The sequence below is a fragment of the Thermomonas sp. genome, assembly GCF_019104945.1.
GTDB lineage: Bacteria > Pseudomonadota > Gammaproteobacteria > Xanthomonadales > Xanthomonadaceae > Thermomonas.
On sequence record NZ_JAHRWW010000051.1, the window covers coordinates 1 to 52,034 of the forward strand.

Consider the following 52,034-nt stretch of genomic DNA (forward strand, 5'->3'; position numbering starts at 1 on the left):
GGCAATCGCGTTTTGTACCCATGGTTCCACCAACCAGCCGAAGGTGCGTGGGTTGCTGGCGGCCATGCCTGCCAAGGGCGGCTCGATCAATGGCCTACTGATGTCGCCCAGCAATACAAAGACAAACTTCACCACCACCCACGTCAGCCACAGTGGCAGCAGGGTTAGAAGGCCAGTCAAGAAGAGGCGCTGCAGACGCAGGCCAATAGAGGGGTTTGGGGGCATCTGCCCATTTTAGACGAAAAAGAACAGACCGAAGTACGACAAGTTGTTACTAGATTGATATCCATCAAAAAAATATCGCAAGCCGTCGCGTAGATTGCCGATGACTAGTTGCTGTATCGGGTGAGGGGCGGAATGGTTGCAAGTATTGGGGTAAGACAAGCCGAAAGGTTGAGCCGTAAGGCGATTATGGAGCGGTCTGTCACCCAGCGCGAGCGTGAGTATCGTGATGGTGAATTGATCATTTCACGCACCAATAAAGGTGGGGCAATCACCTATGTCAACGAATACTTCTGTGAAATCAGTGGATTTTCTGAAGAGGAGCTGATTGGCCAGCCTCACAACATCATTCGCCACCCCGATATGCCTGCGGCGGCATTTGCAGATCTATGGGCAACGCTAAATAAAGGCTTGCCATGGACAGGCGTGGTCAAAAATTATGCCAAAGGGGGCGATCATTATTGGGTCGTTGCCCATGTGGCACCAATGCGTGATGAGCGCGGCGATGTGACAGGATATTTGTCGGTGCGGCGCAAGCCAACACGTGAGCAGGTTTTACGAAGTGAGCGCGATTATGCATCGATGCGCGCAGGCACTTTGGGTGACGTGGTGGTCCGCAATGGCCAGCTGGTGAAGGTGCCATTGGCTGAGCGTATGAACCCGCTGTGGAAGTTGAACTTAACGACACGGCTATATTTGTTCTCATTAGTGGCGCCAGCATTAGCGGCTTGGCTGCTGCTACGAAACGGTGTGGTATCGGGGCTCGATTGGGCGTTGGTGCTGGCTGTGGCGGGGGGGATGCTGTATTCCGCGTACTGGCTTTCCAAGGATGTTGTTCACAGAGCTAATCAAGTTCGCCAGTCTTTACGCGAGATGAGTGGGGGGACTTACACCAGCCGTATCGATATCTCACGCAACGATGAGATTGGTCGCATTCTGATGGGGGTCAAAGTTCTGCAAACGCGGCAAGCCTATTACGTAGAAGAGTTGCGGCGCGAGGGGGAGAAAAGCCGTCGTGTCGTGGAGGCATTAAATGCGGCAACGGACAGCATCATGGTGGCGCGCTCGGATCGCACCGTTGTTTATGCAAATCGGGCGCTATTGGCAGACTTTGGAGCTTCCGAAGCCGAAATTGCGACTGCGGTAGCAGGCTTCAAAATTGAAAACGTCATTGGCATGCCGTTGGAAGAATTTCATCCCCAACCCGATGTGGGACGCAAGGTCCTTGCCGGTTTGACGGCGCCTTATGCTGAAACAATCGTATTGGGTGGGCTCACATTTGATGTGGTCATGACGCCTGTGTTCGATGAACGCGGCGCTACGATTGGCTACGTGGCCGAATGGAAAAACCGTACACAAGAACTGGTGGTTGAGCGTGAAATCGAACAAGTGGTGGCGGGTGCAGTGCGTGGTGAGCTGGAACGGCGTATCGAAGAAAACGGCAAGCAAGGCTTCCAGCTGACCTTGGCGCGTCAGCTCAATGCCATGCTGGCCAGCATGGGGCAGGCGATTGGTGAAATTCGCCATGTGCTTTCAGCCTTGGCTGAGGGCGATTTGACACGCCGTGTGGAGACCCGGCTACACGGTGCATTTGGCGAAATGGCGCGCAATGCCAATGACACCGTGGAGCAGTTAAGCGAAACGGTGGGGCAGATTCAAGATGCGGTGGACGTGATTCGTTCTGCGGCATCGGAAATTGCGGCTGGCAACGATGATCTGTCGCAGCGAACCGAGCAACAAGCGGCGCACTTGGAAAAAACCGCCACGTCGATGGAAGAGCTAACCTCCACCATTCAAAGCAATGCAGAAAATGCTCGCAACGCAAGAGAGCTTGCGGAAGGCGCTGCGAAGATTGCGCAGCAGGGGGGCGTCTTGGTGGACTCTGCGGTGGGGACAATGGGGCGCATCACCGCTGCATCACACAAAATTGAAGAGATCATCGGTGTGATCGATGGGATCGCTTTTCAAACCAATATCCTCGCGCTCAATGCAGCGGTGGAAGCGGCGCGTGCCGGTGAACAGGGGCGGGGGTTCGCGGTGGTGGCAGGTGAAGTGCGCACACTCGCCCAGCGTTCGGCCACGTCGGCCAGAGAAATCAAAACGCTGATCGATGCCTCAGTGCAGGCGGTGGATCAAGGGGCAACGCAAGTACAGGATACGGGGGGCACCATCGGTGCGCTGGTGGGAGAGGTCGATAAGGTCTCGGGCTTGGTCGTTGAGATCAGCGCAGCAAGTGAGGAGCAAGCGGCGGGAGTGCGCGTGGTGAATCAAGCTGTTGCCGAATTGGATAGCAGCACGCAACAAAACGCAGCGCTGGTGGAAGAAGCCAGCGCATCGGCGCGCTCGATGGCAGACCAAGCGAGTGCGCTGGCAGAGCTGGTGGCGCACTTTAAACTACGCTAAAGGCGCGTTTAGTGGGTGCGTACCAGTAGCAAGCTTACGTCGTCATAGCCGCGCGTGGCGTCTAGTGGCTGCGGCTTGTTGCTGGCCATGCGCTGTTTGCAGGCGTGGTCGTTGCAGAGGTTGAGCCAGCTGGTGCTTGAGGCATGTGTGCTCGCTTCTCCGGCGCTGGGTAGGCGATAGCTGTGGCCGTCTTGTGCGCCGCGCCAAGCGGCATAGGCTTGAGCGTCGGCGGCGGAGATGCAGACCACTGGCTTGCGATCGCTGCCGGTGTTGCTCCATTTCAGCGTGCGACCCAAGAAGCCTTTGCCGCAGTTGGAAAAGCCGCGCCCCGTTGCGTTGGCAAATTGAGCGTATTCAAGGCGAGAGATAGATTGAACCTCGAGCGGAGCTGTAGGCTGCGCAGGAGTATGGGCTGCGGCGGAAGCGGGTGTTGGAGCCGTGCTGGAAGGTGTTTTAGCTGTACGCGCACGTAGCGCGCGGAGTCTGGCTTCGGGCAGGTCAAGCCATGCTAGGTCGCTGACAAGTTTTGTGGCGGCAGGGCGCGTTTCCGAGCGTGCAAGTAGCTTATCTAGGCGTTCATCCAGCACGCTATCCAATCGCTTGCGTAAGGTGGTAATCGCTGCGCCTGTGCCGCCACGGCGCGCGTCGAGTTGCTGTGCGTGTTGGAAGTTGCTGATAGCAGTGTTCATATCACCATTGCGCAAGGCCGCAACGGAGGCATCGGCAAGCGCGTCGAATAATTGCGCTGTGAGCTTGAGGGTTTCGGGATAGGTGGGGTCAGCTTTCCAAGCGGCTTTTAGGCTATTCCACGCGTTGGCATTGGCGGGTGTGAGTAACTGGCCGTGACTGAGCTGCTGTTGCGCGTTGGCGAGATAGGCGGCGATACCAAGCGGTTCTTTTTGGTCTTTGTCGGTGGCCTCCAGTGGAATGTCTTCTACAGTGCTGGGTGCCGCTGCGGATGGTTGTGGGCTGGGGCGGTCTGTTTGCGTGGTAACAGGCGAAGGCGTAGTGGGGGCTTCAGGCTGTTGTTGCTGAAATAGTGCAAAACCAACCGCGATAGCAATTGCCGTTACCGCACCGGCTGAGATCAGCGTGCGTGAATTGGGTAGGGAGAATTTGCGTGCTCCCGTGGTGTTGGGAAGCTCAACGGCCGTAAACGCCTTGCCACTTTGCTGCTCCAATGCATCAAGCGCTTGCTGCATGTCGTTGGCGCTGGCGAAGCGTAGTTCGGGCTGTTTGGCCATCGCCTTGTCGATAAATGGCTGCCAATGTTTCAGCGCAGAAGGAAGGCGGGGGATGGGATCTTGCACATGCTTGATCGCCATGGTGAGCGCATCGCCTGCATTGAAAGGCAGTTGCCCCATCAGCATTTCCCACGCGAGAACGCCCATGCTGTAGATGTCTGCGCGGCGGTCCACCTCTTGGCCGCGTGCTTGTTCCGGGGGCATGTAGGCGGTGCTGCCAACGGCAAGCCCCGCATTGGTGAGCCTTGGGTTATTGCCACGGCGCAGCGCAATACCGAAATCGGCCAGCATGGGGCGGTCGCTGTCGTCGAATAAAACGTTCTCGGCCTTAACGTCACGGTGCACGACGCCGCGCACATGGGCGTAATCCAGCGCTTGCAGCAAGCTGCGCATGATAGCCGCAACTTTGGGTTGATCCCCTATGAGATTACGCTGGGCAAGGTGGCCGTGCGGCAGGTAGGGCATCGAGTAGAAAGGCAGGCCATCGGCAGTGCGGCCTACTTCAAAAATACCGACGATATTGGGATGTTCGAGCCGCGCAATGATGCGTGCTTCATTTTCAAAACGGGCGCGGCTGACTTCGTCTGCCAGCGCTTCGGGCAGCATAATTTTGAGCGCAACACGCCGTTCGAGCGACGTTTGCTCGGCGATATACACGGTGGACATGCCGCCGTGGCCGATGACGCGCTGAATTTGGTAGCCCGCTACGCTTGGATAGTTAGATGACGTCAACGCTGCTCTCTCCACACTTGCCGGGAGAGGATACGATGCCAAACGCGTGGGGGGAACCACCGCCGAGGCGGTGGCTTACAACAAGTGGCTATATCAGACTAAAAGGAGCGCTGACATCTGGCGGCGGAAGCGGCTAATGAGGTCTTCATCATCCAGAACGCGGAAGGCGTCAATCAGGGATTTGCGCGCTAGCCCGTCGGAATAGGTCTTATCGCGTTTCAGCATCTCGATGAACTGGGCGAGCCCGGCTTCGGCGTCACCGGCCACCAGTTGGCGAACACCCAGAAGGTGACGCGCGCGCAAGTCATCGGGGTTGGCTGCGATAGCGGCTTCCAATACCTCGGCAGGAGGCGCGTCTTTTAGTAGGGCGGAAAAGCCCAGCTTGGCGCGGGCTTTAATGGCGCGATCATCGGTGGCAAGGTTAGCCGGGAGCTTGTCGAGCAGTTGTTCGGCCTCAGCCGCTGCGCCGATTTGCAGCAGCGCTAGGGCGAGGTCGAGCTTGTGCTCGTCTTTGCTCGGCTCAGTCTCTACTTCTTTACGCAGGCGCAGCACCTCTTGGTGCGGGTCTAGCGGCGCAGGGGCGGCTTCGGGGGCCTGGTCTTCGCTGGGCGCGGCAGGCTCAATGCCCACTTGCTTCAGCATCTCGCGTAGCTGGCCTTCCGGTAGCGCGCCGGGAATAGCGCCCAGCACTTGGCCGTCTTTCACCACGGCGATGGTGGGAACAGAGCGAATTTGGAATGCGGCGGCGAGCTCTTGCTCTTTATCCACATCGACCTTGGCCAGCACAAATGCGCCGTGATAGTCCGCCGCAAGTTTTTCCAGCACCGGCCCAAGGGTTTTACACGGGCCGCACCACGTCGCCCAAAAGTCCACCAGTACGGGGGTTTCAAGCGATTTGCGGATCACCGTTTCTTCAAACGTGGCGGCGGTGGCGTCAAAAACGTAGGGCGAAGCGGTGTCGGTCATGGCGGGCCTGGCAAAGATGTTTCTAATCAGATGGGGGCGATGCAGGATAATCGCAAGCCAATGAGTGTTTTAAGATAACGCCGATGATGAAGCCTTTTTCGAGTGCCGCTTTACGCTGGGTGGCGGCCGCTATCGTGCTGTTTGTGCTGACGCTGCTACTGGCGCGGGTGGGGGTTCCGGAGTTTTCGCATCTGGTGCATCCGCTGGCACTGCGCGGTGCGGTGGGCTTGCCGGGGGCGAAGCTGTTTAACGCTGGGGCATTTTTGCTGCCAGGCATTAGCCTGCTGCTGGCGGCGCATGCGCTGCGGCCAGCAGTGCAGGAACGCGGCTGGATGGCACGGTTGGGGCTAACACTGGCGCAGCTGTCGGTGCTGGCGTTTGCCCTGCAGGGGGCGATGCCTCTGGATCAGCGTGGGGTAGAGGAGCTAACCAGCCGCCTACATGTTTCGCTGTGGATGCTGTGGTGGATCGCGTTTGTGCCTGCGATGCTGTTATTGGCACTGGGAGCTAAACGCGGAAAAGGGTTTGCGGTGTTCTGCTTGGGCGCGGGCTTGCTGCTGCCGGTGCTTACCGTGCTCGCTCCCATTGGTGCGTGGGTGGGGCTGGCGCAGCGGTTGGCGTATGCCGTGTGGCTGCTGTGGTGGTTGGGCGCGGCGCTGTGGCTGCGTCGCGCCCAGTAGCACCGATAGGTTAATTGTTCACTGGCTTGTCTTGCTGGCGATACACCTTGCCCGCTTTCATCACGAAATTGACGTGCTGCATCAGGTTGATATCGTCCAGTGGGTTGCCAGAAACGGCCACAACGTCGGCATATTTCCCGACTTCTAAGCTACCAAGATCCTTGCTTTTCTTGAGAAGCTCCGCCGCATTCTTGGTGGCGGCCTGTAGCGCGTAGGAGGCGGGAATGCCGGCTTCCACCATGTAGGCAAATTCTTTGGCGTTTTGCCCGTGCGGGTACACGGCCGCGTCGGTGCCGAAGGCGATCTTCACGCCAGCCTTGTACGCGCGCCCAGCGGTGCCTTGGATCAGCGGCCCAATTTGCTTGGCTTTGGCCGCAACCTGCGGGGTGTAGTAGCCGGGAACTTCGGCTTTCTCCGCGACATATTTACCGGCGATGATGGTGGGCACATACCACGTGCCGCGTTCTTTCATCAGTTTCATGCCCGCATCATCAAGATAGGTGCCGTGTTCAATGGAATCCACGCCGCCTTGTACCGCGCGACGAATGCCTTCAGCGCCGTGCGCGTGCGCGGCCACGGTCAGGCCATAGTCGTGCGCCGCGGCTACGATGGCCTTGATTTCATCCAAAGTCATTTGTGGGTTATCGGCGCTGCCACTTTGATCTAACACGCCGCCGGAGGGCATGATTTTCAATACGTCTACGTGGTCTTTGTAGTGCTGACGCACGGTTTTCCACGCATCGTCCACGCCGTTAATAATGCTGTCTTTTGCGCCGGGGTCGCCTTGTAGGTCTAGACGTAGGCCGTCGGTTTCGTCGGCGTGGCCGCCGGTTGAGCCGATGGCGCTACCAGCCGTAAAGATGCGCGGGCCGGGAATGCTGCCCGCGTTGATCGCATCACGCAGGGCGATGGAGATATTGGCGCCATCGCCCAAATTGCGCACGGTGGTGAAACCTGCCTGTAGGGTGCGGTTGGCGTAAAGAGTAGAGCGAATCGCGTAGTCGGCGGTGTTCAGACGGAAACGGTCGGTGAACGCGGTGGGGCTGGTTTCGCCGGTCAGGTGGGTATGGGAGTCGATCAGGCCGGGCAGGCAGGTTTGCGCGCTAAGGTCGATGGCCTGCGCATCTGCGGCGGCGGGGGCGGTGCCTGCACGAACCTCGGCGATACGGTCGTTGCGCACGGTAATGTTGTGCGGCCCCAGTAGCTTGCCGCTGTTGCTATCGAAGAGTTGGCCGCAATGCAGCACGGTGTCGGCGGCAAAGCTGGGCGCAGTGGCGGCCAGTAGGCCTGTGGCAAGCAGTAAGTGGTAGCGCATCAAAACCCCCTGTTGATGTTGGCGTGTTCAGCCAATCATGGCGGGTTTTGGCCCACTGCGGTAGGCTTTCCTATCCTGTTTCCGTAAAAAGTTCACCGTGTCCGAGCCCGCCATCTACGATCCCCGCACCGTTGAAGCCGCCGCCCAGTCGTTTTGGGCCACTACACGCGCCTTTGAGGTGACGGAAGATTCGAGCAAGCCCAAGTATTACTGCCTGTCCATGCTGCCGTACCCGTCCGGCGCGCTGCACGTTGGGCATGTGCGCAATTACACCATTGGCGACGTGATTTCCCGTCACAAGCGGATGACCGGCCATAACGTGCTGCAGCCGATGGGTTGGGACGCCTTCGGCCTACCGGCGGAAAACGCCGCGATCAAGAACAAAACCGCGCCGGCGAAGTGGACCTATTCCAATATCGAACACATGCGTAGCCAGCTGAAGTCACTGGGTTATGCGATCGACTGGAGCCGCGAGTTCGCTACCTGCACGCCAGAGTATTACCAGCACGAACAGCGCATGTTCGTGCGTCTGCTGAAGAAGGGCGTGGCCTATCGCAAGAATTCGGTGGTGAACTGGGATCCGGTTGACCAGACCGTGCTGGCCAACGAGCAGGTGATCGACGGCCGCGGCTGGCGCACTGGCGCGCTGGTGGAAAAACGCGAGATCCCGCAGTGGTTCTTCCGTATCACCGATTACGCGCAAGAATTGCTGGACGAATTGGGCGGCTTAGAAGGCTGGCCGGATTCGGTGAAAACCATGCAGCGCAACTGGATTGGGCGCAGCGAAGGGCTGGAAATTCAATTTAAGGTCGATGGCGAAGATACACCGTTGACCGTCTTCACCACGCGTCCCGACACCCTGATGGGCGTCACCTTCATCAGTATTGCCGGTGAGCACCCGCTGGCGATCAAAGCGGCACAAAACAACCCCGAACTGGCCGCCTTTTTAGCCGAGCTGAAAAAAGGTGGGGTGTCGGAAGCAGAGCTTGAGACCCAAGAAAAGCGCGGTATGGCTACCGGGCAATGGGCCAAACACCCAATCACCGGCAACGATGTGCCGATTTATGTCGCCAACTTCGTGCTGATGGGCTACGGCACTGGCGCGGTAATGGCAGTGCCAGCGCACGACCAGCGCGACTGGGAGTTTGCCCAAGCCTACGGCCTGATTGCGATGCCGGTGATTGTAGATGCCGCAACGCGCGATGCACTGTTAGAAATTCAATCGCATGTACAAGACAACGACGACCCGATGGCCGTAGCCTTGGGCGAACACGCTCCGGTGGACGTGTTTGAAGTCGATGCGGCTGTGGCGATGGTGCAGGGGTATTTGGACAATATTGAAAACAACGGCGCGTATACCGAGCGTGGCTGGCTGATCAATTCGGGCGAATTTTCGGGCCTCGATTTTGATGCCGCTTTTGACGCCATTGCGGCGAAACTCGAAGCCGATGGAATCGGCAAGCGCCGTGTCAACTATCGCCTGCGCGACTGGGGTGTATCGCGTCAGCGCTATTGGGGCTGCCCGATTCCGGTGATTTATTGCCAAGGCTGCGGCGCAGTGCCGGTGCCGGAAGACCAGCTGCCGGTGGTGTTGCCGGAAGACGTGGCCGATGCGTTTGCCGCAGGCCAGGTGCATTCGCCGATCAAGTCCGACGCCGACTGGCGCAAAACCACCTGTCCGCAGTGCGGTGGTGCGGCCGAGCGCGAAACCGATACCTTCGATACTTTTATGGAATCGAGCTGGTATTACGCGCGCTACACCTCGCCGGGCGCGGCCGATATGGTGGACGAACGTGCCAACTATTGGTTGCCGGTGGATCAATACATCGGTGGGATCGAGCACGCGATCTTGCATCTGATGTACTTCCGCTTCTACCACAAGCTGCTGCGTGATGCGGGGCTGGTGACATCAAACGAACCGGCCACGCGTCTTTTGACCCAAGGCATGGTGATTGCCGACACCTTCTTCCGCGCTAACCCCGACGGCAGTAAAGATTGGATCAACCCAGCCGACGTGGAGCTGACCCGTGACGATAAGGGCCGCATCAACGGTGCAACGCTGAAAGCCGACGGCCAGCCGGTGGCGATTGGCGGCACCGAGAAAATGTCCAAGTCGAAGAACAACGGCGTGGACCCACAAATTTTGGTGGATAAATACGGCGCCGACACCGTACGCCTGTTCTCGATGTTTGCCGCGCCGCCGGATCAATCGCTGGAATGGAGCGATGCAGGCGTAGACGGTATGGCGCGTTTCCTGCGCCGCCTGTGGCGCGATGTGCACGCACACGCGGCGCAACCACGCGTGGCGCTAGATGTGGCCGCGCTGGATGCCGCGCAGAAAACGCTGCGCAGGCAAACGCATGAAGCCATCACCAAGGTGAGCGACGACTACGCCCGCCGTCACAGCTTCAACACGGCGATTGCCGCGCTGATGGAGCTGCTCAACCACGTGAATAAATTCAGCGATGCCAGCCCGCAAGGGTGTGCAGTGCAGCACGAAGCATTGGAGGCCATCGTGCTGCTGCTCAATCCGATCACCCCGCATATTTGCCACACGCTGTGGCAGGTGCTGGGGCATGCGGAAACGCTGCTGGAAGATGTTGCGTTCCCGAAGGCCGACCCCGGCGCGTTGGTACGCGATGCGGTGAAGTTGGCAGTGCAGGTCAACGGCAAGTTGCGCGCCACCATTGAAATGCCTGTGGACGCAAGCCGCGAGGCTGTTGAAGCGGCTGCAATGGCCGATGCCGCAGTGGCGAACTTTGTGGCCGGGCAGACGCCGAAGAAAGTGATCGTGGTGCCCGGCAAGATCGTCAATATCGTGGTGTAACGATGAACTATCGCCTTATTGCCATTGCGCTTACGGCCACACTGCTTGCAGGTTGTGGGTTCCATTTGCGTAAAGCGCTGCGCCTGCCGGAAAACCTCGGCCCGGTGCGGGTAACCGCGTCGGATCGTTACAGCCCGTTGGCCGATACCTTGGCAGAAGGCTTGCAGCGCGCCGGGGCTGTGCCTGCTGCGGAAGACACTAAAGACGAGGTGGCAATACTGGCGATCGTGTCTGAACAGTGGGCCGACACGCCCATCAGCATGGATCAGTTTGGCCGCGCGCAGGAGTTCACCCTGCGCTACGCCGTGATCTTCAGCCTGAAACGTGCCGATGGTGAGATGCTGGTGCCGCAGCAGGCGATCGAGCTCTCGCGTGATTACCTCGCCCCGGCGGTGGATTCCATTGGTAAAACCGCCGAACGCGAACTTCTGGTGCGTGAACTACGCCGCGATATGGCTGCCGCCGTGCTGCGCCGCGTGGATGCTGTGTCTTCGCAGCGCACGCCGGCCTCTCCGTAAGCTAGCCGCACAGTGGAACTTAACGCCGACCGCCTCAGCGCTACGCTCAGCAAAGAACCGCTGCGCCCGGTGTACCTCATTGCGGGCAGCGAGCCGTTGCTGGTGCTTGAAGCCGCCGATGCCGTGCGCGTGGCCGCGCGTGCGCAGGGCATGGGGGAGCGAGAAGTACATGATATGGAAGGCCGCGATGCCGACTGGGGCGCGCTGGAGTCGTCCATTCATGCGCCCAGCTTGTTTTCCAGCCAGCGGCTGATTGAACTTCGCCTACCCACAGGCAAGCCGGGGGGCGAAGGCGCGAAGCTGATTGCTGGCTTTTGTGCCAACCCACCGCCCGACGTGGTATTGCTGATCGTGGCCAGCGAATGGTCGAAATCGCATGCTGGGAAATGGAGCGAAGCGGTCGCCAAGGCCGGGCATCTAGTCACCATTTGGCCGGTGAAACCGCATGAGCTGGGTAGTTGGATCGGCCAGCGCCTGCGCAGCCGTGGCCTGAAGACTACGCCGGATGCGGTGGCGCAGCTCGCGCAGCGAGTAGAAGGCAATCTACTTGCGGCAGCGCAAGAGATCGACAAGCTCGCCTTGCTGTTGCAAGGCGAGACTGCGGTGATCGACGCGGCGCGCATGGCCGATCTAGTTGCAGATTCGGCACGCTTTGATGTGTTTCGTCTCACCGATGCGGCGCTCAACGGCCAGCCGGTGCAAGTGGCGCGTGTGCTGGCAGGCCTACGTGCGGAAGGGGAGGCCATCCCCGCGTTGATGGGCATGGTGGTGCGCGAGCTCACCTTGGTGGCGCAGCTTGCGAAAGCGCGCAACTTCGCTGCCGAATGCAAAGCTCTGCGCATTTGGGATTCCAAACAAGCCGTGTATAAGCGCGCACTGGCACGGCATGCGCCAGAGCGCTGGGAGCGACTGCTGGTGGAAGCGGGCCGGGTAGATCGCATCGCCAAAGGCCGCGTGCGGCCGGGTAAAGAGTCGTTTGATGCGTGGCTGCAGCTAGAACGGTTGTTACTGGCGGTGGCTGAAAAAAGCGCGCTACGGCTGCTGGCATCATGAGCCAGCGTTTGCACGTGTTCTATGGCGGCAGCTTTGACCCGGTGCATAACGGGCATCTGGCCATTGCGCAGGTGGTTCGTGATCGTTTGCATGCCGACGTGAGTCTGTTGCCCGCCGGTGCGCCGCCACATAAGGCAGGCACCCATGCCAGCGGAGAGCAGCGCGCCGAAATGCTGGAGCTTGCCATCGCCAACATGGCGAATATCCGCGTGGATCACCGCGAGCTGCGCCGCGCAGGCCCGTCTTATACCGTTGATACATTGGCCGAACTGCGCGCTGAACTTGGGCCGCAAGCGCCGATCGCTTGGCTGATTGGTGCCGATTCGCTACTGCAGCTGCATACGTGGCAGCGCTGGGAAACTTTGTTCGATCTGGCCCATATCGTGGCCGTGCGCCGCCCCAATACAGCGCTGGATGCGCAGCGCCTACGCGCCGATGCGCCGTCTGTATTGGCAAAAATCAATGGCCGCTGGCTACCGCCGGAGGCGCTGACAGATAGCCCCGCTGGTGGTTTCAGCCTCATCAGCCTGCCAGAGCTGCGCCCTGAATCCTCCAGTGAGCTGCGCCAACGTATCGCCCAAGGGGAGAATTGGCAGGCGTGGCTGCCTCCTAGCGTTGTGGCCTATATCGAACGGTTCAATCTCTATCGCTAGTCGGCCGTTATAATAGGCGTCACTCCATCGAGCGCGCCGCCTTGACCAACGCTGCCCAAGTTATCAAAACCAGCCTACCCACCCCGCCGCCGTCGGTGGACGCCCTGCGCCAAGCGGTGCGCGATGGGTTGGAGTCTTTGAAAGCCCAAAATATTTTGGAAATCGACGTGCGCGGCAAAAGCAGCGTCTGCGATTTCATGGTGATCGCCTCCGGTACTTCCACGCGCCACGTAAAATCGGTGGCCGACGAAGTGGTGCGCTTCGCCAAGAAGCTCGACGTGATGCCACTAGGTGTAGAAGGCGAACGCGAAGCCGAGTGGGTGCTGGTGGACTTAGGCGATGTCGTGGTGCACGTGATGCTGCCGCGCGTGCGTGAGTTCTACGCACTGGAGCGCCTATGGTCGGTGGGTGACGAACCACCAAAAGCGGGCGCAGAGCTAGAAGACGTAGGCGCGGCCGAATAAGCGGTGAAAGCACGCCTGATCGCCGTTGGCGAGCGCGCCCCAAGTTGGGTTGCGCAAGGCTTCACCGAATACCAAAAACGCCTCTCGCACTGGCTGCCTTTGGAACTGGTGGAGGTCGAACCGGGTGTGCGCGGCAAAGGCCGCGACACCGCCCGCGCGATGAGCGACGAAGGCGCGCGCGTGCTTGCGGCACTACCCAAAAACGCCCACGTTATTGCGCTGGACGGCCGCGGCAAAATGCACAGCTCCGAACAACTTGCACAGCGCCTTGAGCACTGGCGCAGCCAAGGCCGCGACCTTGCGTTTCTTATTGGCGGCCCCGAAGGCCATGCTCAGGATGTCATTACCCGCGCCGCCGAACTTTGGTCACTTGGCCCACTCACCTTGCCGCATATGCTGGTGCGCCTCGTCTTAGCCGAACAGCTCTACCGCGCCGCCGCACTGCTGGCGAATCACCCGTATCACCGGGCGTGAACCAAGAGTGCTCAGTCTGATTGTTTCACTTCAGCCGAACACGCGGATTGTGGAGCTGGCTTGAATTCTGGGTAGTCGGCGAGCCGCACCACCCCTGCACGATCAGCAAGCCCCTCTTGAGTTAGCAGGCGCTTCACGCCTTCCTCATAATCTGAGGGCAGCTCAACATTGCATACACCCAAGGCAGCCATGTCTGCGCCAGAAAGTGTGTACGCTTGGTTTTGAGGCGGCAGTGGCAGGTAGTCCACTAAACAGTCGATGCGCTCATCGATGCCAGTTTTAGAAAATAGCTGTTTGTGTTGACGCGCAGCAGTTTGATAGTAGCGGCGTAACTTTTCCCGCAACTTCGGCCCTTGCTTCTGGAGTTCAACCTCTATTTCAGCACTGGATAAGCGTGCACCGTTACGCGTCATGGCACCTGTCAGGTTAGGAATATCACCGGCTAAAATGCGCTCGAATGCGATATCGTTGGGCACGTTCTGCGGACAGCTGTTGTGCCAGATCACCATACTTTCCGGTAGCACCTTTCTTACAGGTGCGGGGGTGAATAGATAACTTGCGCATGCTGAATTGCAAACTCTATCAACGACTACGGTAAGTTTTCGGCGAAGGACAATCTCACCCATGTCGATCGCTGGTAGCGCGTCGCCACCACGCGAACGCACTTGTAATGTTGTCACGCCCGGATGCGTCTTCAGCGTCTTCTGAAATAGAGAAAGGCCATCCACTGTGATAATGTCGACGTAATAAAGTGTGTCGCCCTCTACACGCACTTGCGCGTCATAGTTGCCGCCTACAAGTACCTGCTGGTGTTCAGCCTGTGGCTTTAGTTCGTTGGCAGGTGCCAATGTAGAGGTGATACCTGCAGCAAGCCCTGCTGCATAGAGCAGTGCGCGGCTGTGGGCTGTACGGTTCTTAGGCGTGGTTCCAGCTTGGAACTCATGTACATGGCCATCAAGCACGCGCACTAGAGTGGGTGCTGAATTTTCGTTATGTCTTTATACAAAAAACCCGCCATCACTGGCGGGCTTTTTGTGAAACGGATGCAGCGAGGAATTAAACCTGCATCGCCTTGGCGACTTCGGCTAGGTAGTCTTCTTGCACCTTTTCGATGCCTTCGCCTACCACCAGACGCTGGAAGCCAACCACGTCGGCACCGGCGGCCTTGACCACGGCTTCCACGGTCTTGTCGCCGTCCAGCACGTAGCTCTGGCCGTACAGGGTGACTTCGCTGATGATCTTGTTGATCTTGCCGCTGATGATTTTTTCGAGGATTTCGGCCGGCTTGGCCTTGTCCTTTTCGCTCATCTTGGCCAGCTCGATTTCTTTTTCCTTGGCCACGAACTCGGCCGGAACGTCAGCGGCCTTGTTGTGCGGCGGGTTCATTGCGGCCACGTGCATGGCAAGGCCACGGGCCAGCTCTTCGCTACCGCCAGCCAGTTCCACCAGTACACCGATCTTGCCATTGGTGTGCACATAGGTGCCCACGTTGTTGGCGGTGTCCAGCTTCACCAAACGGCGAATCTGGATGTTTTCACCCAGCTTCTGCACGGCGGTGGCACGGGCTTCTTCCACAGTTTCGCCGGAGGCGAGCTTGGCGGCCTTCAGTGCTTCAACGTCGGCAGCGCCGGAAGCCAGCGCAGCCGCAGCAACCGCGTCCACGAAGGACTTGAAGTTAACATCGTTGGCCACGAAGTCGGTTTCAGAGTTGATTTCAACCAGTACGGCCTTGCCGCCGTTTTGGGCCACGCCCACGCGGCCTTCAGCGGCCACGCGGTCGGCCTTTTTGTCGGCCTTGGCGGCGCCCGACTTGCGCAGGGCTTCTGCTGCAGCGTCGATATCGCCATTGGTTTCAGTGAGTGCCTTCTTGCACTCCATCATGCCGGCGCCAGTGCGCTCGCGCAGTTCCTTCACGAGGGAAGCGGTAATTTCAGCCATGGGGTTACCTCAAAATTAAATACTTAAGCCCCTCTCCGTGCGGAGAGGGGAAATTTAAGCGCAGCCGCGTGGTGCGGTTGCGGAAGAGCGATTACTCGCCTTTCTTGCCGTGCTTGGCGGCTTCTTCGCCTTCAACAGCGGCGGCGAAGTCTTCTTCGCGCACGTTGGCGGCGTTCGGCGCAGCGGCCTTGCCTTCCAGCACGGCGTCAGCGGCAGCGCGGGCGTACAGCTGCACAGCACGGATGGCGTCGTCGTTGCCCGGGATGGCGTAGTCCACCAGGTTGGGGTCGTAGTTGCTGTCCACCACCGCGATCACCGGGATGCCGAGCTTCTTGGCTTCCTTGATGGCGATGTCTTCATGGCCGATATCGATCACGAAGATGGCGTCGGGCAGACGGTTCATTTCCTTGATGCCGCCGAGGCTGGCTTCCAGCTTGTCGCGTTCGCGGCGCAGGCCCATCACTTCGTGCTTGACCAGCTTCTGGAAGGTGCCATCGGTTTCAGCGGCCTCCAGTTCCTTCAAACGGGCAACCGACTTCTTCACGGTGGCGAAGTTGGTCAGGGTGCCGCCCAGCCAACGCTGGTTCATGAAGGGCTGGCCGCAACGCTCGGCTTCTTCCTTGATGGCTTCACGCGCGCTGCGCTTGGTGCCCAGGAACAGGATGGTGCCGCGCTTTTGCGCAACGCCGCTGATGAAGTTCATCGCGTCGTTGAACAGCGGGACGGTCTTTTCAAGGTTGATGATGTGGATCTTGCCGCGCGCACCGAACAGGTACGGGGCCATTTTGGGGTTCCAGTAGCGGGTCTGGTGGCCGAAGTGAACGCCGGCTTCCAGCATCTGACGCATGGTGATTTGGGGCATGGTAAAACTCCTAAATGTAAGGAACCCACGCCAAGGGAATGAAGGCGCTGCGCCGCATCCTAGAAGGATTAGCGCTGGATTCCGGGGTTGGGCCTCCCTGTCGTCACTGCGTCCGAACCCGCTTACGCGGGCACCCCGGAACAGGGATTGCCGACAGGTGTGGATTCGACGGTTTCGAGAGGGCCTCGCCGCACGTCGTGGCGGTATAACCCGCTAATTATGGGGCAAATGCCTGCTGTGAGCAAATCATGCGGTGTAACGCTACGCGATAGCCGCGTGCGCTTGTAAACTAGGCGGCTATGAAAACCACTTCCGACATTCGCCGCGACTTCCTCGACTTCTTCGCCTCCAAGGGGCATACCATCGTCCCGTCCGCACCGCTGGTGCCGGGCAACGACCCGACCTTGCTGTTCACCAACTCCGGCATGGTGCAGTTCAAAGATGTGTTCTTGGGTGCGGAAAAGCGCAGCTACGTGCGCGCAGCTGACGTCCAGCGCTGCCTGCGCGCCGGCGGTAAGCACAATGACCTTGATTCGGTCGGCTATACCGCGCGCCACCACACCTTCTTCGAAATGCTCGGCAACTGGTCGTTTGGCGATTACTTCAAGAAAGAAGCCATCGCCTGGGCTTGGGAGCTGCTGACCGAGGTCTGGAAGCTGCCGAAGGAGCGCCTGCTGGCGACGGTCTACCACACCGACGACGAGGCCTACGGCATTTGGTTGAACGATATCGGCCTGCCGCCGGAGCGGATCATCCGCATCGGCGACAACAAGGGCGCGCCGTTTGCGTCCGACAATTTCTGGCAGATGGCCGATACCGGCCCCTGTGGCCCGTGCAGCGAGATCTTCTACGACCACGGTCCGGGACACGCCGGCGGCCCGCCCGGCTCGCCGGACGAGGACGGCGATCGCTATATCGAGATCTGGAACAACGTGTTCATGCAGTTCGACCGCCAGCCCGACGGCACGCTGGTGCCCTTGCCAGCGCCCTGCGTGGACACCGGCATGGGTCTGGAGCGGATCACCGCGATCTTGCAACAGGTGCATTCCAATTATGAAATCGACCTGTTCCAATCCTTAATTCGCAAGGTGGCCGAACTCGCCCAAACAGCCGATTTGGAAAACAAGTCGCTGCGGGTGATCGCCGACCATATCCGCGCCTGTTCGTTCCTGATCGTCGATGGCGTGCTGCCCTCCAACGAGGGTCGCGGCTATGTGCTGCGCCGGATCATCCGCCGCGCCCTGCGCCACGGCTGGATGCTGGGCGTGCGCCAGCCGTTCTTCCATCAGCTGGTGGGAACCTTGGATGCGTTGATGGGCGAAGCCTACCCAGAACTGCATGCCGCGCGCGCCACCGTTGAGCGAGCACTGAAGGCGGAAGAAGAGCGCTTCGCAGAAACGCTGGATTCCGGCATGAAGATTTTCGATGACGTGGCCAGCCGCGTTGTCGACAAGATCATTCCCGGTGTAGATGCGTTCCGCTTGTACGACACCTATGGGTTCCCGCTTGACCTCACCCAGGACATGGCGCGCGAACGCGGCATGAGCGTGGACGTGGAAGGCTTTGATGTATCGATGGCGCAGCAGAAAGAAACTGCGCGCGCTGCAGGCAAGTTTGGCGGCGGCGTGCAGCTGCCCGCCGAATTGGTGGCTACGCTTTCGCCCACGCAATTCTTGGGCTATGACGCGCTCAGCGCCGAAGGTCTTACCGTGCTTGCGCTGCTGAAAGACGGCAAGCCGGTGGAGGCGATTGCGGCAGGCGATGACGCTATCGTTCTGCTGGATCGCAGCCCGTTCTACGGTGAGTCCGGTGGCCAAGTGGGCGATACCGGTGTGCTATCCGCCAACGGCGTGCAGTTTGATGTCAACGATACCTTGAAGCTGGCTGGTCAGTTTCACGGTCATTTGGGCAGGCTTGCTGCAGGTAGCCTGAAAAAAGGTGACGTACTCAGCGGCGCGGTGGACGCCGCGCGCCGCAGTGCGACCGTACTAAATCACAGCGCCACCCACTTGCTGCACGCCGCGCTGCGCAACGTGCTTGGCACGCATGTGCAGCAGAAGGGCTCGCTGGTAGCGCCGGATCGCCTGCGCTTTGACTTCTCACACTTCCAGCCGATGACGGCAGCGGAGTTGGCCGATGTCGAACGCCGAGTCAATGCTGAAGTGCGCGCTAACCACGCAGGTGAAGTGCGCCATATGGGCATGCAGGAAGCGCTGGATTTCGGCGCGATGGCGCTGTTTGGCGAGAAGTATGGCGAAGAAGTGCGCGTGCTGCGCTTTGGCCCGACCTCCACCGAACTGTGCGGTGGTACCCACGCCAGCCGCACTGGCGATATTGGTTTGTTCAAAATTGTTTCTGAAGGCGGTGTGTCGGCAGGTGTGCGCCGCATTGAAGCGGTAACGGGACAAGGGGCGCTGGACTTTGTGGCCGAAGAGGAGCAGCGCCTACACGAGGTCGCACACCTCGTGGGCGCGCCCCCAGCTGAACTGGCGCACAAACTGCACGCCCTGCTAGAGAAGCAAAAGAAGCTAGAGCGCGAGTTGGAAGCGATCAAGGCCAAGGCGGCCTCCAGTGCAGCGGGTGATTTGGCCGCGCAAGCGCAAGACGTGGAAGGCATCAAGGTGTTGGCTGCGCGCTTGGAAGGCTTTGATGCCAAGGCGCTGCGCGATGCCATGGATCGACTCAAAGCCCAGCTGGGCGACGCGGTGATCGTGCTGGCGGGCGTGAGCGATGGTAAGGCGGCCCTCGTGGCGGGCGTGGCGGGCGCGGCGCTGGGTAAGATCAAAGCGGGTGACGTGCTGGGTGATGTCGCCAAGCAGGCTAATGGCAAGGGCGGCGGCCGCCCGGATATGGCCCAAGGTGGCTGTGACGACGTTCCAGCGCTCAAGGTAGCGTTGCAAGGCGTTGCGGCGTGGGTTGGGCAGAAATTAGCCGGTTAAATTGATGAACTGTGACCGAAGTCCGTTAACCCCGGACTTTGGTACGCTTGCGGGCGGGTTTTTCTCCGCCTATGATCTGCTGTTCAATACTATTACGGATGTCAGGCGCGGAACGTTCCGCGTTTCGGCGACAGGGGAGTTGCAATGCTCATTTTAACTAGGCGTGTAGGCGAGACCCTGATGATCGGTGATGCGATCACCGTCACCGTGCTCGGTGTGAAAGGTAATCAAGTACGCATCGGTATCACTGCGCCAAAAGACGTTGCCGTGCACCGCGAAGAGATCTATCAGCGCATCCAAAGCGGTGAAGACAACAAGAACGAAGAAAAATCATCTTAAAAAGTTTGCCGAATCTCGAATAAGCCTGTATTCTTGCCGGCTCGCGATTCGCCTCACGGAGACTTGCCCGAGAGGCCGAAGGGGCTCCCCTGCTAAGGGAGTATGGGGTCAAAAACTCCATCGAGGGTTCGAATCCCTCAGTCTCCGCCACTTGCGGCGAAACGCGAAAAAAAATGCACGAAAATGAAAATTTTTCCTTGACGTGCAAGCGGTGTTTCTACATAATTCCGCTTCTACATTGCGCCCGTAGCTCAGTTGGATAGAGCACCAGGCTACGAACTTGGGGGTCGGAGGTTCGAATCCTTCCGGGCGCGCCATTACAAAACAAAAGAGTCAACCGGCTATTGCCAGTTGGCTCTTTTTGTTTGCGTATGATCTTGGTGGTTTGTGCTAATTTCATGCCACGCAAGAAGCTTTTTAGGATCCCTTGTTTTGACCCCCGATAAGATCACGTTGTCCCAGCTCGAATCCTTCTTGATGGGCGCGGCTGACATCCTGCGCGGCAAGATGGATGCCTCCGAGTTCAAGGAGTTCATCTTCGGCCTGTTGTTCCTGAAGCGCCTGTCTGACGAGTTCGACGCCAAGCGCCAACGCCTGCGCACGCACAACTTCGCCCACCTTGCCGACCAGCCGGAACTGCTGGCCGAGCTGCTGGAAGACCGGACCAGCTTTGGCGAAACCTTCTACGTGCCGGTTCGGGCACGCTGGAATGAAACCTGGTTGGATGAGAGCGGCGACACCGTTCCGGCGCTAAAAGACCTCAAGCACGACATCGGCGCGATGCTCAACAAGGCCATCGCCGCGCTGGAAGACAACAACGACTCGCTGGCCGGTGTGCTGAAAAGCAACATCAACTTCAATGAAGTTAAAGGCAAGACCAAGATCGCCGACCAGAAGTGGAAGGACCTGCTCGACCACTTCAACGCCTTCGGACCACTGGTCAACGACCGCTTCGAGTTCCCGGACCTGCTCGGCGCGGCCTACGAATACCTGATCAAGTACTTCGCCGACAGCGCCGGCAAGAAGGGTGGCGAGTTCTACACCCCCGCCGAAGTGGTGCGCCTGCTGGTGCAGCTCACCAAACCCGCCGCCGGGCAGACCATCTATGACCCCACGGTCGGTTCCGGTGGTTTCCTGATCCAGGCCCATCAGTACGTGGAAGAACAGGGTCAGGACGCCAACGACCTGGCGCTGTACGGGCAGGATTCCAACGGCACCGTGTGGTCGATCTGCAACATGAACATGATCCTCCACAACATCACCCGCTTCACGATTGAAAACGGCGACACCCTGGAAGACCCGCAGATTCTGGAAGACGGCCGCATCCGCCAGTTCGACCGCGTGCTGGCCAACCCGCCATTCTCGCAGAACTACAGCCGCGCCAACGTCAAGTTCGCCAGCCGCTTCCGCGAGTGGTGCCCGGAAACCGGCAAGAAAGCCGACCTGATGTTCGTGCAGCACATGCTGGCCAGCCTCAAGCCCAACGGCCGCATGGCCACGGTGATGCCGCACGGCGTGCTGTTCCGTGGCGGCAAGGAAAAACTGATCCGCGAATTGTTTTTGGCCGACGACTGCATCGAAGCCATCATCAGCCTGCCGCCTGGCCTGTTCTACGGCACCGGCATCCCCGCCTGCGTGCTGGTGTGCAACAAGCAGAAGCCGGACGAACTGCGCGACAAGATCCTTTTCATCAACGCCGACCGGGAATACGGCGAAGGCAAGGCGCAGAACAAGCTGCGCCCGGAAGACATCGAGAAGATCGACTTCGTGTTCAGCCACAAGCGGGAGCTGCCCAAGTACTCGCGGCTGGTCGGAAAGACCGAAATCCTGGATGCGCACGACGCCAACCTCAACATTCGCCGCTACGTGGACAACACGCCGGACCCGGAACCCGAGGACGTCCAGGCGCACCTGGTCGGCGGCATTCCGCAATCGGAGATCGACACCCTCGGCCCGCGGTTCGGCCAGTTCGGCGTTGCCCCACACACCTTGTTCCGCAGCGAACGCGCGGGCTACCAGATCTTTGTCGAAACCATTACCGACAAGCCCGCCATCAAGCAGGTGCTGGAGGCCGATGCCGCACTCACCCAGACGCTTGCCCGCCATCGAGGTGCGCTGGTCGATTGGTGGGGCGAGGCCAGCACCGACTTTGCCGAACTGGAGGACGCCGGCAACGGCGGCCGCAAGACGCCGGAGATCCGCCGCGGGCTGATCACCTCGCTGAAGGATAAGCTCATCCCGCTGGGTGTGCTGGACGAGTTCAAGAGCGCCGGCGTGTTCGTCAACTGGTGGCAGCAGATCCGCTACGACATCAAGACCATCGTCGCAAGCGGCTGGCACCACAGCCTGATTCCCGACGCCTACCTGGTGGCTGCGTTCTTTCGGAAGGACGCCGACGCCATCGACGCGCTGGAAGCGAAGATCGCCGAAGCGCAGGCCGAACTGGATGAAGCGGTGGAGGCCGCTGTGGAGGTGGCCGCGTGGGAGCCGGAAGCCGACGAGAAAGCCACCGCCGCCGTTCTCAAGAAAGCGCTGAAGGCCTTGATCGACGACCTAGATAACGCCACCGGTGCCAGCGCCGACAAGGAACGCGCAGCGCTGAAGGCGCAGGACAAGGCGATCAAGGCCATCGAAGCCCGCATCAAGGACGCCAAGGCCAAACACAAGGCCAGGCGCACCGAACTCACCGAAAAGCTGGAACTCAAGCGCAGCGGCGGCGAGGCTTACAAGGCCGAGCAGCGCGAGCAGATCGCGCAGATCGACGCCCGCATCGCCAAGCTGGATGCGAACAAGAAGGAAGGGCAGAAACAGGTCGCCGCGCTCACCGTCGACAAGGACGCGCTGCAAGCCCGCATCGCCCGCACCGAGGCGCAGCTCGCCACCATCGGCGGACAACTGACCGACGACGAGGCGCGCAAGCTGATCCTGGAGAAGATCGACGATCTGGCCCGCGCCGAACTCACCCGCTACCTCAACGCCGAGAAGCGCGCACTGATCGCCAGCGTGGAAAACCTGTGGGACAAGTACGCGGTGTCGAGCCGGGAGCTGGAAGCCGTTCGTGCGGAGACGTTGAAGGCGTTGGAGGGGATGTTGGCGGGGCTCGGCTATGTCTAAAGTGAAGCTCGCCGACGTCGTAGAAAGGAGCGTGGGCGGCGGCACTCCCGCAAGGGATGTTGCATCGTTCTGGAACGGACCGATTCCTTGGGCAACAGTAAAGGACTTCAAGGATGGAGTTCGTCACCTCTCCGCCGTGCAGGAGTCCATCACCAAGCTGGGCTTGAACAGCAGTGCGTCAAACCTGATCCCGGCTGGCACTCCGATCATTTGCATGCGAATGGGCGTCGGACGGGTTGCCACGGCCCCCATGCCAATCGCGATCAACCAGGACTTGCGCGCGTTGTTTGTCGGTGCGGCTTACGATGCGGACTTTGTCGTTTGGTCCCTTGACGGAATCCGCAGTCAGATCGAGAACGAGGCCATTGGCTCCACGGTAAAAGGTATCAGCGTCGATCGGTTGCTGTCGTTCGAGATACTCGATACCACTCTGCCCGAACAATCCAAAGTCGCGGACGTGCTGTCCACGGTGGACCGGGCGATTGCGCAGACCGAGGCGCTGATCGCCAAGCAGCAGCGCATCAAGACCGGCCTGATGCAGGACCTGCTCACCCGCGGCATCGACGAACACGGCCAGCTCCGCTCCGAAGCCACCCACGCCTTCAAGGATTCCCCCCTCGGCCGCATTCCGGTGGAGTGGGAGGTGAAGTCGTTAGGTGCTGCGCTTGATGAGGCCAAAGGCTATTTACAAACCGGACCATTCGGCAGTCAGCTTCACGCGTACGAATATACCCATTCGGGCGTGCCAGTGGTGATGCCCCAAGATATTTTGCAAGGCAGCGTGTCCACGGCCAACGTTGCGAGAGTTCCAGAGACGCGAGCGCACGACTTGCGGCGCCATCGCGTTATGGAAAACGACATTGTGTTCGCTCGGCGTGGCGATTTGAGTCGCGCGGCAGCAATCGGAACACGAGAATTTGGGTGGCTGTGCGGCACTGGCTGTTTCTTGTTGCGTGTGCCGCTGAGGAACATGGCTGCCAAGTGGCTCGCTCATCTGTATCGGTATCACTGGATACAGCGTCAAATTGAAACAAACGCGGTCGGCTCCACCATGCCAAGCTTGAACAACGGTGTCATGGCACGGTTGGTTGTTCCCATTCCGAGCGTTGATGAACAGCACAAAATTGCCTGCCGGATTGATTCGATGGATAGGGAACTAGAGTTGCTTGAACAACAGCTCGATAAGCAGCAATCACTCAAAACCGCCCTGATGCAAGACCTGCTCACCGGCAAGGTCCGCGTCACACCACTGCTTCAACCGTCCAAGGAAGCCATCGCATGAAGGCACAGGATCTGCAGTTCACCCAGCTGTTGCAGGGCGCCAAGCAGTTCATCATCCCGATCTTCCAGCGCCCGTACAGCTGGGAAATTGCGCATTGCGAGCAGCTGTGGCACGACATCCTGCGCGTGGGTAGCCATGCGGAGCTGGACAGCCATTTCATCGGCTCGGCGGTCTACATCCCCGAGCAGGAAACCAGCGCGGCGATTTCGCGCTGGCTGGTGATCGACGGGCAGCAGCGCATCACCACCTTGTCGCTGTTGTTGCTGGCGCTCAAGCGGCGGCTGCAGGCCGAAGGGGTGGACACGCCGGTATCGGCAGCGGAGATCGAGGACTATTTCCTGCTCAACCGCTACGGCAAGGGCGAGCAGCGCTACAAGATGCTGCTGACCAGGACCGACAGGGACACGCTGATCGCGCTGCTCGACGACAAGGCGCCGGCGCCGGACGCCTCCCACCGCATCCGCGAGAACTTCGAGTTCTTCACCGGCAAGCTGGCGGGCGCGGACCTCAAGGTGGTCTATGCGGGCATCCAGAAGCTGATGATCGTGGACGTGCGCCTGCAGCAGGGCATCGACAACCCGCAGATGATCTTCGAGAGCATGAACTCCACCGGCAAGGCGCTGACCCAGGCCGACCTGATCCGCAACTACGTGCTGATGGGCCTGCCGCACGCCGAGCAGACCCGGCTTTACGAAGACTGTTGGCGGCCGATGGAGATGCTGTTCGGCGCGGAGAACTACACGCGCTACTTCGACGAGTTCATGCGCTTCTTCCTGGTCATCCACACCGGCAACCACCGCATCCGCAAGGACGAGGTGTACGACCAATTCAAGACCTATTCGCTGGGCCAGAAGGTCGAGCCGCTGCTGGCGTCGCTGCTGGAGTTTGCCCGCTATTACTGCGCCATGGCGCTGGGCAAGGAACAGGATGCGGAGCTGGCGCGCGCCTTCCAGGACATCCGCGAGCTGCGCGCGGACGTGTGCTACCCGATGTTGATGGAGGTGTACCACGATCATGCGCAGGGCCGGCTGGGCAAGGACGCGTTCGTGGACATCCTGCAACTGGTGGAAAGCTACGTGTTCCGCCGGGCCATTTGCGACATCCCGACCAACTCGCAACGCCAGACCTTCGCCACCTTCTGCCGCAAGCTGGACAAGGCCCGCTATCTGGAAAGCGTCAAGGCCGCTTTCATGCTGCTGCCTTCGTACCGGCGCTTCCCGGGCGACGACGAGTTCCGCCGCCAGCTGCAGATCCGCAACCTGTACAAGTTCAATCGCCGCAGCTACTGGCTGCGCCGCTTCGAGAACTTCGGACGCAAGGAGCGGGTGATGGTGCAGGACTACACCATCGAACACATCCTGCCGCAGAACACCCAGCTGAGCGCCGCGTGGCAGCATTCATTGGGGGAGGACTGGGCGCGGGTGCAGGAGCAATATCTGCACACCCTGGGCAACCTCACGCTGACCGGCTACAACTCGGAATACAGTGATCGACCTTTTGCCGAGAAGCGCGACATGGAGGGCGGCTTCGCACAGAGCCCGCTCAAGCTCAATGAGGGACTGGGCAACTGTGCGGACTGGAACGAGCAGGAGATCATCAAACGCGCAGCACGATTGGCCAGTCGTGCCGTGGGGATCTGGGTATCCCCGGGTCTTTCCGACGAAGTGCTGGACACCTATCGCGAGAAGAAGGCGGACAGCGCACCCGAGTACACGATTGCCGACCATCCGCACCTCTCCAGCGGGCTGGTGCGCGAGCTGTTTGAACACTTTCGCACCCAAGTGCTCGCTTTGGACGAGTGCGTGAATGAGGAGTTCCTGAAGCTGTATGTGGCCTACAAGGCGGAAACCAATTTCGTGGATGTCGTTCCGCAAGCCAAGCGGCTGCGGCTGTCCCTGAACATGGCGTTCGCCGACATCGACGACCCGCGCAAGCTGTGCGTGGACGTGACCGATCTGGGCCGCTGGGGCAATGGCTGTGTGGAAGTGGGCTTGGACAACGAAACCGACCTGCCGTATGTGATGAGCCTGGTGCGGCAAGCGCTGGAACGGCAGCTGGGCGAAGAAGACACCGAGACCGAGAACGCATGAGCACCAAGTCCACGCCGCCACACATCAAGCTCGACGAACGCAACCACGTCGAGAAACCCTTTCTTGACCAACTGGCGGGCCTGGGCTGGAACATCCTCGATCTGGATAAGGATCAAAAACCCGCCGACACCGGCCGCAGCAGTTTCACCGAGGTGGTGCTGGAGCCGCGCTTGCGTGCGCAGCTGAAGGTGATCAACCCGTGGCTGCAGGACGACCAGATCGACGACGTGGTGAAGCAGCTGACCGCCAGCTTCCCCGGCTCTGATCTGATGAAGAACAACCAGCATCTGCTGCATCTGCTGCTGGAGGGCACCAGCGTCGGCGAGAACCGCGTCACCGGCGAGAACAGCCCGACGGTGAAGTTCGTCGATTTCGGCAAGGTGGACAACAACGACTTTACCGCCGTCTGCCAGTTCAAGCTGCGCGTGCCGGGCACCGAGCACCACATCATTCCGGACATCGTGCTGTTTCTGAACGGCCTACCGGTGGTGCTGGTGGAGTGCAAGTCGCCCAAGGTCAACGACGCGCTGGCCAGCGCCATCGACCAGATGTTGCGTTACAGCGAACAGCGCGGCGCGAAAGGCGAAGGCCATGCGCAGTTGTTCTGGTACAACCAGTTCGTCATCGCTACCTGCCGCCAGCAGGCCAAGTTCGGCACCATTTCCACCCACACGGAGAAATATTTCTACCGCTGGGCCGACCCGTATCCGCGCAGCGTGGAAGAGCTGGACCACGGCAGCGGCAGCCCCAACGACCAGCAACGGCTGGTGGCCGGCATGCTGGACCGGCAGAACCTGCTGGACCTGATCCGCACCTTCACCTTGTTCTCGACCAGTGACAGCGGCCAGACCATCAAGATCGTCGGCCGCTACCAGCAGTTCCGCGCGGTGAAACTGGCGGTCAAGCGGCTGCTGGAGGGCAACACGCCACGCCAGCGCAGCGGCATCATCTGGCACACGCAGGGCTCGGGCAAATCACTGACCATGATGTTCATGGTGCGCGAGCTGTATCGACACGCGGCGCTTGCGCACTGGAAGGTGGTGTTCGTCACCGACCGCACCCAGCTGGAAGCGCAGCTCGCCGAGACCAGTCAGGCCATCGGTTTCACGGTGAAGGTGGCGGACAGCATCAAGAAGCTGAAGGAACTGCTGGCATCGACCTCATCCGATCTGGTGATGGCGATGATCCACAAGTTCCGCGAGGCGGAGCTGGAAGCGAGTTTTCCCGAGCTCAACACCAGCCCGCACATCCTGGTGATGACCGACGAGGCACACCGCTCGCAGTACCAGCTGCTGGGCGCGAATCTGGACCGCGCCATCCCCAACGCGGCGCGCATCGGCTACACCGGCACGCCCATCGACAAGACCGAGCGCGTGTTCGGCGATTACATCGACAAATACACCATGCGCCAGTCCATCGAGGACGGCGTGACATTGGAGATTGTGTACGAGGGCCGCACCCACAACGCCGAGGTGGAGGATGGGGCGGCGATGGATAAAGCCTTTGCCGACGTGTTCAGCGATTACAAGCTGGAGGAGCGGCTGGAAATCCTCGGTTACGGCTCGCGCCAAGCTTATCTGGAAGCCGACCCCACCATCGCGGCCAAAGCCAACGACATGGTGGCGCACTACCTGACCCATGTGTTTCCCAATGGCTACAAGGCACAGGTGGTGGCCACCTCGCGCGAGGCGGCGGTACGCTACAAGGCCCACATCGACGCGGCGCTGGCGGCGGCCGTGACGAAACTTGAGGCCAGCAACCCGAACGGGCTGGACATCGCCACGCTGAAAGCGCTCGACACCGACGTGATCATCTCCACTGGCCACAACGACCTGCCGCTTATCAAGGAATATGGCGACAGCCGCCGCCACGAGACCAGCATCAAGCGCTTCAAGCTGGGGTTTGGCGCCACCGACGAAGGTGTGGACGGCAAGCTGGGCATCCTGATAGTCAACAACATGCTGCTGACCGGCTTCGATGCGCCGGTGGAACAGGTGATGTACTTGGACAAGGTGGTGGTGGCGCACAACCTGCTGCAAACCATTGCGCGCGTGAACCGCGTGGGCGGAGCTGCCAAGGACAAGGGCTACATCGTCGATTACGTCGGCGTGGGCCATCACCTGAAGAAAGCGCTGGACAACTACGACGAGCGCGAGCAGAAGGAAATCACCGGCTGCCTGAGCTTTCCCGAACGCGAGCTGCGCGAATTGCAGGCCGCGCATGCGGAGATCATGGCGCTGCTGAAGAAGCACGGCCTGACCGATCTCAGTGATCACGATGCCTGTTTCGACGTGTTCTACGACGAGGACATCCGCTTCGCCTTCATGCTGGCATTCAAGAAGTTTACAAGCGCGCTGAATACCTTGTTTCCGGCCAAGGAAGCGCTGGTTTACATACCGGACTACCAGAAGCTGAACGAGATCAACATTCTCGCTGGCAAGCACTTCCGCGACGCGCGTCTGAGCATGCAGGGCATTCCGCCTAAGCTGCGCGCCATTGCCGATGCGCACCTAGTTTCCAAGGGCATCGACATCAAGATTGCGCCCATTTCCATCCTCGACGAGGATTTCGAAAAGGACGTCAAAGAGCACAAACGCAACAAGACCAAGGCCGCCGAGGTGGAACACGCCATCCGCCATCACATCGACATCGAGCTGGATGACGACCCGGACCTGCAGGCATCCTTCGCCGAGGCGCTGGCGGCGATCCTCGCCGAGTTCAAGGACAACTGGCAGAAGATCTACGAGGAGCTGGAGAAGCTGCGCCAGCGCATCAAGGATGCCGGCAGCGAGCCGACCTATGGGCTGCACCGCAAGAAGCAGATGCCGTTCTTCCGTCTGTTCCAGAATGAATTGGGAGGTGCGATGGACGAACACGTCGATTACGCCGGCAAGCCCGACGACCGCATCGCCGTGCTGGTAGACCTGACTCAGCAGATCTACAACGCGGTGGAGCGCGAGCTGAAGCTGACGGGGTTCTGGGAGAGCATTCCGGCGCGCAACAAGCTGAAGGCGGAGCTGCAGCAGATCGTCGTTTCGCCGCAGTTCGCTGCGGTGCCAAGCCTGCTCAGGAAGCGCGAGGCGATCATCAGCCGGGTGATGGAACTGGCCGAAGCGAAGAACGACACGATTCTGCACACTGCGTGATGCCATGGTGCTGAGCTACGAAATTCGCCGCTCGAGCAGGCGTAAGAACATCACCATCACGGTGGAGCGCGACCGCGCCGTGGTGGTGCACGCGCCTGTGGGCGTGCCCGAGGCGAAGGTGCGGCAACTGGTAGACAGCAAGCGACAATGGCTGTTCGAGAAACTCAACGACGCGCAGAAATATCAGCCTCTGCCGCATGCACCCGGCAAGGAATTGGTCAACGGCGAATCCGCCTTGTACTTGGGGCGTGTTTACCGCATCGAGCTGGTTGACGCTCCTGACGGAGACGTCCGTTTTGATGGGAAGCTCCTGATCCCGCACTCACGCGCCAGCGAACGCAAGCGGGTACTGCGCGAGTGGTACATGGCGCGCGCGAAGGAGAAGATCCTGCCTCGCGTGAAGCTGCACGCAAAGAACCTTGGTATCAGCTACGAACAGGCCAAGATCACCGACAGTCGTTTTCGTTGGGGCTCCTGCACCCCGGGTAACAATCTCAATTTCAATTGGCGACTGATCAAGGCGCCAATGTTCGCTATCGACTACGTGATCGTGCACGAGCTAGCGCACTTGATCGAAGCGAACCATACGCCACGCTTCTGGAACATAGTGAGTGCTCAGTTACCCGCGATGGAACGCGCACGTGTTTGGTTACGCGAGCACGGGCAGAGTCTCGAGGAAGACATTTAGTTCGTACAAATGAATGAGCCTTGTACTCAACCAGTTCATTGATTGAATGACTAAATCTCTGGAAATCGCTTCAGGATATATCTTTTCAGTGCAAAATTAAAATGTATTGAATGCTTGACATTCAGACTAATAAGTCTAGTATTCAATACATGGACGCCGCTACTCTCTTGCGCCGGTTTGGCAGTTCGCTGCGGGACGCCCGCAAGCGGCGCGGTTTGACGCAGGCTCAGTTGGCGGCCTTAGCTACCGTCCCGCGGCTTAAGGTAATTCAGGTTGAACGGGGCGATGCGTCGGTTTCGATTGGTGCCTACGCCGAAGTGGCCGCAGCACTGGGGTTGGAGTTCACGCCCGTGCCGGCACGCCGTCCCACGTTGGATGAGGTTGCGGAGCTATTGGCGAATGACTAATCCTGCCACCATTGATCGGCTCTGGGTCGGGACGCCGCAGGGAGGCAGTGGCGTCCTTGGCAAGACCGGCGAGGACTATCTATTCGGCTATCATGCTGACGCGTCTAAGGCTGCGGAGATCAGCTTGTTGATGCCGCGCAGGTTGGAGCAGTACGGCAGTCGTGAGCTGCATCCCATCTTCCAGATGAATCTGCCGGAAGGCTATGTACTGGAACGCCTACGCCAGCGCTTGGCTAAGGCAACCACCATCGATCCGATGCTCCTGCTGGCGCTAACCGGCCGCGATGCGGCGATCGGCCGGGTTCATGTTGAGGCGCCCCCAAAATTCGTCGAAGCCTTCGCGGCAGGTGTTCAGGAGAGTCGTGGTGAGCGTCTGGCGCAGATATTGGCCTGGGACGGCGCCGAGAACCTATTCGAAGAGCTGGCGCGGCGCTATCTGTTCCGAACTGGCGTGTCCGGCGTGCAACCCAAACTGCTGGTTCCGGAAGCCCGGGAGTCGGACGGTAAGGTGTCACTTGCCACGACGGACCTCATCGTAAAGAGCGGCGGCGTGGATTACCCCGGTCTGGCGGTGAATGAGTTCGTCTGCATGTCTATCGCCAGAAATGCTGGAATTCCCGTTCCGGAGTTCTTTCTGTCCGACAATCGGCAGTTGTTCGTGATGCGGCGGTTTGATCGTACGGACGACGGGCAGGCGATCGGTTTCGAGGAAATGGCCGTGCTGATGGCTAAGGGTGCAGCGCAGAAGTACGAGGGTAGCTATGAGCAGGTGGCACGCTTCGTCTCGTTGTTTTGCTCGCCCAACCTCCGGCTTCCGGCCTTGGGGCAGTTATTCGACCAAGTGGCCCTGTCCTGTATCTTGGGCAATGGCGACGCACACCTGAAGAACTTTGGCGTGCTTTACGACGATCCCACCTCGGAGGACATCTGGTTATCACCGGCCTACGACCTAGTGTGCACCACGGCTTACATCCCTGACGACAGCCTGGCATTGACGCTGGGTGGGTCGAAGAGTCTGTTTGCCTCCCGTGTCCATTTGATGGACTTTGCTAAGCGTTGCGAGATCGGCGATCCTCGTGGTCGCATCCTGACCTTGCTGCAGGCGGCGGAGCAGGGGCTTCAGGAACACTGGGCCTTGCTTGAAGAAGAGCCGATCGTTGGCGCCGGGCTCCGTCAGGCATTCGAAGGTTTTGCTTCCCGGTTCAAGCCGGAATAATCAGCCCAATGGTCGAAGCTCACTTCATCATAGTTATGGGTGTGTTTTTGTATTGCGGGTATCATCTGACCTTTGCCGACTTACCCCTCCATGACCGTCTCTGAAAGCTCTTTATTTAGTGTGGTCCCTGCAGGGTTGTTTGGCCCGCTGGCTTCACCCAATCGTGAGCATTACTGGGCGCTGCTGTGCCGTTTGTTCGATGAATTTTTTGGGCCAGATGCGCCGCTGCCGCCGAGTATTGGCTTTCAGCGGCGCGATATCACGGCCGCGATCGAGCGCTATCTGCTGGCCGATGATCCTTGGGACAGTGAAGAAGGCGAAACGTCAGGGGCTTCGTTAGCCGATCGAGCGGGCGCGATTTATGAGCGCTTTCGTGCCGCTGGCTGGCTGCGCCAAGAGCGCATCGGTGCGCGTGAAATGGTGGCGATGGTGCCGCAGGTGGTGCAATTCTTGGCCACACTGGTGGAATTTTCCGAACATGGCCCTACCTTTGTATCGGCCAAAGTGCGTTCCATCGAACTGCAACTGCAGCAAGTGCTGGAAGGGCAGGCGGCAGGCGATGCACTGGACGAAGCGGCTGATCAAGCGCGGCGTTTGTTAGTCTCACTGGCATCGATGAGTTTGCGTGTGCGCGACTTGATGCCGGAACTATCGCGCGCAGAGACCACCGCGCAATTTGCACGGCAGTGGTTTGAACGCTACGTCACCCATTTTTTTGTGGGTGATTACGCCAACTTGCATCAAGCCGATCATCCACTGGCGCGGCGCAGTGCCATTCTTGCGATGGCGCAAGACATTGAACATGGTACCCGGCGTGGCGCGGTACTGCAGTGGTATCAAGAACATCTCACGGCGGGCGATAGCGCATTGGCCGAGCAGCGTCTAGCGCGCAGTTTGCGGCGGCTGCATGAGTTAGAGCGTATCGACGAATACCTGCAGCGTTTGGATGACGATATTCGTCAAGCCAACCGCCGTGCGCTGGCGTTTTTTGATTACCGCCTGCGCGCACCCGCTAAATTGGATGTGCTACTGCAGCGTGCAATTCGCGGCGCGCTGGCTGCGCCAGACGATGCACTGCGCCTGTCGGTTGCACCGGGTGCATTGATGGACGATGCGCAGCTACGCGCGCCAAGGCGTAGGCCTTCTGCCATTACGCGCAGCGCCAACCGCATCGCGCAGCCCACGCCCGAACAGCAGGCGCGGCTGGCGCTACTGCGGCGCATGAAGCGCGCCCGTCTGGTGACTGCAGAAAGCATGGCGCGCTATTTGGCAAGGCATCTCACTGCACAAGACCGGTTAGAGTCTTCGCAGCTGGAAATTCAAAGTATCGAAGACCTGCGCGCTTATCAAACCTTACTCACGCTTGCGCTACGCGGTAATCGCATTGGTGGCCTGCGTCGTGAAGACCCGCTAAGCCGCATTGCACGTGGCTTTCGTGTGGAACTGATCGACCCCGGTGAACGCGTGGATAACGCCTACCTACGCGCCCCGCGCTTTGCCATTCAACCTATTCGAAAAACAGCATGAAACGCAGCTGGAACACGCTTTCTCAACAAACGAATGGGCTCTATGCCGTTGCGGATTTCGAACGCACGGCGTATCGGCTTGTTACCGAACAAGTGCTCTATGCCAGCGACCGTAATGCGCGCAGCGCTTATCACATGGTGGAAGAGTATTTCGATGACTATGTCGCTGCGCTGGCACCGCTGGGGATTCGCCTAGAGCGCAACGCGCATTACCGATACGTGGTGGCCTTGCCTGCGCATAGTGAAGGCACGCCGGTAACGCTGGATGAAACGCTGCTGCTACTGGTGCTGCGTCAGCGCTACGACGTTGCGGCGCGGCAAGGGCAGGTAGAAGAGCAGGGCGAAGTGATCGTGGAATTGCCAGAGTTACAAGACGCCTACCAAGCCCTGACTCAGCGCCCCATGCCGGACGTAGGTACTTTGCGGGCCTTAGCACGCGCAGCAAAGCGTTGGGGTGTGGCGCGCTTGGTGGAGTCTGAGCCAGACGACCCGCAGCCGTTCCATCTGCGCGTGCGTCCGGCCATTGTTGAGGTAGTGGGCGAGTTATGGCTGCAGCGTTTAGATCAACACAATCGCGATGATGACGCAGATAGCGATGACGTCACGGAGGACGACGATGCAACTGCTTGAACGCGTGCACTTAGTGCAGTTCTTTTTGTTTGAAGCGCAAACACTAGAGCTTGATGCCACAAGCGCAGTGATCGCGCCGAACGGTGCGGGTAAAAGCGCCTTGCTCGATGCACTGCAAATTGTGCTGCTAGGGGGTGATCGCTCGCGCATTCGCTTCAATGCGCAGGCGGGTGGTAGCGCGCGTGCGCGCTCGATTCGTGATTATTGTTTAGGGACATGGCGCAGCGGTGAAGAAGGGCGCAAGCGCCGTACCGCCACAACCTATATTTCGCTTGTGTTTCGCGATACAGAAACGCAAGCGCCACTATCAATAGGTATCGCATTAGGTGCGTCGCAAGACGAGCCCGATCATCGCGTGTATGGGCAATACGTGGCACCGGGTGTTGCGCTTGCGCTAGAAGACCACCTTGAACATAGCGAAGGGCGTGAACTGCCTTTGGCTTGGGCGGCCTTTCGTGATCGCCTAAGCCAACGCTGTCGCGCCGCTGAAACAGGGCTGGAACTGCACGCCACTAGCGAACGCTTCGTCAAAGACGTGTTGTATCGCTTGCGCGCTACACCTTCGGCTCAGCCCGATGTAAATGCTTACCGCAAAGCGTTTTTGAATGCACTGAATTTGCAGCGTGTGGAAGATGTGGATTTGTTCGTGCGCACGCTGGTGGCAGAAGATCGCCCCACCGATATCGCGCGCTTCCGCGGTTTGCTGGAGACCTTCCGCCAGCTTAAAGAAAAGATTGAGCAGGTTGTTGCGCGCATCAGTGATGCTGAGGCGGTGGATGCGCAATACGAGAAAATTTCCCAGCAGGCGGCCCGCGCGGCCAGCTACCGTGCACTGGCGGCGGAATACGCTCGTGATCTGCTTTCAGAGCAAGTGGATGAAGCCGAAACACATTGCGAAAAAGCCCGCCAGCAGTTGGCCGATACACGGCGTGCACTGAGTGAAGCCAGCATTGAGCAGCAGTTGGCCGAAGATGCGCTTGTGCAGGCGAATGCGCGTATGCAAAGCAGCCAAGGCTATGGCGAACAAGCGCAGCTAGATGAACTAAGCAACCGTGACCGCAGTGAGTTGGTGCGCATCAAGCGTGAGTTGATGCGGCAGATGCACGAGATCAACACGCAGTGGCAGGCCGTGGCGGCGCTGCAACTTGTACCCACGGAGATGCTGGAGCAAGCACAGTCGCTATGGCATAGCGAGCATGCACGCTTGGCAGAACTTGCCGAAGAGGCTGCATTGCCGTGGACGGCATCTAGCCTGCACGCGCAGGCGTTACAGGCGATCACGGCGGCGCAGGGTGTAATCAGCGCGGTACAGGTGCACGCCCGCACGCTGCATATGCGTGTTGAGGCGCTGCAGTCGCGTATCGAAACATCACGGCAAAATCAAAAGCGCATTAGTGCAGGGCAGGCAGAATTAAGCCCTGATGCGATGCGTCTTTTGCATTATCTGCAAGAAGAGGGTATTGCCGCGCGGCCAGTGTGCGACTTGGTGCAAGTGCGCGACCCTGCGTGGCAGCCTGCAATCGAGGCTTATTTGCGCAGCAATATCGAGGCGCTGTTAGTGCCTGTAACCGATGAAGCGCGCGCGGTAAAGCTGTATCGCTCGCTGAATGGTGGACGCAGTGTTTATGGTGTGAAGCTTGCGCTATCGAGCCATGCGCAGCGCGTGATTGGTCACGCCAAACCGGGCAGCGTAGCGACCTTGTTAGAAAGTGATAACGTCGATGCTCTGGCATTTTTACGCCAGCAGTTAGGTGAACTACGCTGCGTGGAGAGTGAGGCGGAGCTCATTCAAGCACGACAAGGACTTACGCGGGATGGTCTGTTGGCCAAAGGCGGCAGCATCGAGCGCAGACGCTTACCCGCAGCGGGCGAGCTAAAAATTGGCGCGAATGATAACCGCATGCGCCTACGCGTTCTGCGTGAAGAGTTAGAGCAGGCCGAGACCGAGCTGCGTACGTTAGAACCTGCACTGCGCAAGGCAGAGGCTTGCCAGCGTGGCTTGACGGCTTTGCTGGACCCGGCGCGTGTCGCTCAGGTGCTGCACGATAAAGTGCTGGAGCACCATCAGGTTGAACAGCGTTATCGCGAGGCGATGACCCAGCGTGAGCATGCGCTCAATCCTGACTTGATACGCCTTACCGAACAGCTGCAAGCACTAAACGAGCGCGTGGCCGCGTGCCGAAAGCTACGCGATGCGCTGCTGGGTAAAGTGGCTGTGGAAGAGGGGGCGGAGCAAGCCGCACTACGTTTGCTCGATGGCCTTCGCGGGCAGGAAGAGCTGGTGGCACGCCGTGCCGTGGATGCGTTCCGTGAGCCTGACGTGGACCCTAATCGGGTGGAACGCCTGCGCGACGAAATGGATCACAAATGGCCAGCATTGAAAGAGCGTGGCGACCGCTGCGACGAGCGTGCCAAAGACAGCGATAAGCAGCTTGACAATCTCAAGCCAGAGGCTTGGGGCCGGCTGATGCAATACACCAAAGACCACGGGTTGGATGTGGACCTTGCCCCCGGCGATTGGCGTGCAGCGCGCAAGCTCATGGGGCGCGAACTGGCCCATCTGCGCGATTCGGAATTGGCCAATTACCAAGATCAGGCAGACCAAGCCTATACCACGGCAACGGAAACCTTCCGTAGCAACGTGGCATCGGCGTTGTTTGATAATTTCAGCAAGCTCAAATACCAGATCGGAACACTCAACCGCACGCTGCGCGCCAGCCCCGCGTTTTCCAATAACGAGCGCTATCAGTTTCATTATGAAGTTGCGCCGGAATATCGCGAGCTGCACCGCTTCATTCTGCGTGTGGCCGATGTAGGCGGCGAGGACAATTTATTTGGCAGCGCGGGTGAAGTTCCGGCCGCATTTCGTGCACTGATGGAAGATAGTGCTGCTGAGCGCGCAACGGCGTCGCCACTTGACGACTATCGCCGTTTCTTCCGTTTTGAAGTGCGGATCCATCACGATGATAAGGTCATTGGCAGTCTCAGCGAACGCATGCGCTCAGGCTCCGGTGGCGAACACCGCGCGCCGCTGTATGTGATCGCCGGTGCCGCCCTTGCGGCGGCCTACGGGAAAAATGAAGTGCAGCAGGGTGGAATGGGGCTGATCTTGCTGGATGAATTTGGCGACAAGATCGACGCGCAAAACGCCCGCGCGACTGTGGATTATCTGCGCTCACTTGGCCTGCAGCTTATTCTTGCCGCGCCGGATACCGCACAGGGCACGCTCTCTGGTGTGCTGGATAGTTATATCGAACTGTTCCGTGACGGCGACCTGCTGCAGGTGGAACGTGTCGAGATGAGCCAAGCAGCACGTGACCTACTGTTAAGCGACCAATTCGATCTGCACCCTGAACTGCTGGCGGAAGAAGTGCAGCGGATCACAGCAGACGAGAAGGTGTAGCGCTAGGATACGTCGATGGTTATGGTCACTGAATTATCCCCGCAACAGGCTCAGCAGCGCATGCAGGCTGGCGTATCAGTGCTGGATGTGCGCGGAGAGGGCGAGCGTGCGCTGGGCATGGCGGAGGGTGTGACAGTGGCCGAGCTGGGCGCGCTTCTGGAAACGCCCCAACGGTACCTGCCTGCGTTAGATGAAGAAGTTGGGCTAATTTGTGCCAGCGGAATGCGCACGCGTGCCGCTGTGCACGCGCTCCGGGCGCAGGGCTACACGCACTTATGGTCGGTTGTTGGTGGAACCGAGCGCTGGAGGCAGGAAGGCCTGCCGATGACGGCGGCGCAAGAGTCAGTGGAATTTTTGCAGCGTTATTCGCGGCATCTCTTGCTTCCTGAAATTGGCTTGCAAGGCCAGCGCAAATTGCGCGATGCGAAGGTGGCGCTGATTGGTGCAGGTGGCTTGGGCTCGCCGATAGCGCTGTATCTGGCGGCTGCGGGCGTAGGCACGCTGACCTTGATCGACGACGATGTGGTGGACCGTAGTAATTTGCAGCGACAGGTAGTGCATGGAGAAGCCGACGTTGGCCGCGCAAAAGTGGCTTCGGCAAAAGCGCGTCTGCTCGCGCTAAACCCCGAGTTGCATGTGCTGTGCCATCAAACACGTTTGCGTGCCAACAATGTTGCAACATTGCTGGGTGGCCACGATGTGGTAGTGGATGGAACGGATAATTTTTCTACCCGCTATTTAGTCAATGAAGCCTGCGTGCGGATGAATTTACCGCTGGTGTATGGGGCGGTGGAGCGTTTTCGCGGCCAGGTAAGCGTGTTCTGGCCGGGGCAAAGTGGCGGCTGCTATCGCTGTGTCTTCCCCGAGCCGCCGCCCGCAGAGCTTGCGCCGAACTGTGCGGAAGCGGGGGTGCTTGGCGTATTGCCGGGCTTAGTGGGGATGCTGCAGGCTACCGAAGTGCTGAAGTTGCTGCTGCAGATTGGCCAGCCGCTGCTGGGGACGCTACTTTGCGTCGATGCGCTAAGCATGCACTTCGATCGCATTCCGCTGGGCCGTGATATGGCCTGCGCCACCTGTGCACCGCAGGCCGATCGTCAGCCTTACGCCGACCTAACTGCAGTGTGCGCGGGTATCTCGTAGTGCGCACCGGCATGGCTTAGACTTCAGCGAAAGCCATTGGGCAAGGTGAATACGATGCGATATGGATTTTGTAGCGTGGTGTTGGCGGCGGTTCTTTCATTGGCGCTCGGGCCGTGCGTTGCAGCGCAAACCAGCGCGCCCACCAAGCCAGCAGCGGTTGCTTCAGCGCGAGTGGCGGTGGCCGCTAATTTTGCCGATGTAGCTAAAGAGCTGGCGGCCGATTATTCGAAAAAAAGCGGTCATAAGATCAGTATTAGTTCTGCATCCACCGGCAAGCTCTATGCGCAGATCCGTAACGGAGCGCCGTTTGACGTGCTGCTCTCGGCCGACGTGGCCACGCCGCAGCGTTTGGAGGATGAAGGGCTGGCTGACGGCACAACACATTACGACTACGCCCGTGGCCGCTTGGTGCTATGGAGCCGCGACCCAGCGCTAGTGAAAAACGGTGAAGCGCTGCTGCGTCATGGTGCAATGAGTAAGTTGGCTATCGCAAACCCGGAGCTGGCCCCTTACGGCGCAGCGGCCCGCGATGTGCTGGAGTACGTGCGGCGCTGGAATGAGCTTCGGCCTAATTTAGTGATGGGGGAAAACGTTGGCCAAGCCACGCAGTTCGTTGTTACCGGTGCCGCACCGCTGGGGCTGTTGCCACGTTCGCTGGTGATGCACGCCAATAAGATGCGGCAAGGCTCGGGTTGGGAGGTTCCAGCCAGCTGGCATTTGCCGATTACCCAAAGTGCGGTATTGCTAGAACGCGGAAAAACAAATCCGGCTGCGCGTGGGTTTATGCAGTACCTGCAAAGCCCAGCGGCGAAGCAGAAAATTCGCGCCAACGGTTACGACTGAGGCACGATGGAAGACGCAACCGCTTGGCCCGCGTGGTTGGCGGCAACTTGGGTAACGCTCAAGCTGGCAGGACTGACTACGATTATTTTGCTGCTACTCGGCACGCCTCTGGCGTGGTGGTTGGCGCACACACGTTCGCGCTGGCGCATGCCGATTGGCGCAGTGGTGGCGCTGCCAATGGTGCTCCCCCCCACGGTGCTGGGGTTTTATCTGTTAATCGCATTTGCTCCCGAAGGCCCGGTAGGGCTGGTTGCCGATCGACTTGGGTTGGGCGGGCTGGCGTTTACATTTCAAGGGCTGCTGGTGGCCTCGGTGCTGTATTCATTGCCCTTTGTCGTACATCCATTGCAGGCCGGTTTTTCGGGGGTTCCTAAACACGTGCTGGAAGCCGCTGCAACTTTGCGCGCTTCACCATTCGATAGATTTTTTAGCGTGGTACTGCCGCTGGTGCGGCCCTCGATCATTACGGCTACATTGCTGGGGTTTGCGCATACGGTGGGTGAATTTGGCGTGGTCTTGATGGTGGGCGGCAATATCGAAGGGCAAACCCGCGTGCTGTCGGTATTGCTGTACGACCAAGTGGAAAGTATGGCCTATGGCGAAGCACACCAGCTTGCAGCGGGCCTGCTGCTGTTCTCGTTTGCGCTGCTGCTATTGATGCAGTGGTTAGGGCGGCGCACGGCGGTGGGGCATGATTGAGGCGCTACACATCGCCCAGCGCGTGACACTAGGGGCCTTCAGCCTTGATGTAACACTTGATCTACCGGGGCGCGGTGTCAGCGCGATATTTGGCCCGTCTGGCTGCGGAAAAAGCACGCTCTTGCGTGCGCTGGCAGGGCTTGAGGCGAATACACAAGGGCGCGTGCATGTTGCAGGGCAGTGCTGGCAAGAGGCGCAGCAGCGCCTGCCTGCTCATCGGCGTAATGTAGGGATGGTGTTCCAGCACGCGGCGCTGCTTCCGCATTTAAGCGTAGAAGAGAATCTGCGCTATGGCTGGAAGCGCGCCAAGGTTGGGCATGACGTATTGGCACGCTGGGTCGCGCAGCTTGATCTTGCGCCGTTATTAGCGCGTAAACCTGCCTCGCTTTCCGGGGGGGAGCGACAGCGCGTTGCATTGGCACGCGCGCTGGTCTGCGCACCGCGCTTGCTATTACTTGATGAGCCGTTGAGCGCACTGGATGTGCAGCGCCGCACAGAGATTCTTCCTTATCTCGAAGCAATACGCAGTGCGGCAGAGATACCCATTCTCTATGTCACGCATGCGGTAGATGAAGTGGCGCGCTTGGCCGACCACTTGGTACTGTTGGAAGCAGGGCGCGTGCTGGCGGAAGGGCCCGCACTGGAGCTGCTTAACCGCCACGACCTGCCGCTTGCGCTGCGCGACGACGCGGGTGTGGTGCTGGAGGCGCATGCACAAAGCCGCGATGCGCACGGGCTCATGACATTGCACACGCAGGCCGGAACACTGTATGCGCATGGGCCAGAGCACTCGCAAGGGGCAGCTTTGCGGGTGCGCATTTTGGCGCGTGATGTCAGCCTTGCCCTGCGCCGGCACGACGACACCAGTTTATTGAACGTGTTACCGGCCACGGTAATGGCTTTGGACGACATACATGGCGGGCAAGTGCAGGTACGCTTGGAGGCGCAGGGTTGCCCCCTGTTGGCGCGTATCTCGCACCGTTCGTTAGAACGCTTGCAGCTGCAGCCGGGGATGCAACTATGGGCGCAGATCAAAGCCGTTGCGCTGCTGGTATGAAATAGGATTGATTTCAGTCAAAAAGCGCTACGGAATGGCGAAGTAATCTCGGCTAGGTTATTGCTCTAGGGGAGCGTTATGCCACGGTTTTTGGGTTACGTGCGTACTTCTACCGAAACCCTATCACCGGGTTATTTCAGTATGGTCATGGCCACCGGCATCATGTCGCTTGCGGCCCATTTGATGGGGCCTGCGTGGCTGGCTATTGCGCTCTTGGTGCTGAACTGGCTGCTGTTTATCAGTATTGGCGCTCTTGCTTTGGCGCATTTGCACTGGCACCCAAAACGCGTGCTGGCCGATTTGTTTAGCCACCACACCGCGCCGGGTTTTTTTACTTTTGTTGCGGCCTGTTCCATTTTGGGAAGCCAAAGTCTCTTGATCGGCCGCAGCCTGCCGATGGCCGTGATGCTTGCCGGGGTGGCGCTGCTGGCGTGGGTGGTGATTACCTACACCATTTTTACCGTGCTCACGGTGAAGCGCGAGAAGCCAACGCTTGATAAAGGTATCAACGGAGGCTGGCTGCTGGCGGTGGTATCAACCCAGGCGATGGCGGTCATTGCGGCGTTGATTTCGCAATATGTAGATCAGCCACTACGTCTTGAAATGAATTTCTTCGCGCTCTCCATGTGGCTATGGGGCGGGATGCTTTATATCTGGCTGATGTCACTGATCTTCTATCGCTATACGTTTTTTGAACTGTCACCCGCCGATCTGTCGCCGCCGTATTGGATCAATATGGGGGCGATGGCGATCTCGACATTGGCGGGATCGCTGCTGATCGTCAACGCGCCACACGCGCCTTTCTTGCAGTCGCTACTGCCGTTTATCAAAGGCTTTACTGTGTTCTATTGGGCCACGGGGACATGGTGGATCCCGATGCTAGTGGTACTGGCCATTTGGCGTCACGGCGTGCGCCGTTTTCCTTTCACCTATGACCCGATGTACTGGGGTGCAGTGTTTCCGCTGGGCATGTATGCGGTAAGCACGCTGCGCATGATGCACGCGATGCAATTACCTTTTCTCGGAAAACTTCCGCAGGTGATGTTTACGGTTGGGCTCACCGCATGGGGGCTGCTCTTTATTGGCCAGCTGCGCGCGCTGCGGCGGCATTGGCTGGCCTCTGATCGCAGCGTGTGAATTCATAAGGGCTAAGAAAAAAACGGGCCACCCGAAGATGGCCCGTCGTTTCTAAAGTGCAGACTAACTTAGAACTTCAGATTGAGCTGAAGGTATGAGAAACGGCTGGGTAAGTCGTAGGTGGCTGCATCGTAACCATTCAACGAGCACGACAAGCAAATAGGCGGTGCTTTGTTGAATAGGTTATTGATGCCAGCGGTTACGCTTAGGTTCAACGCAATGGGCAGTTTCCAGCTGGCGCGAATATCGCTATAGGTAACGGCAGACAGATAGTTCGTGCCACCTGGGCGGTCCGCGGTCACCTCGCTGGGGTTGCTGCAGATGGGGTAGCCCGAAGCTGCGGCGCAGTCTTCGCGCAGGCCGCTGATGTAGCGCAGCTTGTAATCCACATTCCAAGCGCCGCGCTGCCAGCCTAGGCTAAGGTTAGAAGCCCAGCTTGGGATAGCACTGTTGGTGACTTCAATACCTACCGCACGCGGCTCAAGGTTACCGGTTTCATTTTTGGCTTCATAGCGAATCACGTGCGTGCCTTGGAGACCTGCAGTGAATTGGCCAATAGCCGTTTCTGGGCCGCGCCATTGCACGCCAATATCGTAGCCGCTGGTTTCCACTTGCCCTAAGTTCTGCAAGGTGTTGTTGAAACCGTCGATATTGCCGGTGGCATTGCGATGGATGCCAACACAGTAGGGTGAGGTCAAGCTGCCGCTATCCACGCAGCGGTTGAGCTGGGTTTGTGCGTCGGGGGCCAAGATGGCCTGTTTGATATTGATCTTGTAGTAGCCAAAGGTGAAGTCCAGTTTGCTCGACCAAGCCACATTTTCTGCCCAACTGGGGCTATAGACAGCGCCCCAAGTGAGGCTGCGTGATTCCTCCGGCTTCAGTGCCACATTGCCGCCGGTACGCACCGAGATTTGTGGGTTTGGCTGCGAGTAGCTGGCCGGGATGCCCATTGCAGCGCAGTTTGCGGCAGTTTGTGTGTTCGCAATCGGCGCAGAGCATGGGTCTTGCAGCGTGGCGTCAAAGCGTGCCGGAGAGCCAAACACTTCGCCAATCGATGGTGCACGGAAGCCCTCTGCCCAAGTGCCGCGCAGGGTTAGATCGTCCACGATCTGCCAGCGTAAGCCGTACTTGTTATTCGTGGCAGAACCAAAGGTTGAGTAGTCCGAATACCGTGTGGCCACCGATAGATCGAGCGCTTTGAATGCAGGAACATCGCGCAGCAGCGGTGCGTTGAGTTCAACGTAATATTCGTTGATGGAATAGCGGCCCGATGTGGGCAGCGATGGTACACCGTTCGACTCACCCGCAACGACGACTGCATCAGGTTCATAAGAGCCCGTGTAGTTGCGATGCTCGTAGCCGGTAGCAAAGCTCAGAGGGCCAGCTGGTAGATCAAACAATTCGCCGGTGAGGTTGGCCGTCCATAGGCGAATGGTGTTTTCGCTGCGATCGTGCTCGGTGTATTGAATGTAGTTGAGCATCTCCGGTGTAATTGAACCGGGGCCACCAAATAAATTCAGCGGAACACAGGGCGCTGTGCAGTTGGCAACGGGGCCTAAGGCGCGCTGAATATGGGCGATGTTGTAAGTGCCGCGTACTGTTTGTGTGGCGCGGTTATTGCCGCTGGCAAAGTTGACGTCCCAATAAAAATTGCGGGTGCCAATGCCAAAAGAGCCTTGTAAGCCGGTACCGAAATAGAAGGTATCCACGTCTTGCGAATATTGGCGTGGCCCACCTTCCACCGGACGGCGGCCGATCATGATGAGATTACCCGTGGATGGGTCGGCGTCTAGCGTATAGCCAAAGGGGTTGTAAGGGTTGGTGACATCCACCCCCACGCTGTCGGCCAAGCTGCCGGTGCCTGCACCGGGGCCGAGGAAGATGGGCTCGGGGGCCGCTTGGTTCATCGATGTGCGGCGGTTATACAAGCCGCGCACATACCAAGTAGTGTTGGCGGTGATGTTGTAGTCCACTTGGGCAAACACCGATTTGCGTTCGCTCGGTGTAAGTAGCAGGTTGAACGGAGCAAAATTGAAACGGTCGGCGCTGGTGAAGGGGTGGAAGTCCGCGGGATACTGCGCGGTGCCTGTGATTGGGCCATTGAGCGTAACGCTGTGGTAATTGCCCAATGGGTCGTTGAACATAAAACGCCCGGTAGGTGTTGCCGAGCTGCAGTTATCAAGGCCCGTACCCGGCACGCATTCCGCGCCCGCCTGCGCCCAGTCACCGGAGCTGATGGCGTCTTGTTTGACGTAGCCGAAATCCACGAAGAAGTTGTAGCGATCACCCTTCGCACCAAACGACAGATCGGCGTTCTTAGTGTCGCCGCCATTGCGGTTGTTGTAATTGCCGAAATAAACGCTGGCTGCACCGCCGTCCTGCGACTTCTTGGTGATGATGTTGACCACGCCGGCAATGGCGTCGGAACCGTAAAGCGCAGAAGCACCGTCTTGCAGCACTTCAATACGGTCGATGATGCCCACCGGAATGGTATTCATATCTACGGCGGCAGAGACACCAGAGGCCGAGCTTTCGTTTACCCAGCGGATGCCATCAACGAGGATCAAGACGCGCTTGGCGCCAAGGTTGCGAAGATCGAGCGTCGAAGACCCCGAGCCTACGCCGCTGCCGTCGGGCGGAAAGCCGAAGTTACCAGCCGAGTTGAACTTGGTGTTGAGCGAAGAGCCGGACGAAGACAGTTGTTTCAGGATGTCACCAATACTGGTGAGCCCGGCGCGCTGAATGTCGGCCGAGTTCATGGTGAGGATGGGTACTTGGGTGGCTACTTCGGCGCTTTTGATGCGCGATCCGGTCACCATCACTTTATCGAGTGTCGTGGCTTTTTGCGGCGGGGCTGCGGCTTCTTGAGCGAAGGTAGGTGCTGTTGCGATAGATGTAATGACGCACGCGATGGCAGCTGCCAAAGCGCGGTGGCGTAACGCGTTGTTCATTGGTTTCCCCAGAGCTGTTGATTGAGTGACCTGCATCCAGCTCCCCTCAGCTGGCGGTTAAATGTAAACCTATTGTTAATAAGTGTGAAGGGGCGCTCGTTTTTCTTTTCTTTGACTCAAATCAAAAACACGGCAACGTGTTATTTCTATCATTTCTTCGCTATGAGCCTAACTATATAACGAAGGAAAATTATGAAATTTCAAATGCTTGCATTGAGTTCTCTGTTGCTTTTGGGGGGCGCGCCGGTGGTGTTTGCGGCAAACCCTGCGGCGCATCACGTGGCCACTCCGGCGGCGAAGGACTTGGCCAAGGTCAACCCAAGCTATCAGTTGCGGGTGAGTGGGGCGGTGAAAACACAAAAGACCTTCAACGTGGCGGCGCTCAAGCAGCTCACTGCGCGCAACAGCGGGCCGATGGATGTGGTCTGCGCGTCTGGGCAGGTGAAGGACAAGGCCAATAACTATCGCGGCGTGCTGCTCACCGACGTGCTGGATGCAGCGGTCATCGACCAGAAGGCACACAAAGACGACCGCCGGATGGTGATCGTGGCGCGCGCCACCGACGGCTACACCGTTACCTTCTCGTGGAGCGAGCTGTACAACTCTGAGATCGGTAAGCAGGTGCTGGTGGCTTGGGAGAAAGACGGCAAGCCGCTGAGCGTGGGTGAAGGGCAGATGCTGCTGATTTCTGGCAAAGACATCAAAACTGGGCCGCGTCATGTACCCAATTTGAGCGCGCTTGAAGTTGTGCGGATGAAATAACGCTGATGAAAAACTCCCCCACATTTTTCCGCCATGCGCTGGCGGTAGCGCTTGCGTCTGTCATTTCATTTTCGGTACAGGCCGCGCCGCCCGCAGCCAAGACAACGCTGGATAAAGACGGCGTGTTTCAGCTGGGCAGTGTCGTGGCGCAAGGCAAGCGTGATGGCCTTGCGGCATTGGGCGAAGTGATCGTGTCGCGCGAACAGCTCGATACACTCAACCGCGAAACGCTGGGCGAAGCGGTAGCCACGGCACCGAGCGTGAACCTTTCAAACAACAGCCGCAATGAGGCGACGGTGTACGTGCGGGGCTTTGATCCGCGCCAAGTGCCGGTGTTTCTAGACGGCATTCCGCAGTATGTTCCGTATGACGGCTATATCGATTTTGGCCGTTTCACCACGTTTGATCTTGCCCAAGTTCGTGTGGCCAAGGGTGCTGCGTCATTGCTCTACGGGCCGAACACGCTAGGTGGCGCGGTCAATCTAATTTCGCGCAAGCCCACGCAGCCGCTGGAGGGTGATGTGCGCGTGGGTGTAGGGAGTGGCGGCGAGCGCAAGGTTGCGGCCAATATCGGGATGCGCAACGGCCAGTGGTATGTGCAGGCGGGGTTATCGTGGCTTGATGCCGATAGCTTTCCGCTTCCTAGTGGGTTCAAAGATTACAAGGCCAGCCCAACCGATACCGGTGATCAACGCGAAAATGCGTATCGTAATGATCGCCGTGCGTCGATCAAAATTGGTTTCGAGCCAAATGCACGCAGTGAGTTTGCCCTAGGCTATGTGAAGCAGGAGGGCGAGAAGGGCAACCCCGTGTACACCGGGCGCTCGAAGAGTGGCGTGCGTTATTGGCGCTGGCCGTGGTGGGATAAAGAAAGCGTGTACTTCATTGGCAATATGGGGCTAGGGGAAGCCAATAGTCTGAAGCTACGCGCTTATGAAGACCGCTATGGCAATGGTCTGCAGGCATATACCAATGGCAGTTACAGCACGGAATTACTCACCACCAGTTTCCCTAGTGTGTATGCCGATAAAACGCGCGGACTGAGCCTAGAGTTAGCCAGCCAAGTGTTTGCCAACCACGATCTGCATGCAGCGCTGCACTATAAGGACGACCGGCATAGTGATTTAAACCCGAAGTCGCCGGTGAAACAGTATCGCGATGTCACCACCACGCTTGCGCTGGAAGATAGCATCACGCTTGGCGCTGGCTATGGCCTGCGCGTGGGCGGCAGCCACGAGCAGCGGGATGCGAAGGAAGTATATTTCTGGCCGGTGGGGAAGACCTCAGCCAATAACGCATTGATTGAGCTGACGCGTGACTTTGGCGATGCGGGTTTGCTGTTTGCCAGTGCTTCGCACAAGACCCGGTTTCCCACCATCAAAGACCGTTATTCAGCGCGCATGGGGCGAGCATTGCCCAACCCTGATTTGAAGCCAGAGGTTGCGCGTCATCTTGAGATGGGCTGGCGCGGCCAGCCGTGGAGTGGGGCGCAGTTGGAAGGCTCGCTGTTTTACAGCCGTATTGATGATTTGATCCAAGATGCGATCGTCGCTTCCACCGAATGCGGCAGCAGTGTTTGCGACCAGGCCCAGAATATCGGGAAAGCGCGCCACCGAGGGTTTGAGCTGGCACTGCAGCAACGCTTAGGCGAGCAAGGACAGTTGGGGCTGACCTATACATGGATGGATCGGGATAACTTGCTGCAGCCCGACGTGCGTCTTACCAATAGCCCAAGTCAGCGTCTGTTTGCGCATGCGCAGTGGGTGTTCGCACCGCAGTTCAAAGCGGTAGCTACGCTGGAGAGTGAGCGCGGCCGTGTGGTTCCGGTGTCCATTACAGGTCAGCCGCCCTACCTTACCTTGCGCGGGTTTACCGTGTTGGGGCTGAAGGGCGTATGGACGCCCATCACTCAGGTTGATGTGGAAGTGGGTGGGCGCAACCTAACCGACAAGTGGTACGAACTTGCCGAAGGCTACCCGATGCCGGGCCGCAGTTGGTTTGCCAATGTGATTTATCGGTTCTAAGTACGTTTTCTGTGTGCCGACAGGGACGTTGGCACACACCTTAAACGGCAACCGCCAAGATAACGTGCGAGGCTTTTACAAGCGCCTGCAAAGGGGTGCCAATCTCGATGCCCAGTGTCGCGGCGCTATCGTTGGTGACCGTGGCCACGAGGCGTTTTCCTCCGGCAAGCGCAAGTTCAACTTCTGAGTTGACTGCGCCGGTGTGGCAGGCGGTGACGCTTCCTTTCAACACGTTGCGGGCGCTGGTGCGCAGACTAGTGTCTGCGGTAAGTATGACGAAAGAAGATTTCACCAACCCAACCGCGCTACTGCCAACGCGTAGCCCGAGCTCATCGACACTATGGTTAGTAATAATCGCGGTGAGCGTGTCGCCACCTGCAATTTCCAATACCACTTCACTATTCACCGCGCCGCGCTGAAGTGTGCGAACTGTGCCTTCGTATTGGTTGCGCGCGCTGGTTTTAAGCATGAGGTTACCTAAGCGTTTAAGGATCTGTTCGAGATCGTGCGCTTCGTTTGTACTGCCCGCAAGCAAGCGTTGCTGCAAGGTGGTCAGTGCCTGATGAAACGCCAATACGCGCCGCCCCATCTCGGTGAGGCGCGCGCCGCCGCCGCCGCTGCCGCCTGTTTCCGCACTGACTAGCGGCTCGCCCACAAAGGTGTTCAGCGCAGCAATGGCATCCCACGCGCCCTTATAACTCATACCCACTGCACGCGCGGCGGCGCTGATGGAGCCATGCGCGTCTAGTGCCTGCAGCAAACGCGCACGCTGCGGGGTTAGGCTTGTGCCTGCACCGCGTAGGTCGATGAGGGGTTCTAGCGAAGGGGCAGGCATGGCGTTGCCGTCCAAGCATTCAACAACCTATTACAGTAGTCTGAAATACACCTGCTACGCCATCTTTTCTGCATTGGTCAGAATTGATACACCGCTTGCGCCCAAAGCCGTGGGCTTTTGTCCTCGTCAGATTCGGGTTCACCGGTGCCTGCTTTCCAAGCAGCAAACACTTGCACGCTGAACGGGTGAAACACGTAGCTCAGGCCCACGCCATAACCAGCAAGGCGGCGGTGGTTGCTGGCGGCTGGCCCCCACGGCGCTTGGTTGATGCGCACGCGGCCTGCGTCATAAAACCCAAATGCGTCGATGCGTTCGGCAACGCTATGCCGTAGTTCAACGCTTGTAATGTAACCGTTATCGCCGCTGGCCTCGCCCTGCGGATAGGCGCGCACGCCGGTGCTGCCACCAAGCAGTAGTTTTTCAGAAGAATCCAGATTTTTATCTGCCCACTGCGCGTTAGCGTTCAGGGTCAGCAGCCAGTTTTGGGGAAGGCGCTGCAGGCGCTGGTAGTCAAGCGACCATTTGCTGAACTGCCCGCTGCTGTGCGCGGTAAATTGGTCGATAAACGCACTGACGGCGTCCATGCCCAAGCGGCCCTGAGTGTAGTTCAGCAGAATGCGGTTGCTGGCACCGCCTGCCAATGTGTCGATGATGTCGCCACGGATGCCCAGCGTTGCGTTGTGCAGGGTTTTTCTGCTTTGCAAATGCACAATGCCAATATCGTCGTGCAGGTGTTTGTCGTCGAATTGCGCGTTCACATACCAGCTTGCCCGCCTACCGCGCAGCAGCGGCTGTTGCACATAAAAACTGCCAATGGAGGCGCTGCCGTTGGCGTCAAGCACGTCAAACGCTTTACCTAACTTGTAGCGCATGGCCGACCAAGCAACGCCTATGCGCGTGGCCCACGGCCCAATGGGCAATTGGTAGCCAATGCGTCCGTAGCGAAAATCGCTGGCGTTGGCCTGTGCGCGCAGGCTGAGCTGGTCGCCCAGCTTGGCCGGGTTGTTCCAATACAGGCTGGCGCCAATGCGCTCTGCGCCTACGAAGCGGTTGCCGAAGTTGTCCACGTCCACTTCGCCAGTGAATGCAGCGCTGGGCTCTAGTTCCACAAGAAAATCGGAGCTTCCCACGCTGGCACCGGGGCGCAGCGTCGATTTCACTTCAACGCCGGGTAAATCAGACAGGCGCAGCAGCGCATCTTCCATCTGTTGACGGTTAACGGCGTCGCCCGTTTGCAGGCGGTGAAGCGGCGCAGTGGCCGTACTGGCCGTACCGGTGTTGTCGTGCAATGTAATTTCGCCAAGGTGCCCTTCAAGAATGGCAATGGTCACAACGCCTTCGCTCACGTCCTGCGGCGGCAGGTAGGCGCGGGCCACCAAGTAGCCGTGGTTGCGGTAGTAACGGGTGATGCGTGCGGCTAGGTTGTCCAGGTCGGTGAGCGTCATGCTTGGCTGAATGTCGCCTGCAATCAGCGCGCTGAGTGTGGTGGAAGAAAATGCGCTGTTGCCGGTGATCTGGACGTTTCGAACGGTAATAGGTTCGTTGCTTGCTGCCGCTTGTTTGGTGGGTTCCTCTACCGTTGTTTCTTTTGCCGTGGCTGAAGGCGGTGGCGGCGGTGGGGCGGTTTGCTGAAGCAGTTGCCCTGCCGTAGGCTGCGACTGCGCAAACGCCACGGCAGGGGCCAGCAGTAGCCCTGCCAGCAGGTACGGTGTTGTTGTTTTAATGGTCATTTAGCGGCAGTCTTGAATAAGTTGGACAGGAAGGTGTTGGCCGCATTGCAGCACCGCAATGTCGGGGGCCGTATGCGCTTGGCGCGCAACGGTGTCTTTGACTTGGGTATTGGCCGAGTTAGCGGCGGCGGCGTAGGTTGCGCCGTAGGTGTCGGCTGCGCTGTTGAAAATACTGGCGGTGGCCGTGGGGGCATTGGCCCAGTCGATGCGGTAGTTCAGGCGGTCATTGCCGGTTAGCGCCATCTCGTTGAGCACCACTTGTTTCAGGTGGCCAATATCGGCACTGGTAAACGCAGCGCTCCAGTGGGTACCCACATTGTCGTTTGCCACGATACCCGCCAGCGCCAACGTGCTGTCGGTTATCTCGGCATCCGTAGTGCCGTCGAATAGTTTGTCGGCCACGTTGAAGCTGCCATCAATGGTGAGCACTTTTTGCAGAATGGTGCTGTGGGTGTTGTTGAGATAGGTGATGACGTAATTGCCGCCGTTGTTGCCGTCGTTTACCGTTACGCCGCCTACCGTCACGGTCTTGTTGGTGCCTGCGTTTTTGTCGGTAAAGGCGAAGCTGCCACCGCTGAGGCTGTCGTTGCCAAACAGCTGCCCGTCGGCCAGCAACAGCGCACCGTCGGCGGTGGTGGTGCCGTCGTAGGTTTTGGTGATGTCGCTGGTGGTTAGCGTGATGGCGGCAGGGTTGATAAGAAGGCTGCCATCCACATAAGTCAGGTTGTAGTTGGCGGCGCTGCCACCGCTGACCGTATGGGCATAGGTGCCTGCATTGGTGCCGCTGCCGCCGGTTTCCACAAGGCCGGTGATGACGCTGGTTGCATCGCCGGGCACCAAGCCGGTGATGCTGTAGCCGGTGATGGCTTGCAGCAGGCCGTTGTAGGTCAACGTGCCGCTGTTGGCGGTGATGACGGCGTTGGCCTTGGCGATGTTGAGCGTGCCGTCTTTGTAGGTGATGACGTAATTGCCACTGGAAAGGCCGCTGGCAATCAAACTATAAATGCCCGCGTTGACGGCGTTTTGGCTGCTGCCGCCCCATGTCAGGGTGCCGGAGAGCACATTGAAGTCTTCGCCATTGACGAAGCCGCTGTAGCTCACGCCGTTGCCGCCCGTCCACGCGAGGCCGTCGTAGGTTTTGCTGGCGTCGTTGGCGGTAATGGTCAGCGTGGCGGGGTTGATGGTGAGCGCGCCGGGGACGTAGGTCAGGGTGTAGTTAGCGGCGCTGCCGCCGCTCACCGTATGGGCATAGATGCCTGCGTTGGTGCCGCTGCCGCCGGTTTCTACAAGGCCGGTGATGACGCTGGCGTTTTCGCCATTGACCAAGCCGGTGATGCTGTAGCCGGTGATGGCTTGCAGTAGGCCGTTGTAGGTCAATGTGCCGCTGTTGGCGGTGATGACGGCGTTGGCTTTAGCGATGTTGAGCGTGCCGTCTTGGTAGGTGATGACGTAGTTGCCGCTGGAAAGGCCGCTGGCGATGAGGCTGTACACACCTGCGTTGACCGCACCTTGGCTGCTTCCGCTCCAAGTGAGCGTACCGGACAGCACGTTGTAGTCTTCGCCGTTGACGAAGCCGCTGTACGTCACACCGTTGCCGCCCGTCCACGCGAGGCCGTCGTAGATCTTGCTGGCATCGTTGGCGGTGATGGTGAGCGCTGCGGGGTTGATGGTCAGGCTGGTGGTGGGGCTGTAGGTGATCTCGTAGCCGAGTTGGCCGGAATACAG

Annotated in this window: 37 protein-coding genes, 2 tRNA genes and 1 pseudogene; 29 read left to right on the forward strand and 11 right to left on the reverse strand. The window is 59.1% G+C overall.

What is annotated here, in order from left to right; translation table 11 throughout:
• Positions 1-225, reverse strand: a pseudogene (locus KUL77_RS11660) (hypothetical protein); the annotation flags it as partial.
• A gap of 168 nt (positions 226-393) precedes the next feature.
• Here KUL77_RS11660 and KUL77_RS11665 point away from each other — a divergent pair.
• The gene (locus KUL77_RS11665; RefSeq protein ID WP_297147362.1) at positions 394-2,625 is read left to right on the forward strand and encodes a methyl-accepting chemotaxis protein; all 2,232 of its coding nucleotides are present in this window, start codon (positions 394-396) and stop codon (positions 2,623-2,625) included.
• 8 nt (positions 2,626-2,633) lie between these two features.
• On the opposite strand, the gene KUL77_RS11670 is transcribed toward KUL77_RS11665, so the two are convergent.
• On the reverse strand, positions 2,634-4,601 hold the full coding sequence (locus KUL77_RS11670) for a serine/threonine-protein kinase (RefSeq protein WP_297147364.1): 1,968 nt from the start codon (positions 4,599-4,601) through the stop codon (positions 2,634-2,636).
• 93 nt (positions 4,602-4,694) lie between these two features.
• The gene (gene trxA, locus KUL77_RS11675; RefSeq protein ID WP_297147367.1) at positions 4,695-5,567 is read right to left on the reverse strand and encodes a thioredoxin; all 873 of its coding nucleotides are present in this window, start codon (positions 5,565-5,567) and stop codon (positions 4,695-4,697) included.
• Positions 5,568-5,650: 83 nt separating this feature from the next.
• Between trxA and KUL77_RS11680 the strand changes: the two genes are divergently transcribed.
• Positions 5,651-6,247, forward strand: a complete 597-nt coding sequence (locus KUL77_RS11680) for a DUF998 domain-containing protein (RefSeq protein WP_297147370.1) — start codon at positions 5,651-5,653, stop codon at positions 6,245-6,247.
• 10 nt (positions 6,248-6,257) lie between these two features.
• Here the strand turns inward: KUL77_RS11680 and KUL77_RS11685 are convergent, their stop codons facing one another.
• Positions 6,258-7,562 carry an amidohydrolase family protein gene (locus KUL77_RS11685; RefSeq protein WP_297147372.1) on the reverse strand — a complete coding sequence of 435 codons (1,305 nt, stop codon included), beginning with the start codon at positions 7,560-7,562 and terminating at the stop codon, positions 6,258-6,260.
• Between the two features lie 97 nt (positions 7,563-7,659).
• Here KUL77_RS11685 and leuS point away from each other — a divergent pair, with 97 nt between their 5' ends.
• The 6 genes from leuS to rlmH are packed head-to-tail and all read left to right on the forward strand — an operon-like array spanning position 7,660 to position 13,551.
• Entirely contained in the window at positions 7,660-10,389 is a 2,730-nt protein-coding gene (gene leuS / locus KUL77_RS11690; protein WP_297147374.1) for a leucine--tRNA ligase, read from the forward strand.
• A 2-nt stretch (positions 10,390-10,391) separates the two neighbouring features.
• Entirely contained in the window at positions 10,392-10,907 is a 516-nt protein-coding gene (gene lptE, locus KUL77_RS11695; RefSeq protein WP_297147376.1) for an LPS assembly lipoprotein LptE, read from the forward strand.
• 12 nt (positions 10,908-10,919) lie between these two features.
• Positions 10,920-11,960: a DNA polymerase III subunit delta gene (holA, locus tag KUL77_RS11700; RefSeq protein ID WP_297147379.1), complete on the forward strand. Its 1,041-nt coding sequence runs from the start codon at positions 10,920-10,922 to the stop codon at positions 11,958-11,960.
• A complete protein-coding gene (gene nadD, locus KUL77_RS11705) occupies positions 11,957-12,613 on the forward strand; it encodes a nicotinate-nucleotide adenylyltransferase (RefSeq protein WP_297147382.1) in 657 nt (218 codons plus the stop codon). The genes holA and nadD overlap by 4 nt, the downstream gene beginning before the upstream one ends.
• A 41-nt stretch (positions 12,614-12,654) precedes the next feature.
• Positions 12,655-13,077: a ribosome silencing factor gene (gene rsfS, locus KUL77_RS11710; protein ID WP_297147385.1), complete on the forward strand. Its 423-nt coding sequence runs from the start codon at positions 12,655-12,657 to the stop codon at positions 13,075-13,077.
• A 3-nt stretch (positions 13,078-13,080) separates the two neighbouring features.
• Entirely contained in the window at positions 13,081-13,551 is a 471-nt protein-coding gene (rlmH, locus tag KUL77_RS11715; RefSeq protein ID WP_297147387.1) for a 23S rRNA (pseudouridine(1915)-N(3))-methyltransferase RlmH, read from the forward strand.
• 11 nt (positions 13,552-13,562) lie between these two features.
• Here rlmH and KUL77_RS11720 read toward each other — a convergent pair whose 3' ends face one another.
• The 3 genes from KUL77_RS11720 to rpsB all read right to left on the reverse strand — a co-directional run bounded on the left by KUL77_RS11720 (position 13,563) and on the right by rpsB (position 16,351).
• Entirely contained in the window at positions 13,563-14,519 is a 957-nt protein-coding gene (locus tag KUL77_RS11720; RefSeq protein WP_297147388.1) for a hypothetical protein, read from the reverse strand.
• Between the two features lie 88 nt (positions 14,520-14,607).
• On the reverse strand, positions 14,608-15,489 hold the full coding sequence (tsf, locus tag KUL77_RS11725) for a translation elongation factor Ts (protein ID WP_297147390.1): 882 nt from the start codon (positions 15,487-15,489) through the stop codon (positions 14,608-14,610).
• 91 nt (positions 15,490-15,580) lie between these two features.
• Positions 15,581-16,351, reverse strand: coding sequence for a 30S ribosomal protein S2 (gene rpsB, locus KUL77_RS11730; RefSeq protein WP_297147391.1), 771 nt, complete (start codon positions 16,349-16,351; stop codon positions 15,581-15,583).
• A 299-nt stretch (positions 16,352-16,650) separates the two neighbouring features.
• Here rpsB and alaS point away from each other — a divergent pair, with 299 nt between their 5' ends.
• The 19 genes from alaS to KUL77_RS11825 all read left to right on the forward strand — a co-directional run bounded on the left by alaS (position 16,651) and on the right by KUL77_RS11825 (position 42,007).
• Complete coding sequence (alaS, locus tag KUL77_RS11735) at positions 16,651-19,290, forward strand: alanine--tRNA ligase (protein WP_297147394.1); 2,640 nt, start codon at positions 16,651-16,653, stop codon at positions 19,288-19,290.
• 144 nt (positions 19,291-19,434) lie between these two features.
• Positions 19,435-19,629 carry a carbon storage regulator CsrA gene (gene csrA / locus KUL77_RS11740; RefSeq protein WP_297147397.1) on the forward strand — a complete coding sequence of 65 codons (195 nt, stop codon included), beginning with the start codon at positions 19,435-19,437 and terminating at the stop codon, positions 19,627-19,629.
• A 57-nt stretch (positions 19,630-19,686) separates the two neighbouring features.
• Positions 19,687-19,779: transfer RNA gene (locus KUL77_RS11745), tRNA-Ser, on the forward strand.
• A gap of 90 nt (positions 19,780-19,869) precedes the next feature.
• Positions 19,870-19,946, forward strand: a tRNA-Arg gene (locus KUL77_RS11750).
• Positions 19,947-20,061: 115 nt separating this feature from the next.
• Complete coding sequence (locus KUL77_RS11755; protein ID WP_297147399.1) at positions 20,062-22,743, forward strand: N-6 DNA methylase; 2,682 nt, start codon at positions 20,062-20,064, stop codon at positions 22,741-22,743.
• Positions 22,736-24,025 (forward strand): restriction endonuclease subunit S, encoded by a 1,290-nt coding sequence (locus KUL77_RS11760; protein ID WP_297147403.1) that lies wholly within the window; start codon positions 22,736-22,738, stop codon positions 24,023-24,025. Before KUL77_RS11755 ends, KUL77_RS11760 begins: the two co-directional genes overlap by 8 nt.
• Positions 24,022-26,115, forward strand: a complete 2,094-nt coding sequence (locus tag KUL77_RS11765) for a DUF262 and DUF1524 domain-containing protein (RefSeq protein ID WP_297147406.1) — start codon at positions 24,022-24,024, stop codon at positions 26,113-26,115. Before KUL77_RS11760 ends, KUL77_RS11765 begins: the two co-directional genes overlap by 4 nt.
• Positions 26,112-29,261, forward strand: a complete 3,150-nt coding sequence (locus tag KUL77_RS11770) for a type I restriction endonuclease subunit R (RefSeq protein ID WP_297147408.1) — start codon at positions 26,112-26,114, stop codon at positions 29,259-29,261. Before KUL77_RS11765 ends, KUL77_RS11770 begins: the two co-directional genes overlap by 4 nt.
• A 4-nt stretch (positions 29,262-29,265) precedes the next feature.
• Positions 29,266-29,949 (forward strand): SprT family zinc-dependent metalloprotease, encoded by a 684-nt coding sequence (locus KUL77_RS11775; protein WP_297147409.1) that lies wholly within the window; start codon positions 29,266-29,268, stop codon positions 29,947-29,949.
• A gap of 149 nt (positions 29,950-30,098) precedes the next feature.
• On the forward strand, positions 30,099-30,356 hold the full coding sequence (locus KUL77_RS11780; protein WP_297147412.1) for a helix-turn-helix domain-containing protein: 258 nt from the start codon (positions 30,099-30,101) through the stop codon (positions 30,354-30,356).
• Positions 30,349-31,572, forward strand: a complete 1,224-nt coding sequence (locus tag KUL77_RS11785; RefSeq protein ID WP_297147415.1) for a type II toxin-antitoxin system HipA family toxin — start codon at positions 30,349-30,351, stop codon at positions 31,570-31,572. The genes KUL77_RS11780 and KUL77_RS11785 overlap by 8 nt, the downstream gene beginning before the upstream one ends.
• 90 nt (positions 31,573-31,662) lie before the next feature.
• Positions 31,663-33,099 carry a Wadjet anti-phage system protein JetA family protein gene (locus tag KUL77_RS11790; protein WP_297147418.1) on the forward strand — a complete coding sequence of 479 codons (1,437 nt, stop codon included), beginning with the start codon at positions 31,663-31,665 and terminating at the stop codon, positions 33,097-33,099.
• Positions 33,096-33,728 carry a DUF4194 domain-containing protein gene (locus KUL77_RS11795; RefSeq protein ID WP_297147420.1) on the forward strand — a complete coding sequence of 211 codons (633 nt, stop codon included), beginning with the start codon at positions 33,096-33,098 and terminating at the stop codon, positions 33,726-33,728. The genes KUL77_RS11790 and KUL77_RS11795 overlap by 4 nt, the downstream gene beginning before the upstream one ends.
• Positions 33,715-37,131 (forward strand): SbcC/MukB-like Walker B domain-containing protein, encoded by a 3,417-nt coding sequence (locus KUL77_RS11800; RefSeq protein WP_297147423.1) that lies wholly within the window; start codon positions 33,715-33,717, stop codon positions 37,129-37,131. Before KUL77_RS11795 ends, KUL77_RS11800 begins: the two co-directional genes overlap by 14 nt.
• A 15-nt stretch (positions 37,132-37,146) precedes the next feature.
• Complete coding sequence (gene moeB, locus KUL77_RS11805) at positions 37,147-38,271, forward strand: molybdopterin-synthase adenylyltransferase MoeB (RefSeq protein WP_297147426.1); 1,125 nt, start codon at positions 37,147-37,149, stop codon at positions 38,269-38,271.
• A gap of 54 nt (positions 38,272-38,325) precedes the next feature.
• On the forward strand, positions 38,326-39,114 hold the full coding sequence (gene modA / locus KUL77_RS11810; protein WP_297147429.1) for a molybdate ABC transporter substrate-binding protein: 789 nt from the start codon (positions 38,326-38,328) through the stop codon (positions 39,112-39,114).
• Positions 39,115-39,120: 6 nt separating this feature from the next.
• Positions 39,121-39,813, forward strand: coding sequence for a molybdate ABC transporter permease subunit (gene modB, locus KUL77_RS11815; RefSeq protein WP_297147432.1), 693 nt, complete (start codon positions 39,121-39,123; stop codon positions 39,811-39,813).
• Complete coding sequence (gene modC, locus KUL77_RS11820; RefSeq protein WP_297147434.1) at positions 39,806-40,870, forward strand: molybdenum ABC transporter ATP-binding protein; 1,065 nt, start codon at positions 39,806-39,808, stop codon at positions 40,868-40,870. Before modB ends, modC begins: the two co-directional genes overlap by 8 nt.
• A gap of 78 nt (positions 40,871-40,948) precedes the next feature.
• Positions 40,949-42,007: a tellurite resistance/C4-dicarboxylate transporter family protein gene (locus KUL77_RS11825; protein WP_297147437.1), complete on the forward strand. Its 1,059-nt coding sequence runs from the start codon at positions 40,949-40,951 to the stop codon at positions 42,005-42,007.
• 68 nt (positions 42,008-42,075) lie between these two features.
• On the opposite strand, the gene KUL77_RS11830 is transcribed toward KUL77_RS11825, so the two are convergent.
• Positions 42,076-44,958 carry a TonB-dependent receptor gene (locus KUL77_RS11830; protein WP_297147440.1) on the reverse strand — a complete coding sequence of 961 codons (2,883 nt, stop codon included), beginning with the start codon at positions 44,956-44,958 and terminating at the stop codon, positions 42,076-42,078.
• 192 nt (positions 44,959-45,150) lie between these two features.
• Between KUL77_RS11830 and KUL77_RS11835 the strand changes: the two genes are divergently transcribed.
• Both KUL77_RS11835 and KUL77_RS11840 read left to right on the forward strand, forming a co-directional pair.
• Positions 45,151-45,720 carry a molybdopterin-dependent oxidoreductase gene (locus KUL77_RS11835; protein ID WP_297147443.1) on the forward strand — a complete coding sequence of 190 codons (570 nt, stop codon included), beginning with the start codon at positions 45,151-45,153 and terminating at the stop codon, positions 45,718-45,720.
• Between the two features lie 5 nt (positions 45,721-45,725).
• Positions 45,726-47,744, forward strand: a complete 2,019-nt coding sequence (locus tag KUL77_RS11840; protein WP_297147446.1) for a TonB-dependent receptor — start codon at positions 45,726-45,728, stop codon at positions 47,742-47,744.
• Positions 47,745-47,784: 40 nt separating this feature from the next.
• On the opposite strand, the gene KUL77_RS11845 is transcribed toward KUL77_RS11840, so the two are convergent.
• The 3 genes from KUL77_RS11845 to KUL77_RS11855 all read right to left on the reverse strand — a co-directional run.
• Complete coding sequence (locus tag KUL77_RS11845; RefSeq protein WP_297147447.1) at positions 47,785-48,579, reverse strand: TOBE domain-containing protein; 795 nt, start codon at positions 48,577-48,579, stop codon at positions 47,785-47,787.
• Positions 48,580-48,656: 77 nt separating this feature from the next.
• Positions 48,657-50,309: a ShlB/FhaC/HecB family hemolysin secretion/activation protein gene (locus tag KUL77_RS11850; protein WP_297147449.1), complete on the reverse strand. Its 1,653-nt coding sequence runs from the start codon at positions 50,307-50,309 to the stop codon at positions 48,657-48,659.
• Positions 50,310-52,034: MBG domain-containing protein (locus KUL77_RS11855; protein WP_297147452.1), on the reverse strand; the 1,725-nt coding region annotated here is incomplete at its 5' end. It lies immediately after the preceding gene.

Coding starts and splice junctions, on each gene's coding strand:
- trxA (WP_297147367.1), bottom strand. CDS start 5,567: ATGACCGACACCGCTTCGCCCTACGTTTTTGACGCCACCGCCGCCACG.
- KUL77_RS11760 (WP_297147403.1), top strand. CDS start 22,736: ATGTCTAAAGTGAAGCTCGCCGACGTCGTAGAAAGGAGCGTGGGCGGC.
- KUL77_RS11850 (WP_297147449.1), bottom strand. CDS start 50,309: ATGACCATTAAAACAACAACACCGTACCTGCTGGCAGGGCTACTGCTG.
- KUL77_RS11785 (WP_297147415.1), top strand. CDS start 30,349: ATGACTAATCCTGCCACCATTGATCGGCTCTGGGTCGGGACGCCGCAG.
- KUL77_RS11765 (WP_297147406.1), top strand. CDS start 24,022: ATGAAGGCACAGGATCTGCAGTTCACCCAGCTGTTGCAGGGCGCCAAG.
- KUL77_RS11795 (WP_297147420.1), top strand. CDS start 33,096: ATGAAACGCAGCTGGAACACGCTTTCTCAACAAACGAATGGGCTCTAT.
- KUL77_RS11830 (WP_297147440.1), bottom strand. CDS start 44,958: ATGAACAACGCGTTACGCCACCGCGCTTTGGCAGCTGCCATCGCGTGC.
- lptE (WP_297147376.1), top strand. CDS start 10,392: ATGAACTATCGCCTTATTGCCATTGCGCTTACGGCCACACTGCTTGCA.
- tsf (WP_297147390.1), bottom strand. CDS start 15,489: ATGGCTGAAATTACCGCTTCCCTCGTGAAGGAACTGCGCGAGCGCACT.
- KUL77_RS11780 (WP_297147412.1), top strand. CDS start 30,099: ATGGACGCCGCTACTCTCTTGCGCCGGTTTGGCAGTTCGCTGCGGGAC.
- moeB (WP_297147426.1), top strand. CDS start 37,147: ATGGTTATGGTCACTGAATTATCCCCGCAACAGGCTCAGCAGCGCATG.
- KUL77_RS11685 (WP_297147372.1), bottom strand. CDS start 7,562: ATGCGCTACCACTTACTGCTTGCCACAGGCCTACTGGCCGCCACTGCG.
- modC (WP_297147434.1), top strand. CDS start 39,806: ATGATTGAGGCGCTACACATCGCCCAGCGCGTGACACTAGGGGCCTTC.
- KUL77_RS11800 (WP_297147423.1), top strand. CDS start 33,715: ATGCAACTGCTTGAACGCGTGCACTTAGTGCAGTTCTTTTTGTTTGAA.
- KUL77_RS11790 (WP_297147418.1), top strand. CDS start 31,663: ATGACCGTCTCTGAAAGCTCTTTATTTAGTGTGGTCCCTGCAGGGTTG.
- KUL77_RS11775 (WP_297147409.1), top strand. CDS start 29,266: ATGGTGCTGAGCTACGAAATTCGCCGCTCGAGCAGGCGTAAGAACATC.
- modA (WP_297147429.1), top strand. CDS start 38,326: ATGCGATATGGATTTTGTAGCGTGGTGTTGGCGGCGGTTCTTTCATTG.
- alaS (WP_297147394.1), top strand. CDS start 16,651: ATGAAAACCACTTCCGACATTCGCCGCGACTTCCTCGACTTCTTCGCC.
- csrA (WP_297147397.1), top strand. CDS start 19,435: ATGCTCATTTTAACTAGGCGTGTAGGCGAGACCCTGATGATCGGTGAT.
- KUL77_RS11770 (WP_297147408.1), top strand. CDS start 26,112: ATGAGCACCAAGTCCACGCCGCCACACATCAAGCTCGACGAACGCAAC.
- KUL77_RS11845 (WP_297147447.1), bottom strand. CDS start 48,579: ATGCCTGCCCCTTCGCTAGAACCCCTCATCGACCTACGCGGTGCAGGC.
- KUL77_RS11680 (WP_297147370.1), top strand. CDS start 5,651: ATGATGAAGCCTTTTTCGAGTGCCGCTTTACGCTGGGTGGCGGCCGCT.
- modB (WP_297147432.1), top strand. CDS start 39,121: ATGGAAGACGCAACCGCTTGGCCCGCGTGGTTGGCGGCAACTTGGGTA.
- KUL77_RS11825 (WP_297147437.1), top strand. CDS start 40,949: ATGCCACGGTTTTTGGGTTACGTGCGTACTTCTACCGAAACCCTATCA.
- KUL77_RS11835 (WP_297147443.1), top strand. CDS start 45,151: ATGAAATTTCAAATGCTTGCATTGAGTTCTCTGTTGCTTTTGGGGGGC.
- nadD (WP_297147382.1), top strand. CDS start 11,957: ATGAGCCAGCGTTTGCACGTGTTCTATGGCGGCAGCTTTGACCCGGTG.
- KUL77_RS11840 (WP_297147446.1), top strand. CDS start 45,726: ATGAAAAACTCCCCCACATTTTTCCGCCATGCGCTGGCGGTAGCGCTT.
- rpsB (WP_297147391.1), bottom strand. CDS start 16,351: ATGCCCCAAATCACCATGCGTCAGATGCTGGAAGCCGGCGTTCACTTC.